This window comes from Pseudomonadota bacterium, assembly GCA_037200975.1.
Taxonomy (GTDB): domain Bacteria; phylum Pseudomonadota; class Gammaproteobacteria; order Steroidobacterales; family Steroidobacteraceae; genus CADEED01.
In genome coordinates this window covers 2,869,099-2,925,711 of sequence record JBBCGI010000001.1, presented here as the reverse complement: position 1 = coordinate 2,925,711, position 56,613 = coordinate 2,869,099, and the positions used below count along the sequence as shown (strand labels likewise).

The following is a 56,613-nucleotide window of genomic DNA, read 5'->3' as shown; positions in this document are numbered from 1 at the left end:
GCGATGCGGAGCTTGTCTTTGTACTCCGTCGCGATCTCGTCGAGGATCGGCGCGATCATCTTGCAGGGCCCACACCACTCGGCCCAGAAGTCGAGAAGAACGGGCTTGTCGGACTTGAGCACGTCCTGACTGAACGTAGCGTCCGTGGTGTGGACGATATCCGGGTTACTCACGTGGAAGGACCTCCGATAAAAATCAAAAATATCTCGAGTAATCGAGCGGTATTTAGTGGGTTGAAGCTTGTGCTTCGTGGCGCGGCAGGAAGCCGTGCTCAGGACGCGATCAAACGGGTTAGACTGCGCTGCGCAGTCAAATGGCCTGATTGAGTGTAGAAGACCGTGTGGTTAAGGAAGCTTTGGATTTGCGGCTCGAGGCTCTGTGAGGAGCAGTCCGCGTCTTGGGAGCATTTTTTAACTGGTCCGCCTGCCATTTGCAAGCGCCAGATGCGCCGAGAAGACGCCAGATATCTTGAATACATAAATAACGGTCATTAATGACAGAGACACACCTTTCCGAGCTGGCGTTCGCCTCGCTCGATCTCGTTCCCGAAGTGGCACAGGGCATCCGCGATGCCGGTTTTGTCCGTGCGACACCGGTCCAGGCAATGACCTTGCCCATCGCCCTCACCGGCAAAGATGTCGCGGGGCAGGCACAGACGGGTACCGGTAAAACGGCAGCCTTCCTGGTGGCGCTGTTCCAGCGGCTGCTGACCAACCCGATGCCGGGACGCAGCGCCACCGGGATTCGCGCCCTGATCCTCGCGCCGACACGCGAACTGGCGGTGCAGATCTTCAACGACGCGGAAGTGCTGGGTAAGCACACGGGGCTCAAGATCGGCGTCGTATATGGCGGCGTCGATTACGAAAAACAACGCAAGTCGTTGCAGGACGGCATGGACGTGCTGATCGGCACTCCGGGCCGCGTCATCGACTACTTCAAGCAACACGTGTTCGACATGCGGCATGCGCAGGCCGTGGTGCTCGACGAGGCGGATCGCATGTTCGATCTCGGCTTCATCGCCGATATCCGCTTCATCCTGCGGCGGCTGCCGAAGCCCGAGTTGCGGCAGTCCATGCTGTTTTCGGCGACCTTGTCGCAGCGGGTGCTCGAGCTCGCGTACGAACACATGAACAACCCCGAGCTCGTGCGCATCGAGCCCGACCGCGTCACCGCCGACAAGGTGCGGCAGCTGATTTACTTCCCGGCAATGGAAGAAAAGATTCCGCTGCTCATAGGGCTGCTGCGCCTGTACGACGCGCACCGCACGATGGTGTTCGTGAACACCAAGCGCGTCGCGGAGAAGCTCGAGGCCTATCTGATCGCGAACGGCTTCAAGGCACAGGCGCTGTCGGGCGACGTGCCGCAGAAGAAGCGGCTGCGTTTCATGAAGGAATTCCACTCGGGCGAGCTCGCCGTGCTGATCGCGACCGATGTCGCCTCGCGTGGTCTGCACATTCCCGACGTGAGCCACGTGTTCAATTACGACCTGCCGCAGGACGCGGCCGACTACGTGCATCGCATCGGCCGTACGGCGCGTGCCGGCGCCGAGGGCGATGCGATCAGCTTCGGCTGCGAGGAATACGCGGTAGGCCTGCCGGACATCGAGCGCTACATCTCGCACAAGATCGAAGTCGCGCCGGTCAAGCTGGAATTGCTGGCCAAGGACCTCAAACCGCCGGTCTACAAGGAATGGGACCCGGAAGACGGCCCGCGCCCGATGCGCCGTCCCGGTGGTGGCGGTGGCGGCCGGGGTGGCCCGCGCAGACCCGGTGGCGGGGGTGGCCCGCCGCGTCGCGGCGGCGGCCCACGCCGCGGCGGTAGATAGTGGTGCCGGGGTGCAATTATCGTAATTGCGCCCGCGCTGAGCTCGCCCCGGCGCCGGCGCAATTACGATAATTGCACCCCGGCACCACTAGAGGTCGGCGACTCCATCTACCGCGGCATGATCCGCATGCTCGCGGCGCGAGCCGCGGGTATCCCAGTGGCGTACGCCGTATACCCAGCGAATGCCGGCGTTGCGAGCCGCATCCAGCATCTTCGAATTGTCATCGGCGAACAGCGCGTGTGCGGGATCGAACCCGAAGTGCGCCGACGCTGCGTTCCAGAACGGCGCGTGCTCCTTCGGATGGCCGAAATCGTGTGAAGTCACGGCGCCGTCCAGATAGTCCAGCACGCCGGTTTCTTCGTGTTTCACGGCGAGCGCGACCGGGTGCGAATTGGTGAGCAGCAGCAGCCGTTTGCCGGCCGCGCGCATCCGCTGCAGGAATTCCTGCGCACCGGGCAGCCATGCCACGTGCGAGCGCACCTCGCGATGCAACGCGCCGATGTCGATCTCGAGCGTGCGCGACCAGTATTCGATGCAGTACCAGTCGAGGGTGCCGCTGCGCTCGCGAAAGCGCCGGGCGATTTCCGCGTAGGCCGCATGCAGCTCCATCGCGTGCGCCACCGCGAATCGCTGCGGCACGAGATCGCGCCAGATGTGGTTGTCGTAGGCCTGGTCGAGCAACGTGCCGTCGAGATCGAGCAGCACCGTGTCGATCGCCGCCCAGTCCGGCCGCGAATCGTTGCGTTGAGGGAGGGGCGACATGAGGGGCGTATCATACGGCCCCCGCATGGACTCAACCCCCGAACCGCTGGTCGATTTCCACACCCACAGCCATTACTCCGATGGCGTGCTGGCGCCGGCGGCGCTGGTCGAACGGGCGCGCGGCCGCAATGTCGGCACGTTGGCGCTCACCGATCACGACACCACCGCCGGCCTCGCGGAGGCACGCGCTGCGTGCGCCACGGCGGGCGTCGAATTCGTTGCCGGTGTCGAGTTGTCCTGTCACTGGCGCGGCCAAACTATTCACATCGTCGGGCTGCAGTTCGAGGAGTCACACGCCGGCTTGCAATCGCACCTGCGTTCGGTGCTCGCGCGGCGCCAGGCACGCCTCGCGGAAATCGGCGAACGGCTCGAAAAACGCGCCCGGCTGCCGGGCCGCGAACTGGCCGCCATCGCAGCGCAGGCCACCGCCCCCACCCGCCTGCACCTGGCACGGCTGCTGGTCGAGCGCGGTCACGCAAAGGACACACAGGAAGCCTTCGATCGCTGGCTGAATCGCGACAAGGCAGGCCACGTGCCGGCGGAATGGCCCACGCTCGCGGCGGCCATGACGGCTTTGCGCGACAGCGGCGCCATTGCCGTGCTCGCGCATCCGCATCGTTATCGCTGCTCGTCCGGGCAGATGCGCGAACTGGTCGCGGCTTTCGTGCAGGAAGGTGGACGGGCCCTCGAGGCGAGCATGGCCGGCATGGGCCCGAACGACGCGGATCGCATCGCCTCGTTATGTCGGAGATTCAAGCTGCACGCCTCGATGGGCTCGGATTTTCACGATCCGGCCGTGCCGTGGAATCCCCTTGGCCGCTGGCTTAAGCTTGCCGCCGGTCTCGAGCCGGTCACCCAGGTCCTGAAAAGCCACGCCTTGAAAGACGACCCCCTCAAGCGATGACAGACATCGAAGATCAGGACAACGTCGATCGCGAGCTGTTCAAGAACGTTGAAAAGCTGCGTGAGCTGCGCATCGCGCACCGCGATCTCGACGAGGTGATCTCGCGACTGTCACTCGACTTCCAGTCCGACCAGCTGCAGCTGAAGCGCCTCAAGAAACGCAAGCTCATCCTCAAGGACCAGATCACCCGGCTCGAAAGCGAGCTGATTCCCGATCTGAACGCATGAGTACGCCGCGGCGGATCCAATCGTGAGGAATTTTTTCGAGCAGCTCACGACACCCGACATCATGGCCGAAGTGATCGTCATCATCATGGCGGCGTTGCTGGCATCGGGGCTCGCTCACTACATCAAGAACTGGTTGCGACCGTTGGCGGCGCGCGCGGACCTCGGGCGCTGGCCGCAGCGGTTGATCGTCGCCGGCATGGTCCTCGCGCCTTCGTTCGTGGCGCTGGCGCTGTTGCTCGGGTTGTTGGCCCTGTTCGCCAGCTTCGACATGCCCACCGCGCTCATCGACATCGCCAAGGACTTGGCGACGGTGCTCATCCTGGTGCGTTTCGCCATGCACCTGCTGAGCATTTCGCTCGGGCCGAATACCTGGGTGCGCACCTGGGAACTGCGCCTCACGTTCGTGATCTGGGTGGCGTTGTCGTTCCAGATCCTCGGCTGGTTCAACGCCATCGAACACACGCTCGACAAGATAGACCTCATCCCCGGCAAGGCGGAGTTCAGCCTGTGGGCGCTGCTCAAGGGCGTCGTGGTCATCGCCGGATTCCTGATCGCCACCAGCCTGATCGCGCGCGCCGTGGAACGGCGCGTGATGAAACTCGAGGGCATCGCGATCTCGACGCGTATCGGCATCTCGAAATTCTCGACTTTCGCTCTGCTCGCGCTCGGTGTCCTGTTAGGCGTCAACGCCTCCGGCGTCGACCTGACCGCGTTGACCGTGCTCACCGGCGCGGTGGGCCTGGGGCTCGGCTTCGGCCTGCAGTCGATCGCCAGCAATTTCGTCTCGGGCTTCGTGTTGCTGCTCGACAAATCCATCAAGCCCGGCGACGTCATCAGCTTCACCGGCACCACCGGCACGAGCAGCGAGAACTTCGGCTGGGTGCAGGAGCTGCGCGGCCGCTATATCGTCGTGCGCGACCGGGACGGCGTCGAAACGCTGGTGCCCAACCAGAACCTGATGACGAACTCCGTCATCAACTGGAGCTACTCCGACCAGCGCGTGCGCATCCGCCTGCCGGTGATGATCAGCTTCAACGACGATCCGGAGATCGCGCTGCAGGTGCTGATCGATGCGGCCGCCAACCATCCGCGCATCCTCAAGGATCCGGGACCGGTCTCGCGGCTCATGAGCTTCGAGAATTACGGCATGCGCGTCGAAGTGCGCTTCTGGATCCGCGATCCGATGAACGGCGTGAACAACGTGCGTTCCGACGTCAACCGGGAGATCTGGCGCCTGTTCAAGAAACACAGCATCACCATCCCGGTGCAGCAGCATGAAGTGCGCGTGATCCAGCACGAGCCGGACGTTCCGGGCTTCCGGCGCTAGTCGCCACATGGGTTTGTTAGTCAGGCCGGGCCTGGAAATTCCGGACGCGGATCTGGAAGTGGCCTTCATACGTTCGGCGGGTCCCGGCGGGCAGAACGTCAACAAGGTGGCCACCGCGGTCCAGCTGCGCTTCGCGCTCGACCGCAATTCGACGTTGCGACCCGACGTCAAGACGCGCCTGCGTGCGCTCGCGGGGCAGCGGGTCACCGACGCGGGTGAAATCCTGATCCAGGCGCGTGAGTCGCGCAGCCAGGAAAAGAACCGCCGCGATGCCGAGGAGCGCCTGCTCGATCTCATCCGGCGCGCGCTCATCGTCCCCAAGAAACGCCACGCCACGAAGCCGACGCGGGCTTCGAAGGAACGGCGGCTTGACGCGAAATCCCATTCGCAAAAAAATAAACGCCTGCGTGGCAAAGTGCGCTTCGACGATTGAGCCCGGGCAGGAGTTGCTGATGATTCCATGGCGCGAAAAGTGGCGAGCCTTCGCGATCCATTTCGCGGTGACGCTGGTGTTCGCCGCTGGCGCCGCCGCCATCATCTTCGGCGCGTGGTTTCCCGACCCGTTCGACACGCTGATCGGCGGCGCGGAATTGTTCGTGCTGGTGGTCGGCTGCGATCTGGTGCTCGGCCCGCTGCTGTCGCTGGTCATCTGGGACAGCCGCAAGGGCCGCGGCAAACTCGTGTTCGACTACTGCGTGGTGGGTGTCATCCAGATCGCGGCCCTGGTGTACGGCGTGTGGATCGTGGCCGGTTCGCGCCCGGTGTACGTGGCGTTCGTCGGCGACCGCCTCGAAGTGGTCACCGCGCGGGACATCCGCCCGGACGAGCTCGCCGCGGCGCGCGACCCCATCTACCGCTCGCCGCCGCTCACCGGACCCAGGCTGGTCGCCGTGGTCGTCCCGCCCGCCGAACGCACCGACGCTTTGTTCCAGGCGCTCGACGGCAATGAAGAGCAGAGCCGGCCGAAATTCTTCGTGCCGTACGAATCGCAGCTGTCCACGATCCAGAAGCACATCTTCCCGCTGGCCGACCTCGAGAAGCGGCATCCGGAGGGCAAGGAAAAAATTGCCGCCGCGCGCGCCTCGACCGGATTGCCGGACTCGCAGTTGCGCTGGATGCCGCTGCGTTACCGCGAGGCGTTCTGGACAGTGCTGGTGGACGCCGGAACGGGCCGGCCGCTCGAGTACTTCGACCTCGACCCGTACTGAACGCGCCGGCGCGCGTCAGTTGTTAGGCGCGCCGTGCGTGGAGACGTGGGTCGAGTCGAGCTCCACCACCCAGCTGCTGATCCGCTTGAAGACTTCCGCGCCGGCCCAATCCACGCCGTCGTCGAACAGGATGCGCAAGGTGGATGCATCGGGAATGAGGCCGAGATAGTTGTCGATGGTCAAGCGGTCGACGCCGTCCGCGGTGCGCACCACCAGCGAATCGTTCATGCGCGCCAGCGTCACGTCCGCGGGCTGGATGCCGGGGCCGACATGCAGATCGAGCCGGCCGGCGATCCACCAGTCGGTGATTGCGACATGGCCGGAGCCGCGACCCCAGCGATACTCGGCGTGCGCCGCGACCTCCGGCTCGTCTTCCACCTCGGCCTCGACGCCGACGCGGAATTGCCCGCTGCGCTCGAGCTCGTCGAGGTACTCCTCGGCCTCCGGCGCGTACGGCACGTCTAACAACTTGGCGGTATTGCTCGAATCCTTCATTGCTGTCTCGCAGTCCCTGCATGAGACCTGTGGGCACTGTTACTACGACGCCGCCCGCTGTCCATAGGTTCCCACCTACACAAGCGGCGCCAAATGCGAAAAGCCCGTGCCGCGGCGTGTTATGTCGCCACACAAATGCACAATTTCCCCACGTTTCAGGGTTTGGAGGAGCGGCCGCGCGCTTTCTACCTCTGCTTGCGCCGCTCCAGCGCCTGTTTCTGGTCCACGTAGGCGCGGCCTATCCACTGTGCCGCGTTGAAGTTCGCGCCGCCGTATTTTTCCTCGAACTCCTTCGTCGGCCGCGCTTCGACCACCTGCTCCTGCGTCTTTCCGGCCTTCACGAGTTTGGCCACCCGGTCGCGCACCACGACCAGCATGTCGTGATAGGCCTGCAGCTCCGCCTTGTTGCCGAGCGGGCCATGGCCGCGAATGATCTTCGTCGCGTCATCGACGGTCGCGAGCACCGTCTCGTGCGCGCGGATGAAGCCATCGAACGTGCCGCCATTGCTGCCGTCGATGAACGGAAAGCCGCCGGTGAAGATATCGCCCATGTGCACGACGTTGGCCTTGCGGAAGCGGACGGCGATGTCGGTTTCGGTGTGCGCGTTCGGCAGGTGCGTGAATTCGAGATCGTCATCGTTGAAGTGCAGCGTGGCGCTGTCGGCGAACGTGACGACGGGCAGCGCTTCGCGGGCGCGCGCCTCGGTGGTCGTGTTGCTCGCCGCGTTCACCTGCGGGGTAGACAGGCGCTTGCGCACGTTGTCCTGCGCGATGATCACGGCGCCCGACTTGCCGAACGCATCGTTGCCACCCGTGTGATCGCCATGCAGGTGCGTATTGATGACGAACTTCACCGGCTGCTCCGACAGCAGCGCCACCGCTGCGCGGATTTTCGGCACCATGTCCGCGAACTGGTCGTCGATGATGGCGGCACCATCGGCGCCCACGGTGAGCCCGACATTGCCGCCGCGGCCGACCAACATGTAGATGCCGGGTGCGACGCTGACGGTTTCGATCTTCACGTCCGGTGGCGGCGCGGCGGGCGGCTGCTGAGCTGCGGCCACGGCGCTCAGAGTGAATCCCATCGCGGCGAGGCATGTTTCCCTGATTCGGGCTTTCATTTTCCTGCTCCCGGCCCAGCGGCCGCTTTTTCCCGGATCAATCGCCACAGGTCGACGACGTGTTCGTGTTCGGTCGCGGCCGTACCGAACGAGACTCGCACGGCCCACCGATCCGTCAGGAGCGTCGGCGTGAGGTAGGCCTCGCCGGAATCGTTGACGGCCTGCGCCCAGGCGCGCGTATGTGCGTCTACCGCGGATGGGTCGATGCCGGGCGGTTCGTGGCGCAGCACCAGCGTCTGCAGGCGCACGGGCGCGAGGATCTTCCAGTGCGGCGCGCGCGCCACTTCGGCCGCCAGCCATTGCGCGTGGCGCAGGTCGCGCCGCAGCCGGGCCTGCAGGCCCGTCACCCCCTGGTCGCGAATCACGAACCACAGTTTGAGTGCGCGCATGCGCCGGCCCAACGGGATGCCCCAGTCGCGGTAGTTATGCACCACGCCGTCGGCGGCGGTCTGCAGATAACTCGGGTTGGTCGACATCACGCGCACCAGGAACTGCGGGTCGCGCACGTAGTAGGTGGAACAGTCGAACGACACGCCTAACCACTTGTGCGGGTTCACCACGAGCGAGTCGGCACCCTCGACGCCATCCCACAGGACGCGGCATTCCGGGACGATCATGGCCGAGCCGGCCATCGCGGCATCGACGTGCAGCCAGATTTTTTCGCGCGTCGCGATCGCGGCGACCGCGGCCAGCGGATCGAAAGCGGTGGTGGCGGTGGTGCCGCAGGTGGCGACGATGGCGCAGGGTTGCAGCCCGGCCGCGATATCCCGCGCGACCGCCTGCTCGAGCGCGGCGACGTCCATGTCGAAGTTCGCGTCGACCGGCACGAGACAGACATTGTCGCGGCCGAAGCCCGCGAGCAGCGCGGCCTTCTCCACCGAGCTGTGCGACTGCGCGGACACGTAGACGACGAGCGGCGCCACCCGGCCCTGCAACCCGCCGCGCACCGCGCTGTAGTTCGTGGCGCGCTCGCGAGCACAGACCAGCGCGACGAAGGTGGCGGTGGACGCGGTGTCCTGGATGACACCGGACCACTGTGTCGACAGCCCCAGCATCTGGCGCCACCAGTCGAGACATACTTCTTCGAGCTCCGTCAGCGCCGGGCTGGCCTGCCAGTTCAGTCCCAGCTGGCCCAATCCCGTGCTCACCAGGTCGCCGAGCACGGCGGCTGGCAGGCCATTCGAAGGAAAGTAACCGTGGAAGCGCGGATCCTGCCAATGCGTGCAGGCGGGCACGATCAACGCGTCGAGGTCACACCGAATGGCGTCGAAATCTTCCGGCAGTTGCGGCGGGCTCTTGGGCAGCGCGTCGCGTAACGCGCCCGGCGCGGTGCGCGCCATCACGGGATATTCCGCGCGCGCGACCCGCTCGCGATAGTCGGCGATCCAGTCGATGAGCTCGTGACCGGCGCGTCGAAACTCGTCGGGAGTCATGAGAGGGTGCCGGGTGGTGAAAGTGGGGAGAAGAAAATGGGGACATCCCTCGTTTCGAAGTTAGCAGGCTAGTTTGTCGATGTCGGTGGCGCAAATCGGGACCTGCCTCTTCGAGGCGCGTTCCCATTTGCTAGGAATCGAGGGATGTCCCCATTTTCTTTTCCCCGCTTTCCCCACCCGGCACCAGCCAGGTCGCGAGGGCCGGCAGCAGCAGGATGGCGCCCAGCATGTTCACGAAGAACATGAAGGTGAGCATGATGCCGATGTCGGCCTGGAACTGCAGGGGGGAGAACACCCAGGTCACGACGCCGATGGCGAGCGTGATGCCGGTGAAGATGATGCTGGCGCCGGTGACACGCATGGTCTTGAGATAGGCGTCGTGCACATTGTCGCCGCCCTTCAGGTATTCCTGCATGCGGCTCCACAGATAGATGCCGTAGTCGACGCCGATGCCCGCGCCCAGCGCAACCATGGGTAACGTGTTCACCTTGAGCCCGATCCCGACGATGGCCATGACCGCGTAGACCAGGATCGACACCAGCGCCAGCGGCAGGAACACCAGCACCGTGCCCAACCAGCTGCGGAACGTCAGCAGGCACATGAGGATCACCGCGGCGAACACCCAGCCCAGGATCGGATATTCCTTCGCCTTCACTTCTTCATTGGTCGCCGCCATCACGCCCACGTTGCCCGTGGCGAGATTGAAGGTGGCGTTCGGAAACGTGTTGAGCGTGCGCCAGGCTTTCACTTCGGCCACGACGCGCTCGATGGTCTCGGCCTTGTGATCACGCAGGAACAACATGACCGGCACCACGTTGCAATCGGCGTTCAGCAGGCCGGTGCTGGTTTCGATGTAACGCGTCGATTGCGTCAGCTGGCTGGGTTCGCGCGGAATGTTGCGCCACTTGAGGCTGCCCTCGTTCCAGCCCGCGATGGCGATCTTGGCGACCAGCGGCAGCGAGACCACTTCCTGCACACCGTCGACGTTGCGCATCTTCCACGAGAAATTGTCGATGGCCGACATGAGCTCGTAGCTGGTGCAGGCCGGCTCCTTCGTCTCCACGATCACGGTCAGGATGTCGACGCCGATGGAGAACTTGGTGGTGATGATGTTGCTGTCGCGGTTGTAGCGCGAATCCGCGCGCAGCTCCGGCACGCCGGATTGTGTATCGCCGATGGGCGTCTCGCGGCCCTTCCACACGCCGAACACGCCTAACAACACCGACCCGATGATGATGCCGAGCGCGGTCCTGCGTTCGGTGACCTTTGCCAGCCGCTGCCAGTAGCGGGCCAGCGTCGCCTGGCGCACTTCCACGCGCGCGCGGTACTTCTCGTCCCACGTGACCCAGGACACCAGCACCGGCAGCAGCACGAGATCGGTGAGGATCACGATGGCAACGCCGATGCTCGCCGTGATGGCCATCTCCTGCACCACCTGCACCGGGATCAGCAGGATGGTGACGAAGCCGATCAGATCGGCGAGCAGCGCGATGACGGCGGGCATCAGCAGCTGGCGGAACGTGAGCCGCGCGGCCTCTTCGCTGCCGTGACCGGCGACCGCGGATTCCTTCACGGCGCTGATCTTCTGCACGCCGTGGGAAACGCCGATGGCGAAGATGAGGAACGGCACGAGCAGACCCAGCGGATCTATCCCGTAGCCCAGCAATACCAGCGTGCCGAGCTGCCAGACGACCGCAACGATGGAACACACGATCGGCACCACGGCGACTTTCAGCGACTGCACGTAGTACCAGACCGCCAGCAACGTCAGCAGGATCGTGACGACCGCGAACGTGATGACGGAGGATGCGCCGTCCGCGATGTCGCCCACGACCTTCGCGAAGCCGATCATGTGCACGTCGATGGCGGAGCCCGTGGCCGACGACGGATGCGCCTGCACCAGCACGTCGTTGCCCTGGATCCGGTCGCGCACGCGGCTCTCGAGCTGGCGCGCCACTTCGATCGGATCGATCGCCTTCCCGGTCGCGTCTTTCTCGAGCACGATGGCGGACACCAGCGCGCCCGAGAAGTCGTTGGCCACCAGCCGGCCGCGGATGCCGGCCTTCAGGATGTTCTCGCGCACCTTCGCCAGCGCCTCGGGCGTGGGCACGAATTCGGAGTCGACTACGTTGCCGGCGTCGATGCCGCCTTCAACGACCTCCATGTAACGCACGTTGGGCGTGAACAGCGACTGCACGCGCGTGCGGTCGATGCCGTCCATGACCAGCACTTCGTCGGTGGCCTTCTTGAGTGCGTCGAAGAACCCGGGCGTGAACATGTTGCCGTCGCGCGCGATCAGCGCGACCAGGACGCGGTTCGCACCGCCGAACTCGCTCTGGTGCTTGACGAAGGTCTGCATGTACTCGTGTTTGAGCGGCAGCTGCTTCGTGAACGACGCATCGATGTGCAGGCCGCGGGCGGCCACCGTCAGCATCCCGATGGTGATGAGCGCGAACACGACCACGATGACGCGCCGGTGCCCGAAGATCAGGCGTTCGAGAATGCTCGCGACCTTTCCGGGCGCCTTGTCGGGATCGCCGGGGCCGGCCATGTCTAACTACCCCCGTCGAGGTGGATGGTGCGTACGCCGCCTTCACCGGCGACGATCACCGTGCCGGCCGGACCGGGCAGCAGCGCCGAGACGCCCTTGCGATCGTCCTGCTGCGTCAGCCGGAAGGTTTCGCCGGCATCACCCGACACCAGCAACACGCCGGCGAGGCCGCCGATGACGACGCGCAGGTCGTTGATGGCGACGCCATCGGTCAGCATCGCGGTAGTGTGCGAATCGAGCTCGTGCCAGGTCTCGCCGGCATCGGCCGAACGGAACAGGTGGCCGCGCAAGCCGAACGCCAGCAGGCCCTCGCCGCGGATCGGCACGAGGCCGAAGAAACTGCCCTCGTAAGGCGACGGCAATGCGCGCCAGTGCGCACCGCGATCGTCGGAGCGATACAGTTGCCCGCCTTCGGCGGCGACGTACAGGCGATTGCCCACGCCGACGATGCGGTTGAGGTGGTAGTCAGGCGGAGGCTCGTCGTCCGCGGCCGCGGGTGCGCCTTCCGGCTTCGTCGCCGGCGGTGCGACGAATTTCGCGCTGGCCCAGTGCCGGCCGCCGTCATTGGTGGTGAAGTAGGCGCCGTAGGCGCCCACGGCAATGCCGCTGACGCGATTCGCGAACCACAGGTCGAGCAAGGGCTGCTGCGCTTCGGGCGCGAAGTGCGAACGCGTCCACGTCTCGCCGCCATCGACGGTGTTGAGAATGGTTTCGTCGTGGCCGACGGCCCAGCCGTATTCGTTGTCGGCGAAGAACACGGCGGTGAGCATGGCGCGCGTGGGGACGCTCTTCGCCTGGCGCCAGGTCGCGCCCTGATCGTCGGAGAGCAACACGTGGCCACGCTCGCCCACGGCGACCATGCGGCTGCCCGCGACGGCCAGGTCGAGCAGCAACGACTGCGCGGCCAGCGGCTCGATCTCCGCCGGCTTGTTGGCGAAGTCGTTGGGATCGATCTGCGCCGGCGCGACGGCCGGCACGAAGCCCGAGCCCGCGAGTGCCACGATCAGCGCGAGGCCGAATGGACGCCTCATCCAGAACCCCCGTGTGAAAGGTGCCGGGTGGGGAAAGTGGGGAGTCCTCTCCCCACTTTCCCCACCCGGCACCTTCATTCGCGGCACCTTATTCGATCAACGCACGCCGCGGCGTTGCAGGGCGGCGGGCTGGTAGTCGGCCACGGTGCGCTTCTGCGAGAAGTCGCGGCTGCGCGGCTCTTCGTTGTCGAGGCCGAGCGCCAGGTAACGGCCGTTGCTCAGGTCGTACACCGTCTCGAGCGCGGTCCACAGCGCCGGCACTTCGTAGAAATTGATGACGTGGCCTTCCTGGACGCGATAGAGCTGACCACGGCTGTCGTAGCAATCCACGGCCACGATCTGCCAGCTGTCCTCATCCACGTACAAGGTGCGTCGGCTGTAGAGATGGCTCTGCCCCGCCTTGAGTTTCGAATCCACCACCCAGACGCGATGCAGCTCGTAACGCGCCACGTCCGGGTTGATGTGATTCTTCTTGAGGATGTCGCCGTACTTGAGCGTGTTCGAGTTGAGCTTGTAGCTGTTGTACGGCACCAGCAGCTCTTTCTTGCCGACCAGCGTCCAGTCGTAACGCTGCGGGCTGCCGTTGTACATGTCGAACTGGTCGGAGGTGCGCAGGTTGTCCGAGTTGGTGCCGGGATTGTCGAACGCCACGTTCGGCGCGCGGCGCACGCGGCGCTGTCCCGGGTTGTAGACCCAGGCGCGGCGATTCTCGAGCGACTGATCCAGCGTCTCCTGCACCAGCAGCACTTCGCCGGCGAGGCGCGCGGGCGCGACTGTCTCCTGGATGAAATACGCGATGATGTTGTTGAGGTTCTCGCTCTTCGCGCCCGCCAGGCTGTACGCGACCATCGTCTCGTCGCGGAACTTGACCATCGTGTAATCACCGCCCGCGGTCACCGGCGCCTGGCCGATGTTGCGCACGATGACGTCGCCGCGATAACGCAGCACGTGGTTCCAGAACACTTCGACACCCGACTGCGGAATCGGGAACGGAATGCCTTCCCCGGCGTTGGTGACGCCGTTGCCATCCTTCGCCAGCTGCGCGGTGGTCGCGATGCGCTTGGTGGCGTCATAAATCCGCTGCGGCGCGGCCGCGCTGCGATGCGTCGGGTACACGTTCATCTTGAACGTGGCCTTGTACGTCTGCAGCAGCTTCTTGTGGCCTTCGGTCAGCTTGTTCGCGTATTGCCCCATGTTGGCCGCGGTCACGGTGTACAGCGGTTTGTCGCTGGCGTACGGATCGGGGTGATGCTGGCCCGGGCGGAAGTTCGCGAACCCCGCCTGCGCCGCCGAGGTGATGCCACCGTCCCACGCGGGAATGGAGCCGTCGGCATTGCCGGCTTTCTCGGCGCCCAGCGGCGTGAGCTCGGCGCCGAGCTTCGCGGCATCGCTGGCCGACACGGCCGCCATCGCGTGCACGCCCAGCGTCAGTCCCGCCATCATTCCCAGAACGGGAGCTACGAATTTTTTCAGCATGAAATTCCCCTCGTCGCGATCAGAACGAGAACTTGAGCGTGGCCGCGACATAGTCGCGATCGTTGAGGTCGTTGAACCGTCCGGCGCCGCCGAACTTCGTCCATGACATGTCGACCGCCCAGGTGGCCCGAAGGTTCGCCTCGACGCCGAGCGTGAGGCCGTAGCGTCCTTCGACGAAGTTGCCGCCGGGTCCCGGCGTCGTGCCCTTGACGTCGTGCTGCCAGTTGAAGCGCGGCAGCACGTTCCACGGACCCACGAGGCCCGGATATTCCAGGCGGCCGGCGACGCGGTAGCCATAAGAAGTGGCGTCGGCGAAGCGGTTCTGCGGCTCGACCAGATCCAGCGCCAGGCAGTCCGCCGCGGAGATCGTCGGGCAATGACGGCCGCGCAGCTCGTAGTTGCCGCTCACATTGGTAGCCGGGCCGTTGAAGCGCAGGCCGCGATCGTTCGGTCCGCCGGTCAATTTGTCCGGCATGTCCTGCACATGCGACAGGCCCGCCTCGGCCACCACCACCATCTGCGCCGCTTTGAGCACATTGGAGAAGGTCTTGGTGGCGGTGAACTGCACCTGGTAGGTGTCGTAGAGGCCCCAGCCCTGCACTTTCTCGTTCACGCCGTAGCCGCCGAGCTGGCCGCAATGCGTGAGCGTCGAAGCGGCCGGAACGCCGGTCGGGCAGGTGGTGGGCAGCGGCGTCCCGCGCAACGTCGCGAGTCCCTGCTCGAACGGCGTGAGTGCCGCGAACAGCAATTCGACGTCGTCCCATTGCAGCGGCACATCCTGGCGATACGCGACTTCGCCCTGCAGCGCGATGCCGCCCCATTGCAACTGCGTGTTGAACGACAGTCCGATCAGCTTGATGTCTTCCGGGTACTCGGTGAAGTAACCCGCGGTGAGCGCGTACTCGTGCGTGGCGATGTTGGTGGCCTGCGCCGTGACGTCGCCGCGCGCCAGCTGCGTGCCGGCGCCGATGCTGGCGTACTGCGTGGCCGTCGCCAGCGAAAGATTTCCGCCCGCGGCCGCCGATCGCGCCACGCCGAGCTGGGCGGCGGTGGCGATGGCCGCCGCCTGCGGCAGACCCGCGGCGAGGCCCTGCGCCGCCGCGCCGACGGCGTTCAACGCACCGAAGGCATTACCGATTCCGGCCTGTGAGCCGGTGCGACCCGAAATCATCGGCAGACGGCTGTGGTAGTTCAGGAAGAACAGGCCGAACTCCGTGCCGTTGTTGAAGCCCGGCGCGTAGTACTTGAGGTTGAAGCCGTACTGTCCGCTGTCGGAGGGTTTCTCCGTGGGCAGACGATTGACGGTCTGGAAGTTCGAGATCAACGGCCCGCCGAGCGGGCGGAAGTCGACGCCCTGGTCCGAGAACGAGCCGAAGCCCAGCACCACCTTGCTACCGCCAGTGGGCGCGAAATCGTTATTGCTGAAATAGGAACCGGCGGGTTCCGGCACCGTCGCGTTCCAGTCGGTGAGGTAGATAGCCTGCGCCGACAGGTTGTCGCTGAACTGCAGGCTGAAGTTCACCATTTCCTGCGGCAGGAACGCTTCCTTGAGCTCCGAACCCGGCACGCGCAGCGCCGAGACGTCGAAATGGTTGATGACGTTGATGCCGTTCTGGATGAACGTGCTCTCGCCCCAGCTCACGGCCTGGCGGCCGAGGCGCAGCTCCGCGCCCATCGAGCCCAGGTCGAACTTGGCGTATACGAAGGCGTCGAGCAGCCGCGTGTAGTTCTTGACGAGTTTTTCGGAGCTGTCGGAAAGCGGGGTGCGTGCGGTATCCGCCGCCGCGTCGTCGTACAACCCCGACGCGCGCACGAAAGCACCGAAGCCGCGATAGTTGAGCGAGACTTCGGTCAGCGCCTTGAGCGCCCGGCTGAACATGTCGGTGCCGTAGTTGAGATCGCCATCGTCGATGTTGGGCGAGCGGCCGCAGCCGCCGTCGGCAATGGCGATGAGCCGGCAGTCGCGCGATTCGATGCGCCAGGCTTGTCCGTAGGTGACCGTCGTGTCCCAGCTACCCGTGAAGGTGCCGTCGTCGTTTTGGAAATCCCAGGCGTAAGTGGCGGGCGACGCCAGGGCCAGCGTTGCGACGATCGGAAGCGAACGCATGACGTATCGCCGGATCAGATCGTTACTCATTCTTTTCCCCTGAAGACCGCGGGACAGCTGCGAGTGACGAGGGAGCAGCCTTACCGATGGGCCGTATCGTCTTAGAGTTCGCCACGCGTTTGCCTCCCCCTCGTGGACGCCTTCGCGCGGACGTGTTGCGCGCGAGTATAGCAGCGGCTTCCGGGGCCAAAGCTAGGGAGGCCCCGCAGCCCGGGGATTCCCTAGCTGCCGCTAGACCTGGGTCACCTGCAGAATGCTGTGGCGTATCTGCTCCGACAACACCAGCTGGGCATCCGCAGCCACGCGCACCAGCACGTCGTCGAATTCGAGCGTGCCGGCATCGCCCGCCTGCACGACGCCGCGTTCGCGCAGCAGATCGATGAAATTCTCGAACAGCGCGCGATCGAAGAATTCCGGCGAATTGAAGCCGTACAGCATGTTCATGCGCTGGGCGGCGAGCTGACATTGCTGTTCGAGCACCTTCTGGGTGATCGTGCCGCTGCCGGCCTTCATCAGCAGCGAGATCGCGAGGTAGTAACGCTCGATGGTCTGGATGGTGGCCTGCGCCAGCATCGACAGCTGCATCGCGGCCGGGGAATCCGGCGGCGGCCGCCGCCACGCGCTGCGATCCTCGTTGGGCTGCAGCACACCTTGTTCGGCCAGTGCAGCAAGAACACCGTCGATGACACCCGCGAGTTCCTCTTCGCGCCAGCGCAGGAAAAGCTCGGCCGCCACGTAGGGATAGACGCGCCACGCCAGGCGCTGGATGTCCTCGGTGCGCAACATGGAATTGCCGATGAACGCACAGGCCACCAGCGAGGGCAGCGCGAACAGGTGCAGGACGTTGTTGCGGTAATAGGCGATGAGCTGCGCGCTTTCATCGCTCATCTTCACGATGTCGCCGAGTTTGTGAGGCACGCGCGAAATGATCTTGAGCGTTTCGCCGTAAACCACAATTTCGGCCGGAGTCGCGTCGGTGACCGTGATCCGGGCGCTGTAGGGCGAGGTGCGCAGCAGTTTGAGGTAGAGCTCGAGCTGCGCGAGCAGGCCGCTTTCGGGCAGTGCGCCGCGCGGCGACGCCAACAACGTGGTCGCGAGCAGGTTGATCGGCGTGACGGCGGCGGCGGAATTGATGCCGCGCATGATGGCGAGCGACAGGTCGCCGACCAGCGCGTTGACGGCCGGCAGACGCGTGTCGTCGTCGAAGCGTTGTTCGCGCCAGCTCGGCAGCGCGGCGTCGAGCAGGTCGTTGAGCCGGATGGGCTCGCCGACGTTCACGTGCACCGTGCCGAACCGCTCGCGCAACACGCGCAGCGACGCCAGCAGGTCGAACCAGCTCTCCTTCTTCTTGGGAGCGCCCGACAATTCGGAGATGTAGGTGTTGGCCTCGACGATGCGTTCGTAGCCGAAGTACACCGGCACGAACACCACCGGCCGCACCGGGTCGCGCAGGAAGCTGCGCACCGTCATCGACAACATGCCGGTCTTCGGATGCAGCAGCCGCCCGGTGCGCGACCGCCCGCCCTCGATGAAGTATTCGATCGAATGCCCGCGCGCCATGATGGCGGCCAGGTACTTCATGAACACCACGGTGTACAACGCATTGCCGGCGAACGAGCGGCGGATGAAAAACGCGCCGCCCTTGCGCAGGAAACGCCCGACGACGGGAATGTTGAGGTTGATGCCGGCGGCGATGTGCGGCAGCGCGTAACCGGCGTGGTAGATCACGTACGACAGCAGCAGGTAGTCCATGTGGCTGCGGTGGCAGGGCACGAACACGACTTCGTTGCCTTCGGAGATCTCCTTGAGCGTCGCGGCATGGTTGAATTTCACGCCGTCGTACACGCGGTTCCACACGCGGCCGAGCAGCTTCTCGGCGACCTGCACGAACGGGTGCGAGTAGTTAGCTGCGATCTCGAAGGCGTACTTGCGCGCGGTCAGCAGCCCGGGCCGGAACTTGTCGTGTTTTTCGCGCGCCTCGGAGGCCACCACCGCGCGCACCGCCCGCGCACGCAACACGCGCGCGACGATGGTGCGGCGGTGCGAAAGATCGGGACCGATACGCGTGGCGCGCTGGCGGCGCAACACGCCGCGCAGGACGCGCGTGACGCGGCGCGCCTGGTCGGTGGCCGGCGCGGCATCGAGCAGCGAACGCAGGCTGATGGGTGCGCCGACCTCGACGAACACATTGCGGCCGTTGATGAGCACGGCGAAAAACTTGCGCGCCCGAGTGGTCAGCGCCCAGTTCTCGGCGAACAGCAGCCGCAGCCACGAGCCTTCTTTCTGCGGAGCGCGGCCCCAGTACACCGCGGTGGGCACCAGCAGCACATCGCGCGCCGGCTCACCACCCTGCTGTCCGATCAGCGATTCGACCAGCGCCAGCAGGTGCGGCGGCGGCCGCCGCGTATGCGTCGCGTCCCAGAAGCGGCGTCGGCGGCCGACATCAAAGTAGGAGCGGCGTTGCTCGACCGGGAGATTCGCCGAACGCCTCTCCGGGTATGGCAGGTTCATCCGGGCCGCGACATTGCAGAGCACGGCCAGATCCGCGATCGAATCGCGCTCGAGCACGTAACACACCGGTGCGGCCGGAGCGGTCAGCGACGGCGGTGCCTCCGCCGGCTGAACGGCGGCGCGCACCCAGAGCCTGAAGAATCGTCGCAGCAACCAACCCATGCGTCTCGCGATGCGCCCCCGGCCGTATCATGTTAGGCGCGGCAGTGTAGCCGACTGGGCATTTTCCGAAAGAAACTGCGCCCAAGAAAACGGGGCCGCAGGAGCAATATGACCAGACTCGCAGGTCGCAGGATCATTCTGACGGGAGCATCCGAGGGCATCGGCCGCGCGCTGGCACTGGCGCTGAGCGCGCAGGGAGCACGCGTGGCGCTGGCGGCGCGCGACGCGGCGCGGCTCGAAGAACTCGCGCGCGAGTGCCGCGCCCGCGGCGGCGAAACGCTGGTGGTGCCCACCGACATCGCGAACGAAGTCGACTGCGGCTGGCTGGTCGAAACGACGCTGCAGAACTTTGGCGGGATAGACATCGTCATCCACAACGCGGGCATCACGATGTGGAGCCGGTTCGATGCGGTCGCCGATCTCGAGATCTTCGAGCGGCTGATGCAGGTGAATTATCTGGCGCCGGTGCGGCTCACCGCGCTTGCGCTGCCGCATCTCAAGCAGTCGAAAGGACTGCTGGTCGCCGTCGCGAGCATCGCCGGACTGACCGGCGTGCCCGAACGCACCGGATACGCAGCGAGCAAACACGCGATGATCGGATTCTTCGATTCGCTGCGCATCGAGCTGCGCGGCACGGGTGTCGACGTGAGCGTGATCGCGCCGGATTTCGTGGTGTCGGAAATCCACAAACGCGCGATCGGCGCGGACGGCGAGCCGCTCGGTGCCTCACCGATGCAGGTCGCGAAGATCATGACCGCGGAGGATTGCGCCCAGGGCATCGTGCGCGCGATCGCGAAGCGGCAACGGCTGGTGGTGATGTCGACGCGCGGGAAGTTAGGCCGCTGGCTGAAGCTGATCGCGCCGTCGCTGATCGATCGTATCGCGGAGCGTGCCATCCGCCAGCGGCGTTAAAGGGGACATGCCTATTTATTGGCGATGTCAGGCTCGATTTGCGGTGTCAGCGGGCAATAAATAGGCATGTCCCCTTTAACCCCTTTAACTCACGTCCTGGGGGAGGTCGAGCGAGATCAGGAAGTACTCGAACAGGTACTTCAGCAAGCGCACTTCATCTTGCAGGCGATGATCGCTGTTGAGGATATGCAGCGCGCAGCCATGGCGCCGCGCGAACTCGATGCTCTGCTCGACCGGGACGATGTCGTCCTTCCAGCCGTGGACTATCGTGGTCGGGCAGTCGAGCACCCGCTCGCGCAGCGGCGGCAGGCCGGGCATCGTCAGCGCGGGCGCCATCAGGAATACGCCGCGCGCATGCAGCAGTGAGGCGGCGGCCACCGACACATATCCGCCGAGACTCGAGCCGCACAACACCAGGTCGCCCTTGAGCTCCTTGCAGAACTCGACCAGCTTGTTCACGCGTTCGCGCGGATCGTCGATGCCGCGGTAGTCCACCGACTCCACTTCATAGCCTTCGCTGCGCGCATTGCCGGCGAGCGCGGTGATCTTGACCCCCCAGGGGCCCGCATCCTTGCCATGCGAAAAAACTACGTAACGGTCAGTCACAGCGCCTCACAACTTCCACAACAGTGCATCGAGACTGCGCGCGCCTTTCGAGCCGCGTTTGACCACGGCACGATTGCCGCGCGTCTCGACACCTTCGCGCGTCAGCCGTTGCAATTGCCGGCGCGCGCTCGCCGAACCCGCCGGAAAGGCGATGCGGCCGCCGGCGCCGGTAACCCGATGCCAGGGAATCCGGTCGGCGGCGCCGGATTCGCGCAGCACCTGGCCGACCAGCCGCGCGCGCCCGGGCAACCCAGCGCGCCGAGCCACTTCGCCATAACTCAGGAAGCCGCCGCGTTTGATCGCACGCACGGTTTTGCGGATCGCCGCCGCGCGTTTTTCCGCGGTTGAGACAGTTTCGTCCATGGTCAAACAGTCTGGTCCAATTCTCGGGCTGGATTTGTATCGAATGTTTGCGATCGCCGGTGCGCAACGATTAGAGTTTCGGCCCCGGGCGGAGGATTCGATCACGCGATGGCCAGAGTAGCAACCGACGTACACCCGGCCCGTCCCCAGATGGACTGGTTGACCATGACCGACACCACCCAGGCTGGTCCCACATTGCGCGCCTGGATCCGCGCCCATCGCAGCGCTTTCGGCCGCTGGCTGTTCGCGCGGACGGTGTGCAAACGTGCACCCTACTTCGCGACCATCAAGCCGCGTTTCCTCGACCTGCAGCCCAAACTCTGCCGCGTCGCGATGCAAAAACGGCGCGCGGTCGAAAACCACATCCACACCGTGCACGCGCTGGCGATGGGAAATCTGTGCGAGCTCGCCGCCGGCCTGTGCACCGAGGTCACGATCCCGGTCGGCATGCGCTGGATTCCGCGCGGCATGACGATCGAATACCTGGCGAAGGCGGAGACCGACGTCATCGCGACGGCGCGGCTCGATAAAACCGAATGGGCCGGCGCGGAGAACATCGGCGTGCCGGTCACCGTGACCGACACGAATGGCAAGGAAGTGGTGCGCGCGGTGATCAGCATGTACGTTTCGCCGAAGAAAGAGAGCTGATCGGGCGCGTTTCCTTCGCGGACGAGCACGCCGCCTCTAACTAGCGTCGTGGAAGATCAGGCCCTGCAAGTGCCGCAGGCCGCCGCGATTGCGGACCTTGCGTAATCAATAGTCCTGAAAGGATTCCACCGGCACCGCAGTCGATGCTGAGGCCGGTGAATCGTCCGCGGCATCCGGCAACGTGGCTGCTGCCGGGGCGGCCTTCTCGACGGCCGGCACGCTCGCGAGCGGCACGAGGCCACGCAGGATCGACGACTCGATCTCCAGATTCACGCTCGGCGAATAGTTCGCGAACCGGTTCATGCTGACGTTGCGGGCGCGTGAGCCCGAAGGCTCGTGCGTGACGAGGAACGCGTGGTACTCACCCGGCTTGCTGGCCGCGAAACCAAAGGCCAGGTTGATCTTGCCGGCGCGGATGGTCTCGAGGTTGTTGATGCGTTCGTCGCACACCACGAAATAACTCGGCTCGCCGCTGCGCCCGGTGAAGGCGCCTTCCGCGTACAGCGAATCGAGAAACGCCTCGACCTGGCCGCGCGCCATCATCCAGGTGGATTCGGCGTTGCGCTCGAACAGCATCCAGCGCGTGCCACGTTCGATGGAAGTCATCACGAACAACGCCAGGCGGCGCGGCGACAGATATCGCCAGTCGCTGACGGCCGCGGAGCCGCTGGCCAGCGTGCGCGGGCTGGCCTGCAACCGCGCGGGCAGCCGCACCGACTGCAGTACGTTGATCCCCGCGTTGATGAGTCGCGCGCGATCGGCGTTCGCCACGTTCCACGCCGGCCGCATGCCATGGCGCAGGACGGCGGCATCGCCTTCGGCGGTGGCCCACACCGGGGCGGATTCGTCGCAGCGGGCGATGACACCGGCCGCGACCCCGCAGGGCGCGAACATCTCGAAGCGTCCGCGCAACCGGTCGAAGGCCACCACGCGCGGGTAGAACAACGCGGCGTCTTCGCTGCGGAACGGCCAGTGCCGCATGCCATCGAGCGCCGCGGCGCTCGACGCCCAGTCGGACGGCGGATCGACGATGAGCATCGCGTGGCGTTCGCGGCAGAAGCGGCCCGCGACCAGCAACGTCGACAGCCCGATGTCGTGGTCGCGCGTCAGCGGCGGAATACACAGCAGGTTGATGTCGGGCGCGGCATGCAACGCAAAAAGGCCGGTGCCGAGCTGCGCCGAGCCGATCAGGTCGTAGTCGGTGATCGGGCCGCCATCGTCACCGTCGGGATTGGAGGGTGTGTAGCCGATGACCGCGCCGGTGGCGGCGGCGGGAGTCCGCGTCGGCCGCTCGGTGGGCACGCTGCCCTGCACGCGCACCAGCCGCGAATCGAGCAGCGCGTCGGCGACGAAGCGGTCCGCGCCGGGCGTGATCGACAGCCGGCGGAAGATCTCCTGGTCTTCGATCTGTTCGGAGCCGGCGGTGCGCACGCGCTGCACGACCAGGTTGAACAGTTCCGCTTCCTTGGCATCGATCGCGTCGTAATCGACCGAGGCGCGCAGGAATTCGCGCGAACCGGCGCCGACGCCACGCAGGATGAGTTTGCCGGTGCCCGCCGGCAGCGACAGCGTCGGCGGACGCGCGCCATTGACCACGCGCACGATGACGGCGCAGCGGCCGCCATTCTCGAAGAACTGCTCGACCGCGTAACTGAGCGTGGAGGGCTGCCAGAGGCCGCCGAATACGCGGGTGTAGTCGGCGAAGCTGCGCACCGTCACGGGTTCGTTGACGGGGCCTTTGAGCGTGCGGCCGACGAAGGCGGCGATGTTCGTTGCGGCCCGCGCGATGACGCGTATAGAGCCGGGCTGTTCGGCGGTCGGGATTTGCGAGTCAAACGGCTCGGCCAATCAGGTCCTCAAGCGCGCCCGAGGAAAACGGCGGCGCGCAACGTGCGCGGAATGTAGCAGCGTCTCAGTAGCGCCGCCACAGCGGAACCGCGCGCCGTTTGAAAATCGTGACGAGCACTAATCCCGCAATGAAGCCGCCGAGGTGCGCGCCGAAGGCGATGCCACCTTCCGAATCGCCGGGCGCCTGCGCGGCAGCGATCGTACCGAGCACGAGTTGCATGACGAACCACGCCGCCAGCACCCAGATAGCCGGGAATCGTCCGAGCTGCACGATCAGGAAGCCGAGCGGCAGCCCTAACAACACGCGGGCGCGCGGATACAACAGCATGTAGGCGCCGAGCACGCCGGAGATCGCGCCGCTCGCACCCACCATCGGGATCGGCGAGGCGGGGTTGAGCATCACCTGCGCGGCCACCGCGGCGAGTCCGCACAGCAGATAGAAGAGAAAGAAGCGCACGTGGCCCATGGCGTCTTCGATGTTGTTACCGAAAATCCACAGGTAGAGCATGTTGCCGGCCAGGTGCCAGAAGCCGCCGTGCAGGAACATGGAGGTGATGCTGCTCAGCGCCGGTGGAATGAAGCGCATTTCCTCCGGCAGGAATTCCCGCCCGGTCAGGACGGCAGGCACCAGTCCGAACGCGTAGGCCACCTGTTGCGCGCCCGCCTTCGACAGCAACAGGTGCTGCCAGACGTAGACGAGGGTGCAGGCGATCATGATTCCGACCGTGACCCGCGGCTTCGTGGTGCTCGGGTTGTCGTCGTGCAGCGGGATGACCATCCGGCTCAGGTCCCGGGTTTGGGCGGCACGGGCTTGCGCAGCAGCAGCTTGTCCAGCGTCGTGGTCGCGATCGGATGGTAGTTAGGCCGCGCTTTCAGGTAGATGGCGCGGGCGCGTTCGGCGCCGGCCGGGGTCTTCAGCAGTTCCTCGTACAAAGGCTTGATAAGCCGCTGGCGGCCGATCGTGGTGAGATGGGTCTCGAGTTTCGCATCGGCGGCGGTGTAGTCATTGCGGATCGCGATCTCGAGCCACACCAGCGAGATCTCCGCGTTGCCGGAGGCGGTCAACGCCCATGCGTTGTCGAGCTCCACGAGTTTCGCGGCGGGAACCTTGGCGGGCATGCCGTCGAGGAATCGTACCCACTCGTGCGTGCTCCATTCCTTGCCCGGCAGATCGGCGGCGGAGACCTTGCCGGCAAGCCAGTCTTTGCGCGCGGCATCCACGCGTTCGAATGCATCCGAGTGCGGCAACACGGCGGATCCCGGCAGTCCGGGCGCGTGCAGCCACTCGTCGAGTTCGGCGGCCGTCACGGCGCCGGGTTTCTTCGGCAGCAGTTCGGCTTCGAGATAGGCACGGAACTGTTCGGTGGTGATGCTCTGGAACGCGAAGTGATCGAAATAGGCCTGGAGGAATCGATCCAGCGTGTCGACGCCGAAGCGATCGCCCAGCCAGGTGACGAACAGCGCGCCCTTGATGTACGGGACTTCCGAGAACACGTCGTCGGGGTCGCGGCCGCGCAGGTCGATGGCGAGAATCTGGTCGGCCGGAGGCAGCGTCGACAATTCCTCGCGCAGGCCTTCGAGCGCGGCCACCTCTTCCATCGCTTCGCGCCGGTCGCCGTACACCGCCTGCACGATGCGGCCCTGCAGATAGGTCGTGAATCCTTCGTTGAGCCACAGGTCGCGCCAGCTCGCGTTCGTCACGAGGTTGCCCGACCAGGAATGTGCCAGCTCGTGGGCGATGAGCGCGGTGAGACTTCGATCGCCGGCGATGGACGTCGGCGTGATGAACGAGAGCCGCGGATTTTCCATGCCGCCGAGCGGGAACGACGGGGGGAGGATCAGCAGGTCGTAGCGGCCCCAGCGATAGGGGCCGAACAATTTCTCGCTGACCTCGATCATCTGCTCGGTCTCGGCGAATTCGTAGGCGGCTGCTTCGATGGTCGCTTTCTCGGCGTACACGCCGGTGCGCGGACCGGTGGCGCGGAATTCGAGCTTCGCCACGCCGATCGCGATCAGGTACGAGGGAATCGCCTGCGGCATCGTGAAGCGATAGACACCGTCGGCGGCGAGTTCGCCCGGATTCCGGCCGACTTGCTCGGCGCTCATCACCGCGCGCATGCCGGGTGGCACGCGAATGGTGGCGTTGTAGGTCATGCGCACCTGCGGGGAATCCTGCAGCGGTATCCAGCTGCGCGCGTGGATCGCTTCGGATTGCGAGAACAGAAATGGATCGGTCTTGTCGGCCGTCTGCGCCGATGCCACCCACTGCAGGCCGGAGGCTTCGGGCCGCGTCTGGTAGGAAATGCGGACCGCGAATTCGGGTGCGTTCAGTTCGGGGGGCAGGTCGATGTTGAGCGGCGTGCCCAGCATCGGGTCGCGCGCGCCGAGCGTGTAGCGCAGCGGCACCAGGTCATTAGCCGACTTCAGCCACCAGATCTGGCGGATGGTGAGATCGCGCGTGTCGAGCGTGAGTTTGCTGGCGTCCGCGGAGATGCGCGTGATGGTGAGATCTGCGACGCCCGAAAGGCGCTGGTTCTCGAAAGAAGTCTGCAGGTCGAGATCGAGATGTTTGACACGGAAGGCCGTCGGGTCGGCGAACGAGTGGTAGTCGCGGCCGATGACGATGGAGTCGGCGGGAACGGCACCATGAGTTGCGAAGCTGGCACCCAGCGCGAGCGCGGCGAGAAGGAATTTCATGCCGCCACTGTAATTCGCGAAAAGGGGACATGCCTATTTATTGGCAGCCAATAAATAGGCATGTCCCCTTTTCGCGTGGGTCAGTTGGAGATGGGCTTTGGCTTGGCGGCGGGCGCGGCCGCGGCGGCGGCCGACTCGACTGACGGTTCACGATCGGACACGAGCTCCTGGAATGTCGCTTCGTCCACCGGCAGATCGGAGACGCCGTCCCACGTCGCGCCCGGAGCAACCTTGTTTTGCACCACGATCGCGGACGCCACGATCGCGTCCAGCTGATCGGGACCGCCCGACACCGACACCGGAATGCCGCGCGGATCGTGCGACAGCTTCGACACCGCATCCCAGTCGATCTTTTCCTTGCGCGCCTTGAGCTCTTCCTGGATGCGATCCGCCAGCGCCTTGTTCAACAGCTTCGCCTGCGCCTTTTTCCAGTCGCGCGGATCGTCTTCGAGCACGTCGAAGGCCTGGATGTGCAACGCGCCGTCGTGCCATCCGAACAGGAACGGCTGATTCACCACGCGCACCTGCGTGCCGACCGGCGCCAGCTCGTACAACGTCGCGATGTCCTCTGGATAGAGGCGGATACACCCGTGGCTCGAGCGCAGGCCGACACCCGCGGGCTTGTTGGTACCGTGGATCATGTAGGTAGGCCACCCGAGGTAGAACGCGAACCGGCCGAGCGGATTGTCCGGCCCCGCCTTGACCTCGCGCTCGAGTTTCTCGCCGCGCTCTTCCAGGTGTTCCTTGATGATGGACGGCGTCGGACGCCAGATCGGGTCCTTCGTCCGTCGCACGATCTTGGTCGCGCCTTCGGGAGTCTTCCAGCCGACCTTGCCGATGCCGATCGGGTATGTGTGCACGACCTGCGGCTCGCCCTTCTTCACCTTCGGGTAATAGAAGAGCCGCATCGCGGCGGCATTGATGACGATGCCTTCGCGCGGCGCGTTCGGCAGGATGAACTGCGACGGAATGACGATCTCGCGGTTCTCCCCGGGCAGCCACGGATCGACGCCGGGATTCGCGCGCACGATTTCTTCATAACCCACGTTGAAGCGCCGGGCGATGTCGGTGAGCGTGTCTTCCTTCGTCGCGCGGGTTTTCTGCACGACGCCGACGATGTCGGTGGTCGGCGTGATCGTGAACTGGTGCGTCGGCGCCGGCTCGGGCAGAACGGGCACGACGGGCTCGGCATTCTTCGCGGCGTCGCGTTTGGCACCCCATTTGGGTCCATCGCCGAACAGCGAGCAACCGGAAATGAGCGCGCCGAACAGCGTGGCAAGAGCGAGCGCACGAAGCGTGGAATGCTTATTCATGGCCAAAGTATGACACCGCAAAGTTCATCAAGTATGTCGGCGATCTGCAACAGGGCGCTACAGCAAGGCCGGCTGGTTCGGCAATTCGTTGCGATCGGCTGAGGCGCGCGGAAAGCGCCGCTCTAACAACCCGCCGACTGCCTCGATTCCGGCGATCGCACCGTCGGCAAACCGGCCAGCACGGAAGTTTTCCTCCATGCGCCGGCAGACGTTTTCCCAGTCGGCCGGTGGGATGACGGCTGCGGCACCCCGGTCGGCGACGATTTCGACGTCACGGTCGGCCAGCAATACATAGATGAGTACGCCGTTGCGAAGTTCGGTATTCCAGATGTGCAGGTGGGAAAAGGTCTGGATGGCGCGTTCGCGGGGCGTGAGGCCAGCGCGCAGATCCCCGATTTCGAGCGCCGTTTCGATCACGAAGCGGATTTCTCCGCTGCAGCGCAACTCGGCCGCCGCGATGGCCCGCTCGATCGATTCCAGCACCCCCTTCGGGAAACGGCGGCGCGTGCCGGCACGCGTGGCGCTCAGGTGACGGATGAATCGCGCCATGCTCATGGGCTAACTACCACCGGCCCGAGGCGCCGCCGCCGCCAAAACCGCCGCCCCCGCCGCTGAATCCGCCACCGCCAAAACCACCGCCGAAGCCGCCACCACGCCCGATGTCGCGGAATACGCTGCGGCCACGGCTACCGAAACGCGACCCGCCGCTCATGCCGAAGAACAGCGCCAGTAGGAAGAATCCGACAAAGCCAAGTGCGCCGAACAGCAATCGCGAGGTGAGCCACCACACCAGCCCCGCGCCGAGCAGCGCGGACACGGAAGCTCCGGGCAGGCGCCCGATGAACCCGGTAAACGCGCCGTTCAAGATGAAGAGGCCCGCGAGGAGCAAGGGCCAGGGAACATCGGTCACTCCGGAGGGCTTCCACGACTGGTCCGGCGCGGGCAGAGGTTCGCCGTCGATGACCCGGATCATCTGGTCCAGGCCCGCGTTCACGCCGCCGAAGAAATCCCCCTGCTTGAACAACGGCGTGATGGTTTCATTGATGATGCGGCCGCTGGTGGCATCGGTGAGCGCACCTTCGAGGCCGTAACCCACCTCGACACGCAACGCGCGATCCTGCTTCGCGACGATGAGGATCGCCCCGTCACCCGTGGCCTTGCGGCCGATCTTCCAGGCCTCGGCGAGACGGATGCCGAACTGCGCGATGTCCTCGGGTTCCGTGGTCGGCAGGATCAACACGGCGATCTGCGCGCCCTTGCGGGCCTCGAACGCGCCGAGTTTTTCTTCCAGCGCCGATTGTTGTGCAGCGGTGAGCGTGCCGGTCAGATCGGTGACGCGCGCTTCGAGCGCCGGCACCGCGACCTGTGCCAGCGCGCGCGGCATGCAGCCCGCGCCGAGCAGCAGCGCAAGCGTGATCGACAGCGCTTTCACGAGTGGCGCGTCAGTTCGCGGCGGGCGCGGGCGCCGGCGGAGCTTCCACCGGCGCCGCGGACTGCGAAGGCGTCGAGGTGTCGAAGGTCGCGGCCGGCGCGGTGGAGATCGCCGCTTCGTTCTCCACCGAGAAGTTAGGCTTCACCTCGTAGTCGAACCAGCCGGCGGTGAGGTTGGTGGGGAATTCGCGCACCGTGACGTTGTAGGCCTGCACGGCGTCGATGTAGCGTTTGCGCTCCACGGCGATCCGGTTCTCGGTGCCTTCGAGCTGGACCATCAGGTCGCGAAACACGCCGTCGGACTTGAGGTTCGGATAGTTCTCCGTCACCGCCAGCAGGCTCTTGAGCGCCTGCGTGAGTTCGCCCTGCGCCGCCTGGAATTTCTTGAACGCTTCCGGGTCGTTGATGAGCTCGGGCGTGAGCTGGATGGAAGTCGCCTTGGCGCGCGCCTCGGTGACACCCACGAGCACGCGCTCCTCCTGCGCGGCATAACCTTTGACGGTGTTGACGAGATTCGGCACGAGATCCGCGCGCCGCTGGTACTGGTTGATCACCTGCGCCCAGGCGGCCTTCACACCCTCATCCTGGTTCTGCAGCTTGTTGTAACCGCAGCCGGACAGTGCAAGACCTGCGGCCACGAAGACGAAACCGGACAACAATCGACGCATGGCAATCTCCTCGAAACTTCACCAGATCTTGACACGCTGCGCGGGCGGTCGATACATGCGATCGCCCTCTTTCACGCCAAACGCATCGTAGAAGGAGTCGATGTTGCCAGTCGGTCCATTGGTACGAAATTCGCTCGGGCTGTGCGGATCGGTCAACGTGCGCTTGAGCAGATCCTCGTCGCGGTACTTGCGGCGCCAGACCTGTGCCCAGCCGAGAAAGAAGCGCTGCTCGCCGGTGAACCCGTCGATTTCAGCAGCCGGCTTTCCGCCCAGCGAGAGTTTGTAGGCGCGAAACGCCACCGCGAGCCCCGACAGATCGCCGATGTTTTCGCCGAGCGTGAGCTCGCCGTTGAGATGGCGGCCGTCGAGCACGGTGTAAGCCGCGAACTGCTTCACCACGAGGTCTGCGCGTTGCTTGAACTTCGCTCCGTCATCGGCCGTCCACCAGTCGCGCAGGTTTCCATCGCCGTCGAACTGCCGGCCCGAATCGTCGAAGCCGTGACTGATCTCGTGTCCGATCGCCGAGCCGATGCCGCCGTAGTTGACCGCATCGTCGCCGGTCGCATCGAAGAACGGCGGGCGCAGGATGGCGGCCGGGAAGGTGATTTCGTTGGTGGAGGGGCTGTAGTACGCGTTGACGGTCTGCGGTGTCATCCGCCACTCGTCCTTGTCCACCGGCCCGCCCGAACGCTGGATCTGGCGGTTGTTCTCGAACTCCGCGGCGCGCATGAGGTTGCCGACCAGATCGTCGCCGCGGATCGTCAACGCGCTGTAGTCCCGCCACTTGTCGGGGTAGCCGATCTTCACCGTGATCTTGGCAAGTTTCTTCTTCGCTTCGGCGCGAGTAGCGGCGCTCATCCAGTCGAGGCCGTCGATGGAACCATCGAAGGCCTTGAGCAGATTTGCGACCAGCTCCTTCATCCGCTGTTTGGCTGCGGCGCTGAAATGCGCCTCGACGAACATGCGGCCAACGAGCTCGCCGATGTTCGTGTCCATGGAATCGACTGCGCGGCGCCAGCGCGGCCGCGGTTCCTGCACGCCGTTCAGCGTGCGCTGGTGGAAATCGAACTCCAGATCGGCGAACTGCGCCGGCAATGCGGGCGCGTACTTGTCGAGCAGCTGGAACTCGAAATACGCGCGCCAGTCGGCGACCGGCACGGTCTTCACCAATTGCCCGACCCCCTTGATGAAGGTGGGCTGACCGATATCCTGTTTCTGGACCGGCGCACCGAGGCCGTCGAAGAACGCGATCCAGTCGAAGCCTGGGGCGAGCTTCTCGTACTCCGGCAAAGTCATCGGGTTGTAGGTCTTCACCGGATCGCGGTTCTGGACGTTGGTCCACTGGTAGTTCGCCAGCCGCGTTTCGAGCGCGGCGATGCGCGCCGCCGCGGATTTCGCATTGCGTTCGCCGGCGCGCGCCAGCAATTGTTCGACATACAGCGCGAAGCCGGCGCGGAAGCGGGCGTACTTCTCGTCCGGACTCAGGTAGTAGTCGCGATCGGGCATGGTGAGCCCGCGCTGCGTGATCGACGCGATGTACGTGCCCGAATTCCTGCTGTCGGCCGACGAGAACCACTTGAACGGCTGCGCCACGCCGAGACGCTGCGCGCGGCCGATGTAACGCGCCACGTCGCGCGGCGTCGCGAGCGCCTGGATGCGCGCCAGTTCGTCCTTGAGCGGTGCGAGCCCCAGGGATTCCACACGATTGGTATCGAGGTACGCGAGGTAGAAGTCGCCGACCTTCTGCGCGTCGGAACCCGGCGCGCGGTTCGGTTGCACGGAGGCGGCGACGACGAGGTCCCGCACCTCTTCCTTCGCCTGGTCGTCGAGGATGGTGAACGTGCCGTAGTTCGAGCGGTCGGGCGGAATCTGCGTGTTGGCCAGCCAGCCACCGCCGACAAAGCGATAGAGGTCGTCCTGCGGTCGAACCGTGCGGTCGAAGCCGGTGAGATCGAGGCCCGACGTGAGCGCGGGCGCGGGCGGCGCAACCGCAGGCGCAGGCGCGGGCGCGGGCTTCGGACTCGACGCCACGCAGGCCGTGAGCAAGGCTACGGCCACAATGGCTGCCAGACGATTGAACATGGAGATCCCCGGAAACTTGAGATGGTCCGGAGTATAAAAAAAGCCCCAGGCTTTAGGGGCTCGGGGCTTTGGAAGGCGGACTTTCGATGAAGGTAAAGAAGTCCGCTAGGGGATTCGGGCCAGTCGGGGTCAGTGCAGTCTGGCGACCTGCAGGATCTTGATGTCCTCGGCTTCGATCTCGAAGTTCGCGGCCAGCAGCCGGCGCAGTTCCTTCGAATCGCGGCGTTCGCCGAGCGGATGCGTCAGCTCGATGACTCCACTCCACTCGCTCGAGTGCGCGGGTTCTGCGCTCGTGACAAAGTGCGTGTAGTAGCGGGCTGCCATGGGTGGAAAGCGTAGATTGACCGCCCCCATGCGGCTGTGAGCCGTTGCACAGAACCCTTGGGCAGCGGGTCGCCGTGACTGAGACGTGAATCACATATGGTCAAGAAGTAGTGAGCCGTTACCGAACTGCAGAGAAACCCGGATCGCAATTCATCACCACCGCAGGTGCAGCACGGCTCAAACAGGAGCTGGACGAGCTCTGGAAGGTGGAGCGCCCGCGCGTGACACAGGCCGTGTCCGAGGCCGCGGCACAGGGCGACCGCTCCGAAAACGCCGAATACACCTATGGGAAAAAGCGCCTGCGCGAGATCGACCGGCGCGTGCGGTTCCTGCGCAAGAGACTCGATGGAATGACGGTGGTCGACAAACCACCCTCGGATCCGAAGCGCGTGTTTTTCGGCGCCTGGGTGACGCTCGAAGGCGTCGACGGCAAACAATTCACGCATCGCATCGTCGGCCCCGACGAATTCGACATGGCCGAGGGCTACATCAGCATGGATGCGCCGCTGGCCCGTGCACTGATGCGCAAGGGCCTCGACGACGAGGTGAAACTCGAGCTGCCGGGCGGCGCGCGCGAACTCACCATCATCGCCATCCGCTACGAAACCGGTTTGTAAGCTTCCGCGCGCCGCGCGTAGAAACGCAGGATGTTCTCTTCGAAATTGCCGATCAGCAGATCGGCCACCGGCCCCGCATACCAGTTGAATCGCGTGCTGACCCGGTAATTCATGCTCACTTCGAGCATCGTGCCGGCGCCGCTCGGGCGCGCAGCGAATAGGTGGTCGCGCCCACATCGAAATAGTGGCCACCGACTCGTACATGATCGTCGAGCGCATGCGGCGGAAATGAATCGGGCGCGAACCGGTAGTGCCAGGTCACCGACTGGTTTTCGCGCCACTCGCTCGCGACCTGGTCGAAGTGGATGCCCTTGCCCATCACGATGTGCCGCAGGTGTTCGCCACCGCGGACATCGGCCGCGCCCGATGCCGGCAGCGGCACGCCGATGCGGTACATCCAGGCGTTGTCCACTTCTTCGGGCCGGATGTCGCGGGCGTCGATCAGTTGCCGCCAGACGTCCGCGGCCGGCGCGGCGACGTACACCGAACGGCGCTGCTCGCGCTCGAGATTCGGCAGCGGCAGGCGGTGTTCGAAGGCGCCGGTGATGAGCGGCAGGATCGCGATGCTGCTGACGATCGCCGGACGCGGCCAGTTGGTGAGCCGGCAGACGACGCCCATCAGGAGCCCGGACAAGGCGCCGACGACGGCAAACAACGGCAGGATGACGATGGCGCAGATCCATCCTTCTATGAGGATGAGAAGCGAGCCGACGACGTAACAGAGGGTCGCGATCGCCGGGGCAACGGCGTAGTAAGTCCACGAACGGCGAAACTGGCGCTCGGCCATGTACACGGTGACGGCACCCACCAGCGCCGGCGAGCCCAGGATGAAAGAGTCGAGCATCGCCGCGTAGGCGGTTTCGGGCTTGCCCCAGAACAACAGGCGCAGCGCGAGCCCGGCGAGGGCGCCCCAACCCACCGGCCACCAGCGGCTGAACGGCGGCTGCCGGGTTTCCGGCCAGGGCGGGAGTGGTGGAATCTCAATCGGTTGCGGATCGTTCATGAAATTGTCTGGTCGGGCTTGGCTCGGATATTCGACGGGCCTATAATTTCTGTCAAGACAGAAATAACAGACTAAACAATATGCAGCTCACCGAAACCATGCAGCGCTACATCGTCCACTGGGGCGAGATGGGCAGCCGCTGGGGCATGAACCGCTCCGTCGCGCAGATCCACGCCCTGCTCTATCTATCCGAGAAGCCGCTGAACGCCGACGAGATCGGCGAGACGCTCGGCATCGCGCGCTCCAACATCAGCAACGGTTTGAAGGAGCTGCTGGCGTGGGACCTGGTACACGTCACGCATGTGCTCGGCGACCGGCGCGACTTCTTCGGCGCGCAGCAGGACACCTGGGAAGTGATCCGCGCGATCATGGATGGCCGCAAGAAGCGCGAGATCGACCCGACGCTGGCGGCGTTGCGCGAATGCGCGGCGCAGCTCAAGAACGACCAGGAAACGCCCGCCGCGGTCCGCGACCGCATCGTGACACAGCTCGAATTCCTCGAGACCGTGACCCGCTGGTTCGACGCGATGAAACGCATGCCGCGCAAGACGCTGCTCAAGATGATGCGCATGGGCGAGCGCATCTCGAAGTTGCTGGGAGACTGAAGGAACGGCCATGACCGACACCCGGGCACTGCCGCGAGCACTCGCCGACACGCGCGCCAGCGCGGGCAGGCGGCACGGCCTGCGCGACGTGCTCGGAAGCGAGGCTTGGAACCGGCTGCCCGAAGCGGTGCGCGAACGTTTCGCGGCGACCGCGGGCAGCGCCACGTATGCCGGCGCATTCGAGGTCGTGCGCGCCAGCCTGCTGGGCCGGGTATTTGCGTGGCTGGGCACGTTGTTCGGCACGCCCGTGACGCCACGCGGCGGGCAGAACGTCGCGGCGCGCGTGCTCGTGCAGCCGCACGCGGGCGGCGTGGACTGGAATCGCGAGTATCACTGGGCCGATGGCGGCATGGACCTGGTGCGATCCACGAAGGTCGTCACGGAAGACGGCCGTCTCATCGAAAGACTGCCGGCGCGCCTGTGTATGCCGCTGGCGGTCCACGAGGCCGGCGGCGTGCTGCACTTCGTCAGCCGCTCTTACTACTTCGATCTGGGCGGCGGGGTGCGCTTGCCGCTGCCGGCGTTTTTTTCTCCCGGCGTCACCCACGTCGAGCACATCGACCTGGGGAACGGCTGGTTCCGCTTCACGCTCGCGGTCATACACCCGCTGTTCGGCGAGATGTTCTTCCAGACGGGGCGGTTCTGCGCGGCGGACTCCGCCTGAGCCGCGGCGCGCCTCAGACCCGGACGTTCTTGAACTGCCAGGGATCGGTCTTGTCGAGATCTTCCGGGAACAGCCGCTCGCGATCGTGCAGCGGTGTCCAGTCGGTGTAGGCGCCGGTGAGCGTGCCGAGATAGGGCCTGGCGATCTCGAGATTGCGCACGTAGTCGATCTCGTCCGGCTCGACGAGCCCCGCGTTCGGGTTCTCCATCGCCCAGATCATTCCCGACAGGCACGAGACGGTGACCTGCAGGCTGGTGGCGTTGTTGTGCGGAGCGAGCTTGCGCGCTTCTTCGATCGACAGCTGCGAACCGTACCAGTAGGCATTCTTCTTGTGACCCGCGAGCAGCACGCCGAGCTCGTCGATGCCGCCGGTGATTTCGTCCAGCAGGATGCGCTGGCGGTCCTGCAGGTGCCAGTTGCGGCCGGCGAACTCGTGCAGCGAAACGATCGCGGAGTCGCTCGGGTGATAGGCGTAGTGGCAGGTGGGGCGATACACCACTTCCGAGCTCTGCCGCACCGACAGGTAGTCGGCGATGGAAATCGCCTCGCCGTGGGTGATGAGGAAGCCGTGGAAATGCCCGGCCTTCGGCGTCCAAGTGCGCACCTTCGTCGCCGCGCCCGGCTGCATCAGGTAGATAGAGGAGCCGCCACCGAAATCGTACCGCTTGCCGTCGCGCGGGAAGTTCTTCTCGTGGGTGCCCCAGCCGAGCTCGGAGGGCTGCTGCCCTTCGCTGACGAAGCCGTCCACCGACCAGGTGTTGACGAACTCGTTGAACTCTTTCGGCTTCGACGAAAGCTGCGTGTCGCGCTCGGCGATGTGGATGACCTTGACGCCGAGCTTGCGCGCCAGCTGGCCCCAGTCGTCGCGCGTCTTGGGCGAACCCGCATCGACACCCGTATCGCCGGCGACGTTGAGCAGCGCCACCTTGACGAAGTGCGACACCAGACCCGGGTTGGCGCCGTGCGTGATGACCGCGGTGGGCGAGCGCGGGTTCTGCGCGCGCAGTGCCAGCGCTTCTTCGCGCAGCGCGTAGTTGGTGCGCTTGGCGTGCGGAATGGTGGCGTCGGTATAACCGCCCGGCCACGGCTCGATGCAGGTGTCGAGGTACATCGCACCCTTCGACCAGCAGAACTTGATCAGCGCGATCGACGAGACGTCCACGGACACGTTCAACACGAAATCGCCGCGGCCGATGTACTGATCGAGCTCGCGGCGGAAGTTGTCGCGCGTCAGCGGCAACACCACGAATTTCACGCCGTACGATTCGGCGACTTTGCGGCCGCGGTCGTCGCCGGTGATGATCGTGACGCGTTCTTTCGGGATTCCGATGTGCCGCAGGACGAGCGGCAACGTGCCCTGGCCAATGCTGCCAAAGCCGATGAAGACGATGCGCCCCGGAAACTCGATGTGAACTTTGTCGGCCATTACATTCGCCCCATTCAAAACAGGGCGTGAGGGTATCAACCCTCATCCGGCGTTACCACCAATGGCGGTTTGTCAGGAAGCGTCGCGCCAGTGCGGCGGAAATGTGCGCTCGAATCCTGGCAACGCCTCGACACGCTGCAGCCAGCGGCCGAGCGCCGGATAGTTGGCGTCGACGGGCATGAAACGCGACGACAACTCGCGCGCCTCGGGTCGCGCGAGCGCGCGTAACAACAATTTGATACCGGGATAAATCATGTAGTCCGACGCGCCGGGCCGGTCGCCCACGATCCACGGACCTTTCGACAGGCGGCCTTCGATGGTGCGCGCTTCGCCGGCAATCACGTGCATCGCATACGTGCTCTCGTCCGAGTGCGGGTCGCCCTGGCGAAACAGCAGCGCGCGCACGATGCGCATCAGGTGCGGCTCGATATAGGCCTGATATTCGCAACACACCCGCATGATGACGGCGCCCTCTTCCGGAGAATCGCCGAACAACGGCTTCGCCGGATATTTGCGCTCGAGGTAGTAAAGCACCGCGAGCGACTCGAACACCACGTAGTCGCCATCCTTGAGAATCGGGACGCGCCCGCGCGGATTCATCGCCAGCATGTGCGGCGACTTCTGCTCCTGCAGGGCGAGCTGCAGCAGGTGGCTGTGGTAAGCCAGCTCCTTGTGTTCGAGCGCGAGTAATACCCGCCACGAATAAGGACTGCCGCTTCCCCAATAAACGTCAATGGCCATCGTTGCGCGTGATTGTAAAATGCGGCATGCACCATTACACCACTCTCATCGACGCCGCGACGCTCGCCACGCAACTCGATCGCAACGATCTGGTGCTGTTCGATTGCCGCTTCGACCTCGGCAACGTGCACTGGGGCGAGACCGAATATGCGAATGCGCATGTTCCAGGTGCGATCTACCTGCATCTGGATCGGGATCTTTCGAGCCCGATCACGCCTGTCAGCGGCCGGCATCCGCTGCCCGATCCCGACACCTTTGCGAAGCGCATGGCGGCACTCGGCGTCGGAGCCGGCTCACAAGTCGTTGCCTACGATCAGGGAAACGGCGCTTATGCGGCGCGCCTGTGGTGGCTGTTGCGCTGGATCGGATTTCGCGCCGTCGCGGTGCTCGACGGCGGGATGGCCGCGTGGCGCGCCGGCTCGCTGCCGCTCGGGACCGGAGTGCGGCAGCCGACGCCGCGGTCATTGCCGCTGGCCGTGAATCAGGATGCCTGGGTCAGCAGCGCGCAGGTGAACGAGCTGCGACAGCGCCCGCAGACTCTGCTGGTCGATGCGCGCGGTTCCGAGCGCTTCGCCGGCCGCAGCGAGACGATCGATCCAGTCGCGGGGCACGTGCCCGGCGCAAGGAATCTGCCGTTCCTGAACAATCTCGGCGTCGACGGGAAGTTTCTTGCCGTCGATACGCTCCGCCAGCGCTGGCTGACGGTGCTCGGCTCGCAGCCACCGACCGCGGTGATTGCCATGTGCGGCTCGGGGGTGACGGCCTGCCACAACCTGCTCGCGCTCGAACACGCGGGGTTGCCCGGCGGCCGGTTGTATCCGGGATCCTGGAGCGAATGGATTCGCGACCCGGATCGCCCCGTCGCAACTGGTTTCTACTAGTGCGCGCATAGTTTTCCGACGTTTACTTGCAAGACCTATTTGGTATCGTGCGCGCCAACGTGGCAGCCGATCCAAACCCCCTCTCCTCACCCGACGCCCCCGGTCGCCGTGAACGCTCCATCGCCTGGTCCGTCGACGACTCCGCAGAGCTCTACCAGGTCAACGCCTGGGGCAAGGGCTACTTCTGCGTGAATCCGGCCGGTCATCTCGTGGTGCGCCCCGACATGGACGAGGCGCGCGAGATCGACCTGTTCGATGTCGTGCAAGGATTGAAAGAGCGTGAGCTCACGACGCCCGTCGTGGTGCGCTTCTCCGACATCCTCGCGCATCGGCTCAAGCACCTGCACGGCGCGTTCGCGCAGGCGATCGCCGAGAACGACTACCAGAACAAGTACACCGCGGTGTTCCCGATCAAGGTGAACCAGCAGCGGCTGGTGGTCGAAGAGGTGTATCGCTACGGCCAGCCGTTCGGCTTCGGGCTCGAAGTCGGCAGCAAGCCGGAGTTGCTCTCGGTCATGACGATGACCGCGGACTCGCCCGAACGGCTCATCGTCTGCAATGGTTTCAAGGACGACAGCTATCTCGAAGCGGTGATCATCGCGACCAAGCTCGGCCGCACCATCATCCCGGTAGTCGAGAACTTCAGCGAGCTGCCGGCCATCCTCAAGTACGCCGAAAAATACAACGTGCGGCCGCGCATCGGCGTGCGCGTCAAGCTGGCGAGCGAAGGCTCCGGCAAGTGGCGCGACTCGGCCGGCGACAAGTCGAAGTTCGGCCTGTTCATCACGGAAATCCTCGAGGCGGTCGCAATCCTGCGCGAGAAGGGCATGCTCGACTGCCTGCAGCTCGTGCACTGCCATCCGGGTAGCCAGTTGCAGGACATCCGCCGCGTGAAGGACGCCATCAACGAACTGGCGCACGTGTACGCGGAGCTCAAGTTGTTAGGCGCGGGCTTGAAGTACATCGACGTGGGTGGCGGTCTGGGCGTCGACTACGACGGCAGCGGCACCAACTTCTCCTCGTCGATGAACTACACGCTCAACGAATACGCCAACGACGTGGTGTATCGCATCGCGAACGTGTGCAATACGCGCAAGATCGAGCACCCGATGATCGTCAGCGAATCGGGCCGCGCCATTGCCGCGCACCACAGCGTGCTCATCTTCAATACGCTCGGCACTTCGGCGCTCGACCAGTTCAAGGTCACGGGCAAGGAAGACCAGGAAAGCGGCATCGCGCTGCCCCAGCCGGTGCGCGACCTGCTCGACGCCTACCGCACGGTGACCGAGCGCCGCGTGGTCGAGTGTTATCACGACGCGCAGACCGCGCGCGACCAGGTCCTGCAGATGTTCAACCTCGGGTTGCTGACGCTCGAGCAGCGTGGCCTCGCCGAGCGGCTCTACTGGGCCACCTGCGCCAAGGTGCGCGACCTGACGCGCAAGCTCGATGAAGTCCCGGAGGAGCTCGAAGAACTCGAGTCGATCCTCTCCGACATCTATTTCTGCAATTTCTCGGTGTTCCAGTCGCTGCCCGACAGCTGGGCCATCGACCAGCTGTTCCCGATCATGCCTATCCACCGCCTGACGGAACGTCCGACGCGCAAGGGCGTGCTGGCTGACATAACCTGCGACTCCGACGGGAAGATAGACCGCTTCGTCAGCCAGCGGGACGTCAAACGCACGCTCGAGCTGCATGCCATCACCGCCCAGGACGAGTACTACCTCGCGGCCTTCCTGGTCGGCGCCTACCAGGAAACGCTCGGCGACCTGCACAACCTGTTCGGCGACACCCACGTGGTGCACATCCGCTTCCACGACGACGGCGGCTGGTGGATAGAAGAAGTGGTCATGGGCGACACGGCCAACAAGGTGCTCGAATACATGGAGTACGACGTGGCCGACCTGCATCCGGCGCTGGCGCGCGACTGCGAACGCGCGGTGCGCGAAGGCCGCATGTCGGTGGCCGAGTCGCAGGGCATCAAACGCTTCTACGAAGGCGAGCTCAACGGATACGCCTATCTAGAATAAGTGTCATCGGACGTCCGAAGGCACCAAAAGGGAGCGCTACCATCGCGGCACCTCCCGGCGTGAATCTGGCGAAAAAAGCCCATTACTCGCCCCGTTTGCGGGTCCCGCAAAAACCGCGCGCCTCCCGTTGTTTACAGCTTCCGAAATCGAGGAGTAGCATCGGCCGCGTTCGATTTCGAACGACGGTGCAGGCCGCTTAGGACTAAAGAGCCGCGCAATTGATGACGGGCGCTTTGAAGCCTTGACCTGTTTTTAATTTTCCGCGGTACATGCAGGGGTCCGCATTCCTGCCGCTGTCCGCTTTCTGAGCGAGAAGTCCGGGATGACGACGATCTACGTGGGCAATCTGCCCTTCTCCGCGACCGAGCAAGACATCAAGGTGCTCTTCGAGCGCCATGGCAAGGTCGACTCCGTAAAGCTGATCAACGACCGTGAGACGGGCAAGCCCCGCGGTTTCGGATTCGTTGAGATGGGTTCGGGTGAGGCGCAAGCCGCCATCCAGGGACTCAACGGCTACCAGATGAACGGGCGTCCGCTGCGCGTCAACGAAGCGCAGGAACGTCCGCCGCGCCCGCGTCAGGGTGGCGGCGGTCCGTTCCGCCGTTGATCCGGCGAGCTCAACGAAGCCGCACAGTCGAGACGAACCCCGCCTTCGCGCGGGGTTCTTTTTTTCACGGAGATGCGCCGATGATGTCGTGCGTACGCATGATCCCTTTGTTCGTCGCGGCCGCAATCGTTGCCGGCTGCGCGACGCCGCCGCCGCAGGGCAAGCCGCCTGCGCCCGCACCGCGCGACGCGGCCACCGCAGCCGCTCTCGACCGGGTCCTCGCCGGCCCGCAGCGGTCCGCGGAAAACCGGGCGCGCGACGTCTACCGCCATCCGCTCGAGACGTTGCTGTTCTTCGGCATCAAACCCGACATGACCGTCGTCGAGGTCTGGCCCGGCGCCGGCGGCTGGTACACCGAGATCCTCGCGCCGCTGCTGGCGGAGCGCGGCAGGTTGTACGCCGCGCAATTGCCGCCCGCGCCCGGCAATGAATTCGTCACCGCCAGCCTCGCGAGCTTCCGCGCAAAACTCGCGGCGAATCCCGGGCTGTACGGCAAGGTGGAAGTCGGCACGCTGGGCTCCGCCGGCGAGCCGATCGCACCGGCTGGCAGCGTCGACCTGGTCGTCACGTTCCGCAACGTGCACAACTGGATGAACCTCGGGTATGCGAGCGAGGCATTCGCCGCTATGTTCAAGGCGTTGAAGCCGGGCGGCACTCTCGGCGTGGTCGAGCATCGCGGCGCGGCAGACAAGCCGCAGGATCCACGCGCAGCGAGTGGCTACGTGAACGAGGACTACGCGATCGGGTTGATCAAGTCGGCGGGCTTCGAGTTCGTGGCGCGCAGCGAAATCAATGCGAACGCGAAGGACACGAAGAATTACGAACAGGGGGTCTGGACGCTGCCGCCTGACTATCGGCTGGGGAATCGCGAACGGGCGAAGTACGAGGCGATTGGCGAGAGTGACCGGTTCACGTTGAAATTCAGAAAGCCGTTTTAGAAACGGCGTCGCTCACGCTCACCACATCTGCTTGAGGCGTGACGCCACGTCGATGCTGCCGGACTCGGCCGTGGCTTCCTCGATCTTCACGTCGACATTCGTGCCCTGGAACGCCTGCTCGTCGAAACACTTGACCAGTTTTTCGGTGAGGAACCGGCTGCGGCCACCGTACACGTGGCCGTCGGAAGTCTTCGGCTGGCTCGTGATCTGGAAGCGCAACGGCACGACGCAGGTCAGCTCGTTGCGCGCGCGGGTCATGGCGACGTACAGCAGGCGCCGCTCTTCTTCGATGAGCTCCGCCTTGTTCGCGAATTCGTTCGGGAAGCTGCCGTCGACCACGTTGAGGATATAGACGTTGTCCCATTCCATGCCCTTGGCCGAATGCACGGTGGACAGCACCAGGTAGTCTTCGTCGTTCACGGCCTGGCCGGCCAGATCGCTCGTGGCCTGCGGCGGATCGAGTGTCAGCTCGGTGATGAACCGTTCGCGGGTCTGGTACTGCGACGACAGGTGCTCGAGCTGATCCAGATCGCCGATGCGCATGTGCACGTGTTCGTACAGCCGCTCCATCTGCGGCCGGTACCACTCGCGCGCCAGCGCCACCTGCCCGCGCCACTCGCGGTTCGGATCGGCGAGCTCGCCGAAAACCTCGTTGAACTTCTTCCACGCCATGCGCGCATCGAGCGGCGGCTCGAATTTTTCGAACGAGCTCCACTGGTAGTTGTTGGCGATGAAATGGTCGAGCGCCTTCTTCGCATTGGCCGGACCCATGCCGGGCATGAGCTGCAGCACGCGGAACGCCGCCAGCTGGTTGCGCGGATTGTCGACCCAACGCAGCACCGCCAGCAGGTCCTTGACGTGCGCCGCCTCGAGAAACTTCAAGCCGCCGTACTTCACGAAAGGAATCTTGCGTTTGGCGAGTTCGACTTCGAGCGCGTCGCTGTGCGACCCGGTGCGGAACAGCACCGCCTGGCGCTTGAGCGGAATACCGGCCTCGCGCGCCGCCAGCACGCGCGTGCAGACGAACTCGGCCTGCGTCGGCAGATCGTCGACCGTGACCATCTTCGGGCGCGGGCCCTGGCCGCGCATCGACAGCAGGTGTTTGCGGTACTGGCGCGGCGCGTCCGCCATCAGCGCATTGGCGGCATCGAGCACGCTCTGGCTGGAGCGGAAATTCTGCGCCAGCGTGACCACCTCCGCCTTGGGGCGGAAGCGATCCGGGAAACCGAGGATGTTCTCGACCGCGGCCGCGCGGAACGAGTAGATAGCCTGCGCGTCGTCGCCGACCACCGTGACGCCCTGCCCGTCCGGCTTGAGCGCGGTGAGGATGTCACCCTGCAGCTTGTTGGTGTCCTGGTATTCGTCGACCAGCACGTGGTCGAAATGCGCCGCCACCGACTTCGCGATGCGCTCCTCGCTCATCATGGCGTGCCAGTACAGCAGCAGATCGTCGAAATCGAGCACGCGGTACTGCGACTTGCGCTCGACGTAGGCACGCAGCAGCTTGCCGATGTCCTCTTCCCAGTTCGCGCACCAGGGATGCTGGCTCTCGAGGGTTTCCTTCAGCGACTTCTGCGTGTTGACGCGATACGAATAGATCGAGAGGCAGGTGTCCTTGCGCGGAAAGCGCTGGCCCTTGCCCGAATAACCGAGCTCGGTGCGCACCGTGTCGACCAGGTCCGCCGCATCGCTGCGATCGAGCACGGTGAAGGCAGGATCGAGCCCGACGTGTTTGGCGTAATGCCGCAGCAGGCGATTGCCGATCGAGTGGAACGTGCCGGCCCAGGTCAGCCGCTGCGAAATCTGCGCCGCCTTGCCGCCGCCGAGTTTGTCGTCGAAGGCTTCGCGCATGATGTCGTTGGCGCGACGCTTCATCTCGACGGCCGCGCGGCGCGTGAAGGTGAGCATGAGAATACGCGCCGGATCGACGCCGCTCATGGCCAGGTGCGCCACGCGATGTGCCAGCGTGTTGGTCTTGCCCGTGCCGGCGCCGGCAACGATCAGCAACGGACCCGCGCGGAAACCCTTCCCGCCGGGAAGCGCTTCACCGTAAGTAACCGCCCGCCGCTGCGGAGCGTTCAAACTTCCAAGTTGTTCGGCCGTAGACATCGATACAACAATATACGAAAGGGCAATGGAAACAGGCCCCATCTGCCCGCGAGCCGTGACGGACGTCACGCCGAACATGGCCGGAATGTGACGCCTATTTGATCTGCATTTTCAGCCGCGCAGGAAGGCGGGGCCGAGGGCCGCGATTATGAGCGCGCGCGATCCGGGCATTCAAGACCAGCGCGGCTGTTGTAGGCGCGCATCGGCTCCGCAAACAACTCACGACACCGGTCTCACTACCATGTTGCCCATGCCCGGAGCGGCCGGTGGCACGAAATCCGTGCACAAATTACCTGCGGGCGTGCGGTTACACTTCCGCAATGTCGTTCGAAAGAAAAATGATCTACGACGGGCGCGTCATCAAGGTGAGCGTGGACACCGTCGACCTGCCCAATGGCATGCGTGTTCCTCTCGAGATCGTGCGTCACCCCGGCGGTGCCGCGGTCGTGGCTCTGGATGCACGGAATCGCGTCTGCGTGCTGCGCCAGTACCGCCATGCGGCGGGCGGCTACATCTACGAGTTGCCGGCCGGCAAACTCGAACCCGGCGAGCCGCCCGAAGCCACCATCAAACGCGAGCTCGCGGAAGAAGCCGGAATGTATGCCGCGCAATGGCAGTCGCTCGGCGCGTATTTCAGCTCGCCCGGCGTGTTCACCGAGATCATCCATCTGTACCTCGCGACCGGGCTCGAGCCGGTGGCGGCAAGGCCCGAAGCGGATGAAGTTTTCGAAATCGAGTGGTGGCCCCTCGATCAGGCCGTGGAACGGGCGCGCAGCGGGGAACTGGCGGACGCCAAAACAATCATCGGTATTTTGAGAGCAGCTTCTCGTCAGGAAATTGCGTGAAGCGGCTCACAGGCCGCACGTCGAAATCCCTGAAATGTTGGCTATGTCAAACAATCGATTTGGCCGGTCGTTCATACTTCGAGCCGTGCCAGATAATGATTCAAACGGCAAACCGCCCCAGGGCGCCAACCGGCGTCGTGTGTCGCAGATCGTGCACGACGATCGTGGTAACGCCCGCGTGGAATGGATCGACGCGGGTTTCGCCGGGGTGCCGTTGGAGCGCGCGCCGCTCAGCATCGAGAACACTCCGGCCCGCGGCGAGAACGGCAAGCTGACGGTCGAACGTACGCGCGCCAGCGGCTTCGATCCCTACGCCCGCGTCGGCGCGGCGCACATTCCGGAACCGAAGAAACAGCAGGGCGGCAAGCGCGACCTGCGCAAACTCGGCGAGTGGATCAAGCTCAAACGCGAGCTCGACGCCCGCAAGTCTCAGGAAGACACCGAATAATTCCCGCGCTCAGGCGCAGCGCTCTATGTGGGCGAGTTTGCGGGCATTACCCCAGCGATAGAACCGCCGCAGCTCCGCCAGCAGCTCGCGCGTGGCGCCGCGCCGCGGGTTGCGAGTCGACGCCGCCAGACTCGCGCCCACCCGCCGGCAGAACCGCGCCGCGTAGTTAGACGCCGTATGGTACAGGCCGACTCGCCCGCCCGCGGCTGCCGGATCCACACGCGCCCGTTCGAACAGGACGCGATGCAACTCGCGCGGGAAGCGGCCGGCGCCCTGTTCGCGCAGCAGCCACGCGCCGAGCACGTATTTGTCGACCTCCGCCTGCAGCTCGAGCTCGAGCAGCGTCACTGGCTTGTCGTGTCCGGCGTTCCACGCGACGTAGACGAAATGGCTGACGCCTTCGGCCACCGTCAGGTAGTCGGCGAGATTCGCATTGTCGAGCGTCGCGAACGGATCGTGCTCGGCGAGCCGCGCCAGCACCGCGCCGTCTATGAACAGCGCCAACGACAAGGTGTCGCCCTCGGTCGCCACGATCAGCTGTTCGTCACCGGTGCGCGCCTCGGAATAACCGCGCAGCTCCGAACGCTCCGTCATGAGGAATCCACCGACCGCCGGCATGGCGGGCAGATCGTAGATGTCGGCCAGCGCACTCTGCAGCGATGCGAGAGTGTCGGCGCCCATGTCAGTGCGCCAGCAGGCTGCGCGCCGCCGGCGCGGGCTCGAGACCGAGTTTGCGCAGCAAGCGCCGCGAGCGTTCGCTGCCCGTCTTCACCCACAACTCGTAGAGCCGCAGGCGGTCCTTGTCCGAATGCTGGTACGAGCTTTCGCTGATCTCGTTGAGCGCGTCGACCATCGGCGTGAACTTCGTGGCCAGCTCGGCGAACACCTGGCGCAGCGTGCGCCCGCGCGCAGGCGGGCAATGGTCCGCGAGCGTGCCGTAGGCGCGGCCGCCCATGGCAATGTGGTAATCGATGTCGACCAGCTTGCGCGCGAAGCCCGCCGAGAAAAATCCCGCGATGAACAGCGACACGTCGCCCAGGCGCTGCAGACCGCGGAACCGCGCTTCCTGGGTGGGCGCTTCGAGCGCTTCCGCGAGCATCACCACCAACGGTTTGAGGCGCGTGCGCTGCGCGGGTCCACGCGTGTCGCGCTCATAGAGCGCGTCGGCATCCGAGAACAGCGTGAGCAGGTTGACGACGTAGTGTTCGGTCTGGTCGTCGACCGCCACGTGTTGATGCGACAACGCGTCGTGCAACGCGTCGCGGAAGAACTCTTTGAGACTCGCAACCGGCTGAATGGTCACAAACACCTCCGTCAAGCAGAAATCGGCTCCCGACTCTGCCAGTTGAGCCCTTTGCGGCGCGAGGTTCCGTGATCCAGGAACCATTTCTCGCCGCCGCGCGCCGGCTGGCAGCCGCCGGTGCACAGTGCTAACTACGCTCGTCGGTCGTGAGCAGGGTCACGAGTTCATCGAGGCCGGAGATATTCGCGTCCGCCGCGGGCAACGCGTCGGGCCAAACAACTCCAGCCCTATTCACCCATACAGTTTGCATGCCAGCTATCCGTGGACCCGCCACATCGGCCAGAGGTTCGTCGCCTACAAACAGTATTTCCGCGGGTTTGAGTGTCAGCGCGTCCGCGAGCGCCATGTAGGCACGCGCATCCGGCTTGGCGCATCCGAGTGCAGCCGCGTGCAGAACGACTTCAAAATGGTGCGCCATGCCGATAACCGCAAGGTCCGCATTGCCATTGCTGAGCGTGGCGAGCCGATATCGCGGCTTGAGCCGCTCGAGCGCGGACAACACCTCCGCGAAGGGCGTTACCTCGTTACGCGCGGCGTGCCACAACGCGAACGCGTCGTGCGCCATGGCGCGGTCGTAGCCGGTCGCGTCCGCCATGCGCGCGAGGGTTTCGCGCCTGAGGAAGGTGAAGTCGTGGGCCCGGTGGGGCTGCTCGCGCAGCAGCGCGGCGCGCAATTCCAGCGTTTCCGCGGCAGAGAATGCCAGCGGAATTTTCGGATACCGGCTCCGTAACCAATCGGCGAGAATGCGCTCCGCGCGCGACAACACGGGCTCGACATCCCACAACGTGTTGTCGAGATCGAAACAGATCGCACGGACCGGCTTGAGTTTCATTTCGCGCATGTTAAGGATCAAGCGTCGGGGAACGTCAACAAGTGAGGAGAGATTCATGAAGTCATGGTTGTCCGGCATTGTTGCGTTGGCCTGTGTGGCCGGCATTCACGACGCGCGCGGTGCCGACGTGCCTGCCGGCGCCTTCACGGCGACGGACCTCAACATGCTGGCGCGGGTCAGCGACCCGCAGGTCTCTCCGAACGGAAAGTTCGTCGTGTACGTGCAACGCGAGACAGATCTCGACGCGAATCGCGGCCGCAGCGATCTGTGGCTGGTCGAACTCGCCGCGAACGCCGCGAAGCCGCGCCGCCTCACCCAGCATTCCGCCAACGATACCCACCCACGCTGGTCGATGGATGGCACCAGCATCTACTTCCTGTCATCGCGCGCGGGCTCGATGCAGATCTGGCGGCTGCCATTGTCGGGCGGCGAGGCGGTGCAGATCACCGACTATCCAGTCGACGTGGGCAGCTTCAAGATGTCCTCGGGTGGCGGCCGCATCGCGCTCGGCATGGATGTATTCCGGGACTGCGCCGATCTCAAGTGCACGCGCGACCGGCTCGACGCCAACGCGAAGCAGAAATCTTCGGCGCGTATCTACGATGAATTGTTCATCCGCCACTGGGACACCTGGCGCGACGGCACACGCTCGAACCTGTTCGTCGCGCCGGTGAACGCCGACGGCCGCGCCGGTACGCCGGTCAACGTGAGCAAGGCGCTCGAGGCCGATGTGCCCTCCAAGCCCGACGGCGGCGACGAGGAATACACCTTCAGCCCCGACGGCTCACAGGTCGTCTTCAGCGCCCGCGCCGCCGGCCGGGAAGAAGCGTGGTCGACGAACTTCGATCTGTACCTTGCGCCCTCGGACGGCAGCGAGCCGCCGAAGAACCTGACACCGGCCAACCCCGCCTGGGATACGCAGCCGGTGTTCCTCGCGAACGGCGATCTCGCCTGGCTCGCGATGAAACGGCCCGGTTTCGAGGCCGACCGCTTCGCGATCATGGTGTCACACAACGGCGCGACCCGCGAAGTGGCGCCCGCGTGGGACCGCTCGGTCGCGCATCTCGACGTCACGCGCGACGGCCGCACCTTGCTGGCCACCGCCAACGATGTCGGCCAGAGCGTGCTTTTTTCCGTCGACGTCGCGAGCGGGCGCGTCACGCCGCTGTCGGGCGCAGGGTCGGTCGGCGATTTCTCGGCCGCGCCCCGCGGCGCCGTGGTCGTCTGGCACGACCTCGCCACGCCGCCCGATCTCTATCTACTTGGCAAGGGCGCGCCGCGACGGCTGACCCAGGCCAACGCCGCCCTGCTCGGCGCGCGCACACTCGGCGCCTTCGAACAATTCAGCTTCAAGGGCTGGAACGATGAAACCGTGTACGGCTACGTCGTCAAACCTTTCGGATTCGCGGCGGCCAGGAAATTCCCGGTCGCCTACGTCATCCACGGCGGGCCGCAGTCGAGCTTCCAGAACCAGTGGAACTGGCGCTGGAATGCCCAGACCTTCGCGGCGCGCGGCTACGGCACGGTGTTCATCGATTTCCACGGCTCACCCGGTTACGGGCAGGCGTTCACCGATTCCATCAGCCAGCATTGGGGCGACCGCCCGTTCGAAGACCTGCAGAAGGGTTTCGCGGCGGCGCTGCAGAAATACCCGTGGCTGGACGGGAAACGCGCCTGCTCGCTCGGCGCTTCGTATGGCGGCTACATGCAGAACTGGATCGCGGGCAACTGGCCCGACGGCTTCCGTTGCATCGTCAATCACGACGGCATCTTCGACACCCGCTCGATGTATTACTCGACCGAGGAGTTGTGGTTCCCGGAATGGGAAAACGGCGGTCCTTACTACCAGGCGGCCGAAAACTACGAGCGCTTCAACCCGGCCAACTTCGTCAAGGAATGGCGCACGCCGATGCTGGTGATCCATGGCGAGCAGGATTTCCGCGTGCCGGACACGCAGGGAATCGCGACCTTCACGGCGCTGCAACGCCGCGGCATCGAAAGCAAACTACTGTATTTCCCCGACGAGAATCACTGGGTGCTGAAGCCCGACAACAGCATCAAGTGGTACGGCACGGTGCTCGACTGGCTCGACGCCCACACGCAGCCGTGAGCGTCAGTTGGGGTTGCCGTGTAACACGCGGGTGTAGTTGACCGATTTGGCTCCGCCGCAGCTGTAGTCGAGCGAATTGCGGTCTTCGGCGAGCTTGATGTCGCAGGTGCCGGCGGCACGCACGTCCTTCGGCAACAACGCGCTGAACAACTCCGGCTGTTCGCGCAGGTTGCGCCATTGACCCTGCTGCGTGAACGAATACGCGATCTGCAGGATGGTGCCCTTCTTGCCCGGCGCCAGTTCGATGAGTCTTCCGGAAGTGCCTTCGCCCGACGTGCGCTCCACGTACACGGTGTCCATGGCGATCATGCGTGAATACACCGGTGCGATGACCAGCGTATCGCCAGCGTGGCTCACGTACTCGCCGGCGACGTACGACATGAACTTCTGGATATCGCGCTTGGTTCGTTCCTGCTGATTCACACAGGCGGCGAGCGTTGCGAACAGCAGGACCGCGATCCCCGTTCGCCAGCGTTTGTGATTCATGCGCACCCTCATCCGCCAATCAGCCGTAATAGGCGCGCCACTCTGCCTGATATCCCGCGCCGAGCGTGAGCAGTTTTTCCAGCAGCTCGGCATATTCGACGCCCGCGGCCAGCGCGGACTGCGCGAAGTCTTCATCGGCCGCGAGGTTCGGATTCGGATTGGCTTCGATGACGTAGATCTGTCCATCGGCGTTCATGCGGTAGTCGATGCGCGCACAACCCGACAGGCCGAGCGAGCGATAGACGCGGCGCGATAGTTTGTCGAGACGCGCGACCACCGCCGGCGGCAGGTCCTGCGCCTCGTGTGTGTCGATGCCGTGTTTCTTCTGGTACTTCTTGTCCCACTTCACGCGGCGCGTGGCGATGCCGGCCGACGATTCGGACAACGAACCGAATTTCATTTCCCAGATGGGCAGGCGCGTGAGCCGGTCGTTGCCCATCACGCCGATGTACAACTCGCGGCCCTCGATGTATTCCTCGACCAGCGCGTCGGTCTGCACCTGGTCGTGTACGAACTCGATGCGCTCCTTGAGATGCGCCTTGTCGGTCACGATCGACGCCTGCGAAATGCCGAGCGAGGCATCCTCGGTGGTGGACTTCACGAACAGCGGATACTTGATCTTGCGCGGCAGCCGCAGCTTCAGGCCACGTCGAAACACGGCAAATTGCGGCGATGGAATGCGGTGGTAGGACAGCAGCTGTTTGCACAGCGGCTTGTCGCGCGCGAGCAGCAGGCCGCGTGGATTGCAGCCGGTGTACGGCTGGCGCAGCAGCTCCAGGAACGCGACCACGTGCTGGTCGTAGGTGACGATGCCGTCGAATTCTTCCAGCAGGTTGAAGACGATCTCGGGCTTCCACTCCGTGACCACACTGCGCAGCTCCTCGAGGCTGTCGGAGATGCCGAGGCAACGCACCTCATGGCCGGACTTCTTGAGCGTCGAGACGACGTCGTACTCAGTGCGCCATTCCTCGATTTCCTTTTCGCTGTGCCCTTCGAGAGTTTCGGGCGGGACCAGCGTCGAATGCACGACGACCAGCGTGCGCATTCGCTTCATAAGGAAAGACGCGGGCTCTCACCCTGCGCATACAGACGCGTCAGGGAAATGAGCATCCAGCTCGCATGGCGCAGCGCACCGCGGCGGCTGCCGCGCACCCACAGACCGAGTTTCTCCGCGCGCTCGACCGCAATGCGCAGGATCTGCTCCACGCTGTACCGCTCGGCTTCGAGCTCACGCAGTGTCGCGTTCACCAGATGCAGGCTGTGCGCGCGCAGGAACGTGCTGGCGCGCCGCGCGCGGGCTTTCTTCTCGGCGGTGAACACCCGCTCGAGCAGATGGTCGGTGACCGTGCGCCGGTACAGGCTGTAGCGCTTGAGCTTCGCGCGGTAGTGGTCGGCGAGCGTGCGCGTGTTCTCGCGCAGCGGTTCCACCACTTCGCGGTTGCGCACCGGTGCGCGAGTACCGCGGACCTCGTCAAGCATCTCGTCGACGACTTCGAGCTTGTGGAACGCGGGCCATTGCGCATAGGTGCGGCGCCACGAGGAATTGGGCTTGAGCCACACCGCGAAGGTTTCGGCGAAATCCTCGCAGGGATGCGCCTGCGCATACCACTCGCCCAGGTGCTGCACGTAGCGGCGGCTGCCGGGCCGCGCTCTATAAGTATCGGGATACGGCAGCGAGGCCGGACCGAACACTTCGCGCCAGCGCTTGCGCCGGCGCAGCCGGTACGCGGTGTCGATCGCGTGTCCGGCTTCGTGACGCAGGATACGCATCGCACTCTCGGCGCTGCCGCCCTCGACGTTGCGCATCATCCGCCGCTCGAGGCGCTCGAGGCGCGGATGCGCAAGATAGAAAGGAACGGCGATGCCCGGTACACCGTCGGGAGAAAACCATTCCTCCGACAACCACACGTGCGGGCGAAAACCGATCTCGCGCTTGTCGAGCTCGCGGTACAGACGCTTGACGCGTGCAGCCACCGGCGACCGTTCGATCTTGAGTTTCAGGTCGCAGAAACGCTGCCCGAGCAATTGCTCGTCGGACATCCGCGTCCAGGAACGCGTGGCGCGTCGGACGCGGGAAGGGCGCGTGGTCGGCATGGCAGGCAATGTAAACGAGTCGTTCGACTTGCGGAATCAGCTTCCAAGGGTCACGAGGGCGTGAGTGAGAAGCCGGTCCGCGGTCTCGATGACGAGATCTTGCTTGATCAGGCTGTTACGCCAGATTCCGGGAATCGCGCTTACGCCGTGATAGGCACCGGCCAGCTGGCCGTATGCCGCGCAGACCACATCCGAGTCGCGGCCGAGATTCGCGGCCAGCAAGGCGCCTTCGCGAAACGTCTCGCCATGGTGAAAGGCCCATAGCGCGGCCTCGAGCGTCTGCAGGATATGGCCGCCGCCGCTGATCTCGGGCGGCATGCGCCGGGAATACGACCCCTCGTAAATCGCCAGTACCTCGGGCCGCGTGGTCATCGTCGCCCAGGAATCGCGCGGCGGATGCAGAACGGCCTGTTTGTCACGTCCCGAAAGCGCCTGGTGAACCATCGCCGCGAGCAGCCGCACGCAATCGAGTACCAGCGGGGCCTGCGCCGTGATCCGGGCGGCTTCGGCCGCGCGCGCCACGGCCTCCGCGGTGTGGGCGAAGAAGTACATGACGGGCGGCGCCACGCGCGACAGCGGATCCTTGTCGAGCTGTTCCGGATCGTGCGAACCCGCGAACGGCTGACGCTTGTACTGGGCGGTCGCCAGCGCCCGCGCCACGCTCGCCGAGATGCCGACGCATTGGCCGGTCGAGCTGCCATAACCCTCGCGCTGCCAGCGGGCGAAGCGCTGCACCTGGTCGTTTCCGTCGAAGCCCTCGCGCGCGAGCAGGCTCTCGGCCAGCAGCAGGGCCATGGCGGTGTCGTCGGTCCATGCGCCGCGCGGCATGTCGAACGGACCGCCGCCCAGCAGGTCACCGACCGCGGCAAAGCTGCCGGGCTTGCGAAACTGGGTATGGGCGGCCAGCGCGTCGGCCACCGCGAGACCGACGAGCGCACCCTGAAACCGTTCGCGCAGGCTGCGGGCGGCGTCGAGCACGTCGGGCGCGCCCATCGGGTCGCCGGCCGATTTCGGCAGCCAGTTGCGGATGAATTCGATCTGCTCCGGGGTTTCGGGCACTTCGGGCCAGATGTCAGAGCGATCGCTGCCCTGCCATAGCTCGTTGAGCCTGGCGAGCGCGTCCGCGCCGCTCAGGCCCTGCTCGACCAGGTGACAGCCGACGACCGTGCCGGTGCGGCCGATGCCGGCCCGGCAATGCACGTACACCCGGCGACCGGCGGCCAGGAATTCGTCCAGCACGCGCAGGATCTCGGTCATCTGCGCCGGATCGGCCGGCACGCCGTGATCGGGGATCGGCTCGCGCGCGTACGCGACGTTCGGCGGCAGATAACTTTCGTAGTCCGGCAGCTCGCCGGGCTGGGTCAGGTCGATGAATGCGTCGAACTTCGCCTCGAGCAGCAGGCCGAGGCGGCGCTCGAGTTCGGGCAAGGTTTTTCCACCCGGGTATTTGCCGGCCAGCAGCCGGTCTTCGATGACCCAGTACGACTCGGCGATCGGCTTAACGGTCGGTGGGCTGTCGTTGGTCATCGAGACCTGGGAAATCGAAGCTCCGGGGATCGGCCAGGTGCGCGTTCTCGACGTTGCGCAGCGCGGTGAAGATCGACTCGGTGCGGCCGGGGAATTTGAGCTCCCAGTCGGCCAGCATGCGTTTGACTTCCTTGCGCTGCGCATTGTCCTGCGACCCGCACAACTTGCAGGGGATGATGGGGAACTCGCGCGCCGTCGCGTAGCGCGCGATCAACGACTCGGCCACGTAGGCCAGCGGGCGGATCACGATGTGGCGGCCGTCCTCGGACAGTAGTTTGGGTGCCATGGCCTTGAGCCGGCCGCCGAAGAACATGTTGAGGAACAGCGTTTCGACGATGTCGTCCCGGTGGTGTCCAAGGGCAATCTTGGTGAAGCCGTTTTCTGCAGCGTAGCGGTACAACGCACCGCGCCGCAGGCGCGAACACAGTCCGCACATCGTCTTGCCTTCCGGGATCACGCGTTTGACCACGCTGTACGTGTCCTGCTCGACCACGTGGAACGGCACGTTCAAGCCGCGCAGGTAGTCAGGCAACACGTCGGCGGGAAAGTCCGGCTGCTTCTGGTCGAGATTGACGGCGAACAGCTCGAAATCGACCGGCGCGGAACGTTTCAATGACAGCAACACGTCGAGCAGGGTGTACGAATCCTTGCCGCCCGACAGGCACACCATGACCCGATCGCCAGGCACGATCATCCGATAGTCCTCGATGGCCTTGCCGACCAGGCCGCGCAGCTGCGCGCCGAGCTTCTTCGCGGTTTGCGACGGCCATTCCGGGGCTGAAGCGGGTTCGAGGGCGGTTTCTGGTGAGGCGTTCATGGCGCGGGGGCGATATTAACCGCGGCCAGCGCGCTGCGCCGTTGCAGCTGCCGCACCACAGCGAACACCGCGCCGGCGGCCAATACGTGTTTGATCGTGTGCCCGCTCAGCGTGCCGCCGAGCATGCGGTACACCTGCAGATCGAAGGTCTCGAATATCTTGGCGAGTCCGTACCAGACCGCCGCCCAGGCCAGCAGCCCACCGTGGCTGTAGCGCCGTGCGGGAAAGGCCGCTATCACGAACACGATCGCCACGATCGACCAGGCCTGGTAGGCCGCGTACGGGATGATGTTGCCGCGGCCGGCACGTTCGGTGGCGTACCAGTAGACGACCGTGATCACGCCCACCAGCAGCAAGGGCCAGAGCGCGCGCAGGCCGAGTTTGAGATCGACACGTTCGGCGAGCGCGGCCGACACCAGGCCCGCGAACCCCAACGTCATCGGCAGCCGGTCCCAGACCAGCCGTGGATTGTCGGGCGCGGCGTGGTAATAGGCCGAACCGAAGCAAGTCAGGAACGCGCCCAGGAAGAACACCAGGTACGGCAGCTGCTCGCGCTGGTCGATGAAGCGTCCACGGCCATTCCAGATGAGCGCCAGACCCATCGCGCCACCCACGAGGAATGGCAGGTTCGAGATCACGTTGAAGAAATTGGGGATCGCCCAGAACGTGCGGCAGTCTGCGAACGCGTGATACGACAGGGGCTGCGGCATCGCCGGCACCAGTACGGCCGCGACGGCCAGCCCGAGAGTCACGACGCCCAGCACCCACAGGCGCCAGCCGCCGCCGCTCATGCCGCGGCGCTGCCGACTACCGACTCATTGCCGAGATATTTCGACTCGAGATATCGCAGCACGGGTGTGGCCGACAAAGGTTTGCCGGTCGAGAACTTGAACAGTTCCGGCGCGCTGACGCGGGCGCCCTGCGAATGGACGTTCTGCTTGAGCCAGCCCATGAGACCCGAGAAATTGCCGCGGGCGATCTCTGCATCGACTTCTGGGACAGCTTCGCGCAATGCCTCGAAGAACTGCGCCGCCATCACGGCGCCGAGCGCATACGAGGGGAAATAACCGAACGATCCCACCGCCCAGTGCACGTCCTGCAGCACACCTTCGAGATCGCTCGCCGGCTTGATGCCGAGCCGCTGCTCCATGCTCGAATTCCACGCGTCGCGCAGGTTGCGTACCGCCAGTTCGCCGGACAACAGCTGGTTTTCGAGCTCATAACGCAGCTGGATGTGCAGCGTGTAGGTGAGCTCGTCCGCGTCGACGCGGATCGGCCCGCGTTTCACGCGCGTGAGGTGCGCGTACAGATTTTCCTCGGACCACTCGGGTCCGCTGACGCCGAAATGTTTTTCCAGCAGCGGCTTGAGATAGGTGACGAACGGCCGGCTGCGGCACACGATCATTTCCATGAGCAGCGACTGGCTTTCTTCCAGCGCCATGCCGCGGTCGCGGCCCACCGGCTGATCCGAATACTCGGCCGGCAATCCCACGTCGTACATCGCGTGGCCGGTCTCATGCAGCGCGCCGAGCATTCCCGAGAACGGGTCCGCCGGATCGAAACGCGTGGTCACGCGCACGTCGCCGGGCACGCCCTCGGTGAATGGATGTTCGCTCTCGTCGAGCCGTCCGCGATCGAACGGAAAGCCGATGGCCTTCATGATCTCGACACACAGTGCGCGCTGCTTGCCGGCGCTGAATTTTCCGGCGATGGGCAGCGTCGGCTGCAGTTCCTGGCGGGCGAGTACGTCGCGGATCAGGCCCGGCAGCCGGCGCGCCAGCGATTTGAACATCGCGTCGATCTCGGCCGAAGTCACCCCGGGGCTGAATTCATCCATCAACGCGTCGTAGGGCGCGAGATTGCGTGCCTGGCCGAGCAGCTGCGCCTTGTCGCGCACCAGGTGCACGACCTCTTCGAGGTGCGGGGCGAAGTCTTCGAACTTGCCGGTCTCGCGCGCCAGCAGCCACTTCGCCTCCGCCTTGGACGCGGCCTTGGCCAGGCGCGAGACCAGCGCCACCGGGGTCGCGATGGCGAAGTCGCGCTGCCTGCGCATCTCGCGCATGTTGGCGATGTGCCAATCCTCGAGGTTCGCGGTGTTGGCCTGCGCGCGATCGAGCAGGCGGGTGATACGCGGCGATGTGACCAGCGCGTGGTATTCGGTTTCGAGCGCCGCCAGCTGTTCGCCGCGTACGTCGGCGCTGCCTCGCGGCATCATCACGGCGGCATCCCAGCGAAGTACGGCCATGGCGCCACGGAAGGCGTGCAGGCGTTTCCATTCCTGCTCGAGCTGCTTGTACGGGGACTGGGCCATGGGAATCGCGGGGGAGTACGAACGGCGGCCAGTCTACCAGTGCCCCCCTTCACGGCCTCCGCCGCTCGCCATAATCCGCAGCTAAATCAAAAACTTAATTGATGACGTTGCGGTTGACAGCGCCCCCCGGAAAAGCGCGCGAAACGGGGGCATAAGTTCAATACGCCTGTGGCGTTTTCGCCCTTCATGA

At 65.0% G+C, this 56,613-nt stretch carries 54 protein-coding genes (1 of these 54 only partly in view); 18 read left to right on the top strand and 36 right to left on the bottom strand.

Features of this window, described 5'->3' with window-relative positions:
• Positions 1 to 173, bottom strand: the 5' portion of a protein-coding gene (gene trxA / locus WDO72_13245; GenBank protein ID MEJ0086647.1) for a thioredoxin TrxA. It extends 157 nt beyond the left edge of the window; the window shows 173 of its 330 coding nt (coding positions 1-173); it begins with the start codon at positions 171 to 173; the stop codon falls past the left edge of the window.
• Between the two features lie 320 nt (positions 174 to 493).
• Between trxA and WDO72_13240 the strand changes: the two genes are divergently transcribed.
• A complete protein-coding gene (locus WDO72_13240; protein MEJ0086646.1) occupies positions 494 to 1,825 on the top strand; it encodes a DEAD/DEAH box helicase in 1,332 nt (443 codons plus the stop codon).
• 87 nt (positions 1,826 to 1,912) lie between these two features.
• On the opposite strand, the gene yrfG is transcribed toward WDO72_13240, so the two are convergent.
• Entirely contained in the window at positions 1,913 to 2,587 is a 675-nt protein-coding gene (gene yrfG / locus WDO72_13235; GenBank protein MEJ0086645.1) for a GMP/IMP nucleotidase, read from the bottom strand.
• On the opposite strand from yrfG, the gene WDO72_13230 reads away from it, so the two are divergent.
• From WDO72_13230 to tfpZ, 5 genes are read left to right on the top strand one after another with little or no spacing between them, the layout of a single operon-like run.
• Positions 2,586 to 3,491 carry a PHP domain-containing protein gene (locus WDO72_13230; protein MEJ0086644.1) on the top strand — a complete coding sequence of 302 codons (906 nt, stop codon included), beginning with the start codon at positions 2,586 to 2,588 and terminating at the stop codon, positions 3,489 to 3,491. The two genes, yrfG and WDO72_13230, sit on opposite strands and share 2 nt — an antisense overlap.
• Complete coding sequence (locus tag WDO72_13225) at positions 3,488 to 3,718, top strand: YdcH family protein (protein MEJ0086643.1); 231 nt, start codon at positions 3,488 to 3,490, stop codon at positions 3,716 to 3,718. The genes WDO72_13230 and WDO72_13225 overlap by 4 nt, the downstream gene beginning before the upstream one ends.
• 22 nt (positions 3,719 to 3,740) lie before the next feature.
• Positions 3,741 to 5,045, top strand: a complete 1,305-nt coding sequence (locus WDO72_13220) for a mechanosensitive ion channel domain-containing protein (protein MEJ0086642.1) — start codon at positions 3,741 to 3,743, stop codon at positions 5,043 to 5,045.
• A 7-nt stretch (positions 5,046 to 5,052) separates the two neighbouring features.
• On the top strand, positions 5,053 to 5,478 hold the full coding sequence (gene arfB / locus WDO72_13215; protein MEJ0086641.1) for an alternative ribosome rescue aminoacyl-tRNA hydrolase ArfB: 426 nt from the start codon (positions 5,053 to 5,055) through the stop codon (positions 5,476 to 5,478).
• 19 nt (positions 5,479 to 5,497) lie between these two features.
• Positions 5,498 to 6,253, top strand: coding sequence for a TfpX/TfpZ family type IV pilin accessory protein (gene tfpZ / locus WDO72_13210; protein ID MEJ0086640.1), 756 nt, complete (start codon positions 5,498 to 5,500; stop codon positions 6,251 to 6,253).
• 15 nt (positions 6,254 to 6,268) lie between these two features.
• On the opposite strand, the gene WDO72_13205 is transcribed toward tfpZ, so the two are convergent.
• The 8 genes from WDO72_13205 to plsB form a co-directional block, all read right to left on the bottom strand.
• On the bottom strand, positions 6,269 to 6,748 hold the full coding sequence (locus WDO72_13205; protein ID MEJ0086639.1) for a hypothetical protein: 480 nt from the start codon (positions 6,746 to 6,748) through the stop codon (positions 6,269 to 6,271).
• A 185-nt stretch (positions 6,749 to 6,933) separates the two neighbouring features.
• Positions 6,934 to 7,869 (bottom strand): MBL fold metallo-hydrolase, encoded by a 936-nt coding sequence (locus WDO72_13200; GenBank protein ID MEJ0086638.1) that lies wholly within the window; start codon positions 7,867 to 7,869, stop codon positions 6,934 to 6,936.
• Complete coding sequence (locus tag WDO72_13195; protein MEJ0086637.1) at positions 7,866 to 9,302, bottom strand: pyridoxal-dependent decarboxylase; 1,437 nt, start codon at positions 9,300 to 9,302, stop codon at positions 7,866 to 7,868. The genes WDO72_13200 and WDO72_13195 overlap by 4 nt, the downstream gene beginning before the upstream one ends.
• A gap of 130 nt (positions 9,303 to 9,432) precedes the next feature.
• The gene (locus WDO72_13190; protein ID MEJ0086636.1) at positions 9,433 to 11,853 is read right to left on the bottom strand and encodes an MMPL family transporter; all 2,421 of its coding nucleotides are present in this window, start codon (positions 11,851 to 11,853) and stop codon (positions 9,433 to 9,435) included.
• A 2-nt stretch (positions 11,854 to 11,855) separates the two neighbouring features.
• Complete coding sequence (locus WDO72_13185) at positions 11,856 to 12,884, bottom strand: hypothetical protein (protein ID MEJ0086635.1); 1,029 nt, start codon at positions 12,882 to 12,884, stop codon at positions 11,856 to 11,858.
• A gap of 96 nt (positions 12,885 to 12,980) precedes the next feature.
• Entirely contained in the window at positions 12,981 to 14,360 is a 1,380-nt protein-coding gene (locus WDO72_13180) for a DUF1329 domain-containing protein (protein ID MEJ0086634.1), read from the bottom strand.
• A gap of 19 nt (positions 14,361 to 14,379) precedes the next feature.
• Positions 14,380 to 16,497, bottom strand: a complete 2,118-nt coding sequence (locus WDO72_13175; protein ID MEJ0086633.1) for a DUF1302 domain-containing protein — start codon at positions 16,495 to 16,497, stop codon at positions 14,380 to 14,382.
• Between the two features lie 201 nt (positions 16,498 to 16,698).
• Complete coding sequence (gene plsB, locus WDO72_13170; protein ID MEJ0086632.1) at positions 16,699 to 19,140, bottom strand: glycerol-3-phosphate 1-O-acyltransferase PlsB; 2,442 nt, start codon at positions 19,138 to 19,140, stop codon at positions 16,699 to 16,701.
• 108 nt (positions 19,141 to 19,248) lie between these two features.
• On the opposite strand from plsB, the gene WDO72_13165 reads away from it, so the two are divergent.
• Entirely contained in the window at positions 19,249 to 20,052 is an 804-nt protein-coding gene (locus WDO72_13165; protein MEJ0086631.1) for an SDR family oxidoreductase, read from the top strand.
• Positions 20,053 to 20,136: 84 nt separating this feature from the next.
• Here WDO72_13165 and WDO72_13160 read toward each other — a convergent pair whose 3' ends face one another.
• Positions 20,137 to 20,658 (bottom strand): alpha/beta hydrolase, encoded by a 522-nt coding sequence (locus WDO72_13160; GenBank protein ID MEJ0086630.1) that lies wholly within the window; start codon positions 20,656 to 20,658, stop codon positions 20,137 to 20,139.
• Positions 20,659 to 20,664: 6 nt separating this feature from the next.
• A complete protein-coding gene (locus tag WDO72_13155; GenBank protein ID MEJ0086629.1) occupies positions 20,665 to 21,021 on the bottom strand; it encodes an MGMT family protein in 357 nt (118 codons plus the stop codon).
• Between the two features lie 108 nt (positions 21,022 to 21,129).
• Here WDO72_13155 and WDO72_13150 point away from each other — a divergent pair, with 108 nt between their 5' ends.
• Positions 21,130 to 21,669, top strand: a complete 540-nt coding sequence (locus WDO72_13150; GenBank protein ID MEJ0086628.1) for a hotdog fold domain-containing protein — start codon at positions 21,130 to 21,132, stop codon at positions 21,667 to 21,669.
• A gap of 105 nt (positions 21,670 to 21,774) precedes the next feature.
• Here the strand turns inward: WDO72_13150 and WDO72_13145 are convergent, their stop codons facing one another.
• From WDO72_13145 to WDO72_13105, 9 genes are all read right to left on the bottom strand, one after another.
• Positions 21,775 to 23,517, bottom strand: a complete 1,743-nt coding sequence (locus WDO72_13145; protein MEJ0086627.1) for a phage tail sheath family protein — start codon at positions 23,515 to 23,517, stop codon at positions 21,775 to 21,777.
• A 64-nt stretch (positions 23,518 to 23,581) separates the two neighbouring features.
• Entirely contained in the window at positions 23,582 to 24,295 is a 714-nt protein-coding gene (locus tag WDO72_13140) for a rhomboid family intramembrane serine protease (GenBank protein ID MEJ0086626.1), read from the bottom strand.
• 5 nt (positions 24,296 to 24,300) lie between these two features.
• Positions 24,301 to 26,214: a M1 family metallopeptidase gene (locus WDO72_13135; protein ID MEJ0086625.1), complete on the bottom strand. Its 1,914-nt coding sequence runs from the start codon at positions 26,212 to 26,214 to the stop codon at positions 24,301 to 24,303.
• A gap of 80 nt (positions 26,215 to 26,294) precedes the next feature.
• Positions 26,295 to 27,527 carry a L,D-transpeptidase family protein gene (locus tag WDO72_13130; protein MEJ0086624.1) on the bottom strand — a complete coding sequence of 411 codons (1,233 nt, stop codon included), beginning with the start codon at positions 27,525 to 27,527 and terminating at the stop codon, positions 26,295 to 26,297.
• A 57-nt stretch (positions 27,528 to 27,584) separates the two neighbouring features.
• Complete coding sequence (locus WDO72_13125; GenBank protein MEJ0086623.1) at positions 27,585 to 28,082, bottom strand: TPM domain-containing protein; 498 nt, start codon at positions 28,080 to 28,082, stop codon at positions 27,585 to 27,587.
• Positions 28,083 to 28,089: 7 nt separating this feature from the next.
• Positions 28,090 to 28,959, bottom strand: coding sequence for a YgcG family protein (locus WDO72_13120; protein ID MEJ0086622.1), 870 nt, complete (start codon positions 28,957 to 28,959; stop codon positions 28,090 to 28,092).
• 10 nt (positions 28,960 to 28,969) lie between these two features.
• On the bottom strand, positions 28,970 to 29,626 hold the full coding sequence (locus tag WDO72_13115; GenBank protein ID MEJ0086621.1) for a LemA family protein: 657 nt from the start codon (positions 29,624 to 29,626) through the stop codon (positions 28,970 to 28,972).
• Positions 29,627 to 29,644: 18 nt separating this feature from the next.
• Positions 29,645 to 31,708: a M13 family metallopeptidase gene (locus tag WDO72_13110; GenBank protein ID MEJ0086620.1), complete on the bottom strand. Its 2,064-nt coding sequence runs from the start codon at positions 31,706 to 31,708 to the stop codon at positions 29,645 to 29,647.
• A gap of 129 nt (positions 31,709 to 31,837) precedes the next feature.
• On the bottom strand, positions 31,838 to 32,032 hold the full coding sequence (locus tag WDO72_13105) for a hypothetical protein (protein ID MEJ0086619.1): 195 nt from the start codon (positions 32,030 to 32,032) through the stop codon (positions 31,838 to 31,840).
• Between the two features lie 110 nt (positions 32,033 to 32,142).
• On the opposite strand from WDO72_13105, the gene greB reads away from it, so the two are divergent.
• Positions 32,143 to 32,649, top strand: a complete 507-nt coding sequence (gene greB / locus WDO72_13100) for a transcription elongation factor GreB (protein MEJ0086618.1) — start codon at positions 32,143 to 32,145, stop codon at positions 32,647 to 32,649.
• Here the strand turns inward: greB and WDO72_13095 are convergent.
• Entirely contained in the window at positions 32,631 to 32,768 is a 138-nt protein-coding gene (locus WDO72_13095) for a hypothetical protein (protein ID MEJ0086617.1), read from the bottom strand. The two genes, greB and WDO72_13095, sit on opposite strands and share 19 nt — an antisense overlap.
• A complete protein-coding gene (locus WDO72_13090; protein ID MEJ0086616.1) occupies positions 32,765 to 33,652 on the bottom strand; it encodes an SRPBCC domain-containing protein in 888 nt (295 codons plus the stop codon). Before WDO72_13090 ends, WDO72_13095 begins: the two co-directional genes overlap by 4 nt.
• An 80-nt stretch (positions 33,653 to 33,732) precedes the next feature.
• Here WDO72_13090 and WDO72_13085 point away from each other — a divergent pair, with 80 nt between their 5' ends.
• Positions 33,733 to 34,257: a MarR family transcriptional regulator gene (locus WDO72_13085; protein MEJ0086615.1), complete on the top strand. Its 525-nt coding sequence runs from the start codon at positions 33,733 to 33,735 to the stop codon at positions 34,255 to 34,257.
• A gap of 10 nt (positions 34,258 to 34,267) precedes the next feature.
• Complete coding sequence (locus WDO72_13080) at positions 34,268 to 34,921, top strand: DUF4166 domain-containing protein (protein MEJ0086614.1); 654 nt, start codon at positions 34,268 to 34,270, stop codon at positions 34,919 to 34,921.
• 13 nt (positions 34,922 to 34,934) lie between these two features.
• Here WDO72_13080 and WDO72_13075 read toward each other — a convergent pair whose 3' ends face one another.
• Together WDO72_13075 and WDO72_13070 are read right to left on the bottom strand one after the other, a co-directional pair.
• Positions 34,935 to 36,347 carry a saccharopine dehydrogenase C-terminal domain-containing protein gene (locus WDO72_13075; protein ID MEJ0086613.1) on the bottom strand — a complete coding sequence of 471 codons (1,413 nt, stop codon included), beginning with the start codon at positions 36,345 to 36,347 and terminating at the stop codon, positions 34,935 to 34,937.
• 72 nt (positions 36,348 to 36,419) lie between these two features.
• Positions 36,420 to 37,088: a glutathione S-transferase family protein gene (locus tag WDO72_13070; GenBank protein MEJ0086612.1), complete on the bottom strand. Its 669-nt coding sequence runs from the start codon at positions 37,086 to 37,088 to the stop codon at positions 36,420 to 36,422.
• A gap of 26 nt (positions 37,089 to 37,114) precedes the next feature.
• On the opposite strand from WDO72_13070, the gene WDO72_13065 reads away from it, so the two are divergent.
• The 4 genes from WDO72_13065 to WDO72_13050 all read left to right on the top strand — a co-directional run bounded on the left by WDO72_13065 (position 37,115) and on the right by WDO72_13050 (position 41,541).
• Positions 37,115 to 37,969 (top strand): sulfurtransferase, encoded by an 855-nt coding sequence (locus WDO72_13065; GenBank protein ID MEJ0086611.1) that lies wholly within the window; start codon positions 37,115 to 37,117, stop codon positions 37,967 to 37,969.
• A 59-nt stretch (positions 37,970 to 38,028) separates the two neighbouring features.
• Positions 38,029 to 39,996, top strand: a complete 1,968-nt coding sequence (gene speA, locus WDO72_13060) for a biosynthetic arginine decarboxylase (protein ID MEJ0086610.1) — start codon at positions 38,029 to 38,031, stop codon at positions 39,994 to 39,996.
• Positions 39,997 to 40,318: 322 nt separating this feature from the next.
• On the top strand, positions 40,319 to 40,603 hold the full coding sequence (locus WDO72_13055) for an RNA-binding protein (protein MEJ0086609.1): 285 nt from the start codon (positions 40,319 to 40,321) through the stop codon (positions 40,601 to 40,603).
• Positions 40,604 to 40,683: 80 nt separating this feature from the next.
• Positions 40,684 to 41,541 (top strand): methyltransferase, encoded by an 858-nt coding sequence (locus tag WDO72_13050; GenBank protein ID MEJ0086608.1) that lies wholly within the window; start codon positions 40,684 to 40,686, stop codon positions 41,539 to 41,541.
• Between the two features lie 18 nt (positions 41,542 to 41,559).
• Here the strand turns inward: WDO72_13050 and WDO72_13045 are convergent, their stop codons facing one another.
• Complete coding sequence (locus WDO72_13045; GenBank protein ID MEJ0086607.1) at positions 41,560 to 43,650, bottom strand: ATP-dependent helicase; 2,091 nt, start codon at positions 43,648 to 43,650, stop codon at positions 41,560 to 41,562.
• A 320-nt stretch (positions 43,651 to 43,970) separates the two neighbouring features.
• On the opposite strand from WDO72_13045, the gene WDO72_13040 reads away from it, so the two are divergent.
• On the top strand, positions 43,971 to 44,495 hold the full coding sequence (locus WDO72_13040; protein MEJ0086606.1) for an NUDIX hydrolase: 525 nt from the start codon (positions 43,971 to 43,973) through the stop codon (positions 44,493 to 44,495).
• Between the two features lie 85 nt (positions 44,496 to 44,580).
• Positions 44,581 to 44,943 carry a hypothetical protein gene (locus WDO72_13035; GenBank protein MEJ0086605.1) on the top strand — a complete coding sequence of 121 codons (363 nt, stop codon included), beginning with the start codon at positions 44,581 to 44,583 and terminating at the stop codon, positions 44,941 to 44,943.
• Positions 44,944 to 44,952: 9 nt separating this feature from the next.
• Here the strand turns inward: WDO72_13035 and WDO72_13030 are convergent, their stop codons facing one another.
• The 3 genes from WDO72_13030 to WDO72_13020 form a co-directional block, all read right to left on the bottom strand.
• Positions 44,953 to 45,624, bottom strand: coding sequence for a hypothetical protein (locus WDO72_13030; protein MEJ0086604.1), 672 nt, complete (start codon positions 45,622 to 45,624; stop codon positions 44,953 to 44,955).
• Position 45,625: 1 nt separating this feature from the next.
• Entirely contained in the window at positions 45,626 to 46,246 is a 621-nt protein-coding gene (locus WDO72_13025) for a hypothetical protein (protein ID MEJ0086603.1), read from the bottom strand.
• A gap of 127 nt (positions 46,247 to 46,373) precedes the next feature.
• The gene (locus WDO72_13020) at positions 46,374 to 47,087 is read right to left on the bottom strand and encodes an HAD family hydrolase (protein ID MEJ0086602.1); all 714 of its coding nucleotides are present in this window, start codon (positions 47,085 to 47,087) and stop codon (positions 46,374 to 46,376) included.
• Between the two features lie 46 nt (positions 47,088 to 47,133).
• On the opposite strand from WDO72_13020, the gene WDO72_13015 reads away from it, so the two are divergent.
• A complete protein-coding gene (locus WDO72_13015) occupies positions 47,134 to 49,188 on the top strand; it encodes a S9 family peptidase (GenBank protein ID MEJ0086601.1) in 2,055 nt (684 codons plus the stop codon).
• A gap of 3 nt (positions 49,189 to 49,191) precedes the next feature.
• Here the strand turns inward: WDO72_13015 and WDO72_13010 are convergent, their stop codons facing one another.
• From WDO72_13010 to WDO72_12980, 7 genes are read right to left on the bottom strand one after another with little or no spacing between them, the layout of a single operon-like run.
• Entirely contained in the window at positions 49,192 to 49,674 is a 483-nt protein-coding gene (locus WDO72_13010; protein ID MEJ0086600.1) for a hypothetical protein, read from the bottom strand.
• A gap of 19 nt (positions 49,675 to 49,693) precedes the next feature.
• Entirely contained in the window at positions 49,694 to 50,728 is a 1,035-nt protein-coding gene (locus tag WDO72_13005; GenBank protein ID MEJ0086599.1) for a D-alanine--D-alanine ligase, read from the bottom strand.
• Positions 50,725 to 51,768: a putative zinc-binding metallopeptidase gene (locus tag WDO72_13000; GenBank protein MEJ0086598.1), complete on the bottom strand. Its 1,044-nt coding sequence runs from the start codon at positions 51,766 to 51,768 to the stop codon at positions 50,725 to 50,727. The genes WDO72_13005 and WDO72_13000 overlap by 4 nt, the downstream gene beginning before the upstream one ends.
• A gap of 36 nt (positions 51,769 to 51,804) precedes the next feature.
• On the bottom strand, positions 51,805 to 53,295 hold the full coding sequence (locus WDO72_12995; protein MEJ0086597.1) for an ADP-ribosylglycohydrolase family protein: 1,491 nt from the start codon (positions 53,293 to 53,295) through the stop codon (positions 51,805 to 51,807).
• Complete coding sequence (gene ttcA, locus WDO72_12990; protein ID MEJ0086596.1) at positions 53,267 to 54,112, bottom strand: tRNA 2-thiocytidine(32) synthetase TtcA; 846 nt, start codon at positions 54,110 to 54,112, stop codon at positions 53,267 to 53,269. The genes WDO72_12995 and ttcA overlap by 29 nt, the downstream gene beginning before the upstream one ends.
• On the bottom strand, positions 54,109 to 54,903 hold the full coding sequence (locus tag WDO72_12985) for a ceramidase domain-containing protein (GenBank protein MEJ0086595.1): 795 nt from the start codon (positions 54,901 to 54,903) through the stop codon (positions 54,109 to 54,111). Before WDO72_12985 ends, ttcA begins: the two co-directional genes overlap by 4 nt.
• A complete protein-coding gene (locus WDO72_12980) occupies positions 54,900 to 56,423 on the bottom strand; it encodes a carboxypeptidase M32 (protein MEJ0086594.1) in 1,524 nt (507 codons plus the stop codon). Before WDO72_12980 ends, WDO72_12985 begins: the two co-directional genes overlap by 4 nt.
• Positions 56,424 to 56,613 lie beyond the last annotated feature (190 nt).

What these genes read in the sequence shown, in the direction of transcription:
- WDO72_13115 (MEJ0086621.1), bottom strand. Translation starts at nt 29,626, where the DNA reads ATGCGTCGATTGTTGTCCGGTTTCGTCTTCGTGGCCGCAGGTCTTGCA.
- WDO72_13020 (MEJ0086602.1), bottom strand. Translation starts at nt 47,087, where the DNA reads ATGCGCGAAATGAAACTCAAGCCGGTCCGTGCGATCTGTTTCGATCTC.
- WDO72_13070 (MEJ0086612.1), bottom strand. Translation starts at nt 37,088, where the DNA reads ATGGCCATTGACGTTTATTGGGGAAGCGGCAGTCCTTATTCGTGGCGG.
- WDO72_13200 (MEJ0086638.1), bottom strand. Translation starts at nt 7,869, where the DNA reads ATGAAAGCCCGAATCAGGGAAACATGCCTCGCCGCGATGGGATTCACT.
- WDO72_12995 (MEJ0086597.1), bottom strand. Translation starts at nt 53,295, where the DNA reads ATGACCAACGACAGCCCACCGACCGTTAAGCCGATCGCCGAGTCGTAC.
- WDO72_13055 (MEJ0086609.1), top strand. Translation starts at nt 40,319, where the DNA reads ATGACGACGATCTACGTGGGCAATCTGCCCTTCTCCGCGACCGAGCAA.
- WDO72_13075 (MEJ0086613.1), bottom strand. Translation starts at nt 36,347, where the DNA reads ATGGCCGACAAAGTTCACATCGAGTTTCCGGGGCGCATCGTCTTCATC.
- WDO72_13225 (MEJ0086643.1), top strand. Translation starts at nt 3,488, where the DNA reads ATGACAGACATCGAAGATCAGGACAACGTCGATCGCGAGCTGTTCAAG.
- WDO72_13080 (MEJ0086614.1), top strand. Translation starts at nt 34,268, where the DNA reads ATGACCGACACCCGGGCACTGCCGCGAGCACTCGCCGACACGCGCGCC.
- WDO72_13130 (MEJ0086624.1), bottom strand. Translation starts at nt 27,527, where the DNA reads ATGAATAAGCATTCCACGCTTCGTGCGCTCGCTCTTGCCACGCTGTTC.
- WDO72_13195 (MEJ0086637.1), bottom strand. Translation starts at nt 9,302, where the DNA reads ATGACTCCCGACGAGTTTCGACGCGCCGGTCACGAGCTCATCGACTGG.
- arfB (MEJ0086641.1), top strand. Translation starts at nt 5,053, where the DNA reads ATGGGTTTGTTAGTCAGGCCGGGCCTGGAAATTCCGGACGCGGATCTG.
- WDO72_13015 (MEJ0086601.1), top strand. Translation starts at nt 47,134, where the DNA reads ATGAAGTCATGGTTGTCCGGCATTGTTGCGTTGGCCTGTGTGGCCGGC.
- WDO72_13240 (MEJ0086646.1), top strand. Translation starts at nt 494, where the DNA reads ATGACAGAGACACACCTTTCCGAGCTGGCGTTCGCCTCGCTCGATCTC.
- WDO72_13000 (MEJ0086598.1), bottom strand. Translation starts at nt 51,768, where the DNA reads ATGCCGACCACGCGCCCTTCCCGCGTCCGACGCGCCACGCGTTCCTGG.
- WDO72_13165 (MEJ0086631.1), top strand. Translation starts at nt 19,249, where the DNA reads ATGACCAGACTCGCAGGTCGCAGGATCATTCTGACGGGAGCATCCGAG.
- WDO72_13065 (MEJ0086611.1), top strand. Translation starts at nt 37,115, where the DNA reads ATGCACCATTACACCACTCTCATCGACGCCGCGACGCTCGCCACGCAA.
- WDO72_13005 (MEJ0086599.1), bottom strand. Translation starts at nt 50,728, where the DNA reads ATGAAGCGAATGCGCACGCTGGTCGTCGTGCATTCGACGCTGGTCCCG.
- WDO72_13105 (MEJ0086619.1), bottom strand. Translation starts at nt 32,032, where the DNA reads ATGGCAGCCCGCTACTACACGCACTTTGTCACGAGCGCAGAACCCGCG.
- WDO72_13090 (MEJ0086616.1), bottom strand. Translation starts at nt 33,652, where the DNA reads ATGAACGATCCGCAACCGATTGAGATTCCACCACTCCCGCCCTGGCCG.
- WDO72_13150 (MEJ0086628.1), top strand. Translation starts at nt 21,130, where the DNA reads ATGGCCAGAGTAGCAACCGACGTACACCCGGCCCGTCCCCAGATGGAC.
- WDO72_13010 (MEJ0086600.1), bottom strand. Translation starts at nt 49,674, where the DNA reads ATGAATCACAAACGCTGGCGAACGGGGATCGCGGTCCTGCTGTTCGCA.
- ttcA (MEJ0086596.1), bottom strand. Translation starts at nt 54,112, where the DNA reads ATGAACGCCTCACCAGAAACCGCCCTCGAACCCGCTTCAGCCCCGGAA.
- WDO72_12980 (MEJ0086594.1), bottom strand. Translation starts at nt 56,423, where the DNA reads ATGGCCCAGTCCCCGTACAAGCAGCTCGAGCAGGAATGGAAACGCCTG.
- WDO72_13085 (MEJ0086615.1), top strand. Translation starts at nt 33,733, where the DNA reads ATGCAGCTCACCGAAACCATGCAGCGCTACATCGTCCACTGGGGCGAG.
- WDO72_13040 (MEJ0086606.1), top strand. Translation starts at nt 43,971, where the DNA reads ATGTCGTTCGAAAGAAAAATGATCTACGACGGGCGCGTCATCAAGGTG.
- WDO72_13045 (MEJ0086607.1), bottom strand. Translation starts at nt 43,650, where the DNA reads ATGTCTACGGCCGAACAACTTGGAAGTTTGAACGCTCCGCAGCGGCGG.
- WDO72_13155 (MEJ0086629.1), bottom strand. Translation starts at nt 21,021, where the DNA reads ATGGACGAAACTGTCTCAACCGCGGAAAAACGCGCGGCGGCGATCCGC.
- WDO72_13140 (MEJ0086626.1), bottom strand. Translation starts at nt 24,295, where the DNA reads ATGGTCATCCCGCTGCACGACGACAACCCGAGCACCACGAAGCCGCGG.
- WDO72_12985 (MEJ0086595.1), bottom strand. Translation starts at nt 54,903, where the DNA reads ATGAGCGGCGGCGGCTGGCGCCTGTGGGTGCTGGGCGTCGTGACTCTC.
- WDO72_13050 (MEJ0086608.1), top strand. Translation starts at nt 40,684, where the DNA reads ATGATGTCGTGCGTACGCATGATCCCTTTGTTCGTCGCGGCCGCAATC.
- WDO72_13135 (MEJ0086625.1), bottom strand. Translation starts at nt 26,214, where the DNA reads ATGAAATTCCTTCTCGCCGCGCTCGCGCTGGGTGCCAGCTTCGCAACT.
- WDO72_13205 (MEJ0086639.1), bottom strand. Translation starts at nt 6,748, where the DNA reads ATGAAGGATTCGAGCAATACCGCCAAGTTGTTAGACGTGCCGTACGCG.
- tfpZ (MEJ0086640.1), top strand. Translation starts at nt 5,498, where the DNA reads ATGATTCCATGGCGCGAAAAGTGGCGAGCCTTCGCGATCCATTTCGCG.
- WDO72_13175 (MEJ0086633.1), bottom strand. Translation starts at nt 16,497, where the DNA reads ATGAGTAACGATCTGATCCGGCGATACGTCATGCGTTCGCTTCCGATC.
- WDO72_13110 (MEJ0086620.1), bottom strand. Translation starts at nt 31,708, where the DNA reads ATGTTCAATCGTCTGGCAGCCATTGTGGCCGTAGCCTTGCTCACGGCC.
- plsB (MEJ0086632.1), bottom strand. Translation starts at nt 19,140, where the DNA reads ATGGGTTGGTTGCTGCGACGATTCTTCAGGCTCTGGGTGCGCGCCGCC.
- WDO72_13125 (MEJ0086623.1), bottom strand. Translation starts at nt 28,082, where the DNA reads ATGAGCATGGCGCGATTCATCCGTCACCTGAGCGCCACGCGTGCCGGC.
- WDO72_13190 (MEJ0086636.1), bottom strand. Translation starts at nt 11,853, where the DNA reads ATGGCCGGCCCCGGCGATCCCGACAAGGCGCCCGGAAAGGTCGCGAGC.
- WDO72_13185 (MEJ0086635.1), bottom strand. Translation starts at nt 12,884, where the DNA reads ATGAGGCGTCCATTCGGCCTCGCGCTGATCGTGGCACTCGCGGGCTCG.
- WDO72_13180 (MEJ0086634.1), bottom strand. Translation starts at nt 14,360, where the DNA reads ATGCTGAAAAAATTCGTAGCTCCCGTTCTGGGAATGATGGCGGGACTG.
- yrfG (MEJ0086645.1), bottom strand. Translation starts at nt 2,587, where the DNA reads ATGTCGCCCCTCCCTCAACGCAACGATTCGCGGCCGGACTGGGCGGCG.
- WDO72_13030 (MEJ0086604.1), bottom strand. Translation starts at nt 45,624, where the DNA reads ATGGGCGCCGACACTCTCGCATCGCTGCAGAGTGCGCTGGCCGACATC.
- WDO72_13230 (MEJ0086644.1), top strand. Translation starts at nt 2,586, where the DNA reads ATGAGGGGCGTATCATACGGCCCCCGCATGGACTCAACCCCCGAACCG.